Consider the following 57,671-nt stretch of genomic DNA (forward strand, 5'->3'; position numbering starts at 1 on the left):
TCACAAACGACCAGCCTTGGCACGATCCAGCTTGACACCAATACACGGTTGCTGAAATGGGAACAGGCCGCGGTCGGCACGCATCGCTATGACGAAAACCTGGCCGAAGTGTCGCTGATCACCCGCGACGCGTTTGAACCGATGCTGCCGCTGTCGGTGGTGGTGCATATCGATTACCGCAAAGCGCCGCTGGTGGTGCAGCGCTTTGGCGATATCAAAAAGCTGGTGGAACAGACGCTCGACCCGATGGTGTCGGCCTATTTCAAGAACGTCGCGCAAAAACGCACGCTGATCGAGCTGCTGCAGGAACGTGCCGACATTCAGGAAATGGCGGGCGAACAGATGCGCACGCGGTTCAGCGCCTATAACCTGGAACTGCAGGAAGTGCTGATCGGCACGCCCCGCCCATCGAGCAGCGACGATCAGCAGATCGAAAAGGTGCTGGACCAGCTGCGCGCGCGGCAGGTGGCCGAAGAACGCGTCGCCACCTATGAAAAGCAGCGCGTGGCGGCCGAGGGCGAAAAAACCCTGCGCGAAGCCGAAGCGCGCGCCAACCAGCAAACCGCGATCACCCAGTCGGAACTGTCGATTACGGTCAAGGAAAACGAGGGCAAGGCACAGTTGAAACTCGCCACGCAGCAGGCCGACCAGACGCGCATGCTGGCCCGCGCCGAAGCCGACAAGATCAAGCTGATGGGCGAGGGCGAAGCGGCGCGGATGGTGGCGATTGCCGGCGCCGATGCCGAACGCATCACCCGCACCGGCCTGGCCACCGCCGACACCATCGCCAAACAGGTGGAGGCCAGCGGCGGCGCCCGCTATCAGCTGACCCGGCAGGTGATCGAACGGCTGGCGCAGGCGCTGGAAACGTCAAAAGTCGATGTCGTGCCGCGGATCCAGATCAGCGGCAATGGCAGCGATGGCGCCAATCCAATGGCCGGGCTGATCGCCATGCTGCTGTCGGAAAAGGGCGAAGCGCTGCTGGGGCGCGACGACGGCGACGGCAGGGCCTGACGGGAGCGAACGTGTGATCGGCGGGCCACCGCCGATCACACCCCCTGTGCAATCGGGGGCCAGTCTGGCAAGAGCATGACCATGACCGGATTGACCCATCTTGATGACCGTGGCCAGGCGCGCATGGTCGATGTCGGCGGCAAGCCCGCCACCCACCGCGTGGCCGTGGCCGGCGGTCGTATCCGCATGAACCCGGCGGCGCGCGCCGCGATTGCAGAGGGCACCGTGGCCAAGGGCGATGTGCTGGCCACCGCGCGCATCGCCGGGATCATGGCGGCCAAGCGCACGGGTGATCTGATCCCGCTGTGCCACCCGCTCGGGCTGGAATCGGTAACGGTGGAATTTGAACTGCTGGACGATGGCGTGGCCGCCACTGCCAGCGCATCGCTGACCGGGCGCACCGGGGTGGAGATGGAGGCGATGACCGCCGTTTCGATCGCGCTGCTGACGATTTACGACATGGCCAAGGCGATCGACAAGGGCATGGTGATCGAAGCGGTGCGGCTGATCGAAAAACGCGGCGGCAAATCGGGCACCTGGCGCGCGGACGGCGCGGCGTGACACCCCGCACCGCGCCGTTGCCGCTGGCCGAGGCGCAGGCGCGCCTGCTGGCACTGGCCGAATTTCTGCCGATCGAACAGCGTGCGACCGCCGCCGCATCGGGCTATTATCTGGCCGAGCCTTTGTTGGCACTGCGCGATCAGCCGGCCGCGCCATTGTCGGCAATGGATGGCTTTGCGTTGCGTGCTGCCGATCTGCCCGGGCCGTGGCAACTGGTCGGCCACAGCGCCGCCGGTCATCCCTTTGCCGGCACGGTCGGCCCGGGTGAAGCCGTGCGGATCAGCACTGGCGCGGTTTTACCAGCGGGCGCCGACATGGTGCTGATCAAGGAGGACAGCGGGGTTGATGGCAGCACGTTGACGCTTACCGGCACTGTGCCCGACCCGGCCGAACGCCATATCCGCCCGCGCGCGATGGATTTTGCCTCGGGCGAGGTGCTGGTTCCTGCCGGCACGCGCATCGATGCCGCCACCATCGGGCTTATCCTTGCCGCCGGCCATGATACGATCCCGGTGCGCCGCGCATTGCGGTTGACGGTGATCGATGGCGGCGACGAGCTTGCCGTTCCCGGTACCACCCCTGCACTGCACCAGATCCCCGCCAGCAATGGCCCGATGCTGGCGGCGCTGGCCGCGCGCCCGCCAGTGCTGGCCACACGGATCGGCCCGGTGCCCGACCGGCTGGACGCGTTGGTCGATGCCTTTACAGCGGCCGCCGACGCCGATGTGATCGTGACCAGCGGCGGAGCCTCGGTCGGCGATCATGATCTGGTGCGCCCGGCGCTGACGGCGATCGGCGCAGAGATTGATTTCTGGCGGGTGGCGATCAAGCCTGGCAAACCGCTGCTGGTCGCGCGGCGCGCACGCCCTGGCCTTGCGCACCAGATCATCCTGGGCCTGCCCGGCAATCCGGCGGCATCGTGGGTGACCGGCTATCTGTTCATGCTGCCGCTGTTGCGCGCGATGCTGGGTGCGGGACAGCCCTGCCCGCGCCCGATCCTGGTGCCGCTGGCCGGGGTGATGCCGCCCGGCGGCGGCCGCATGGAATTTTTGCGCAGCCAGTGGGACGGCACGTCGGTCACGCTGGATGCGCTGCAGGATTCGGGCGCGCTGTCACCACTCGCGCGCGCCAATGCGCTGGTCGTGCGCGAGGCTGGCGCCGCGGCCACCCCAGCCGGCACCCTGGTTCCGGTTTACCTGACTGACCTGCCGTAAACTGGGGCGGTCACAGCTGAATGCCCAGACGCGGCGCCAACCATGTCATGCCTGCATAGAGCACAATGGTCAGCACACAGCCCGCAACCAATGCCGCCACAAATCCCACGCCATGGCGCAGCAGTGCGGGGATCAGCAGGAACATCGGCAGCGACGGTAACACGTACCAGAACGTCGCCTGCACATGCGCCGCCATATTCTGCGCGTCAGGGCGATCATGCCACAACCACAGCATGCCCAGCACCGACACCAGCGGCAGCGATGCGACCAGGGCGCCAAACCCCGGATAGCGCCTGGCCAGCGTAGACGCCGCTGCAATCAGCAGTCCGGAAATGATCGCTTTGAGCGCAAGGTACAGCATGATCGGGTCGCATTAGGCGCTGGTGGCCGTGCTGGCCAGACGTCAACTTGCGCATCATGCGGGGAAATAGCGCAAATTGCTTGACGTGTTCCGTTTGGTTGCCTAATCGTTCCGCATTCGTTCACGGATTGATGAACCAATTCCACGCGAGGGGTTTCGGGTATGCTGACACGCAAACAGCACGAGCTTTTGACCTTTATCCAGACCAGACTGGAATCATCGGGCATATCGCCGTCGTTCGAAGAAATGAAAGAGGCGCTGGACCTGAAATCCAAATCGGGCGTGCACCGCCTGATTTCTGCGCTGGAGGAACGCGGTTTCATCCGCCGCCTGGCCAACCGCGCCCGCGCGCTGGAGGTGATCCGCGAACCCGATACCGCCAGCCCGCGCACCGCACCGCGTGGGCCAGCGCCGGTTAAACCGGTTGCCCCGGCCCCGGCGACTTTGCGCGAACCCGCCAACGACGTCATCGAAATCCCGCTGCATGGTCGCATTGCCGCCGGTGCCCCGATCGAAGCGATGGAGGGCGCAACGATGCTGCCCGTGCCCGCCGCGCTGCTCGGCCCCGGCGAACATTACGCGCTGGAGGTGTCAGGGGATTCGATGATTGATGCCGGCATCCTGGATGGCGACATGGCGCTGATCCGCCGCACCGATGTGGCGCGTGACGGCGAAATCGTGGTGGCGCTGGTGCGCGGCGAAGAAGCCACGCTGAAATACCTGCGCCGGGAAAAGGGCATGGTGCGCCTCGACCCCGCCAATGCCGCCTATGACCCGCAGTTCTACACGCCGGGCGAAGTGCAGGTGCAGGGCAAGCTGGCCGGGCTGTTGCGCCGCTATCATTGATGGCGCATCCCAAGGCCCGCGACTGACAAACGCAGCGCCGAGCGGGCTATGATGGCGGTTGGGACTTTCAGCAACAGTAGCCGGTTGCGCCGGCATTGCTGATTAGTCATTGAAGTATTAGATAAATAAATATAGCCGCTCGTGCTGATCTTGTCGAAGCACACGCGCTGCCGTTTGAACTGCAAGTGTGTCAAGTCACCTGGATCAATCGTATCACGTGTGCTTCAACAAGCTCAACATGAACGGAATTTTTTATAATATATAAATACGGCTGCTAATCACAGCGCGTGTCGGAATCAGGTTGTCCCCTTGCGATAACTCCGATCACCACGGCAACCACGGATGGTGGCCCGTGGTCTGCGCGACGGTGTGCACCTCACCACTGGCCAGGTTGATCGTCATACCGCCGTTGCGTGCCAGCACCGCGGCATCGATCAGCAGGCGGCGGGGGTGGCACAGCGGTGACAGTACGCGGTTGGCGATCACAATATCGCTGTGCGCGCAGGCCTGTTCCACCGCCGGCTGGTTCAACCGCCGCGTGCTCCGCCCGATCAGCAGCGTGGTCGATCGGCCGCCGCGCACGAGCGCCAGGGCACAAAAATCATGCGTGCAGCGCGCGCCCGGCCAATCTTCGAGCGGCTGTGTCTTGCCCGCCATCCCGGCCGCTTCCAGCAGGGTTTCGCGCGCATAGCGCCCCGGCCCGGGGGTCAGCACGACCAGATCGGGGCCAAGACCGGTAATACCCAGGTGGCGGCCGTCGCCGGTGACCAGGATATCAGGGGTGGGTACAGTTGCCATGGCCGCCAGCGCAGCGGCCAATGGCAACAGACCCCACAGCCGGACCCACCCGCTCCACAGCCCCAGCCACAACAATCCGGCTACCGCCAACCCATACATCCAGCCCGGAAATGCCGGCATCACCGTGACCGCGCCCGGCGCATTGGCGGTCACATGCGCGATCCACAGCACCGCCCCCAGCGCCTTGCCGGTCAGCCACCATGCCGGCGCCCCGGCGCCCACACTGTCGAGCAACAGCGCGCACGCCAGCGACGGCATTGCCACCAGCGTGACCAGCGGAATGGCAAACAGATTGGCGACCGCCCCAAACAACCCGTTGCGGTGAAAGTGGAACAGCGCGACCGGCAACAACGCCAGTTCGATCACCAGTCCGGTCAGCAACAGCATCGCGGCGTGCCGTCCAACGCGCATCGCCCACGCCTCATCACGCCAGCTTTCAAAGCGTTTGGCCCAGGCGGTGTTGTGCACGGCAATCACCGCCATCACCGATCCAAAACTCATCTGAAACGCCGGTTCCAGCACCGCTTCGGGCCAGAACAGCATCACCGCCAGCGCCGCCACCGCCAGCAACCGCATCGACAAGGCATCGCGCCCCAGCGCCAGCGCGCCCAGCACCAGCAGCGCAACCGCCGCCGCGCGCACCGTCGGCACGTGCGCGCCGGTGATCAAACAATATCCCACGCCAACCGCCGCGCCGGCCAGCGCCGCCACCAGCGGCAGGCGCACCCGCAGCGCCACCCATGGAAACAGCGCCAGCCCGCGCAACACCAGTACATAGACCAGGCCGATCACCGCGCTCATATGCAGGCCACCGATGGCCAGCAGGTGTGCAAAGCCGGCATCGCGCATCGCATCGGCATCGCCCTGGCCCATCGCGCCGCGGTCCCCGGTGGCCAGCGTCACCGCGATCGCGCCTGCCGATCCGCCCAGATGCGCGGCGACATGGTCGCGCAGGCCCGCCTGCACCCGCCGCAACGATGGCGCCGGCGCGGTACTGCCCGCCACCGTGATTGGCCCGCTGATCGACCCGGTCGCGCCAACCCCTTCGAACCAGGCGGCAAAGGCAAAATCATGGCTGCCCGGCAGCATGGGCGGGGGCGGCGGGGTCAGCCGGGCCTTGGCAGCCAGGGTGGCACCGATCACGATACCCGGCCGGTCCAGCGGTTCGGGCAGCATGACCCGGATCAGCATTGGCCAGGCCCGGCCGGCGATATGCGCCGCCAGCAGCAATTGCACGCCCCCGCCGTGGTCCTGCCGATCGACCACCCGGCCGGCAATCAGCACGGTCTGCGCTGCCGAAATCGGCGGTGTGCCGACCAGCGCCGACTTCATCCAGATGGTCGCACAGCCAGCCGCCACCATGGTCGCCATGGCCATGATCGCCAGCCGCAGATAATCCGCCACGCCATCGCGCGCGATCAGCGGCGCCGTGATCACGGCCGCAGCGCACAAGGCAATCAGTGCCGCCCATTGCCACGGCCCCGGCAACACCACCCAGGCCACGATTCCCGCGCCAAACCCCACCGCCAGCCAGGGCCCGCGTTCAAACGGGCGGGCCATCAGGAATTGATCGATGGTGCGCTGCACACTGGACAATCGTACCAAACTGTCCCAATGCGCGGCATGCTGCAACGGCGGCAGATCGTCGCGAGTCACGCGCGTGTCGGACACCGGCGCGGCGGGGCACACAGTGGACTGGGCGTTGGTTTGGGCGTTGGTTTGGGTGGGCGCCTGTTCTGCCATGGCCACGAATGAGAAAGGATAGCGCGCCGGATGGCAAGCGCGAGTGTGACCAATTCTGCCACATCGGACCGCAGTTGCGCGGTCGTCACCCGTTTTGCCCCTTCGCCAACCGGATACCTGCATATCGGTGGCGCGCGTACGGCGCTGTTCAACTGGCTGTTTGCCCGCCATCACGGCGGCACTTATCTGCTGCGGATCGAGGATACCGACCGCGCGCGATCGACCGAACCGGCGATCGATGCGATTTTTGATGGCCTGTCATGGCTGGGGCTGGATGGCGATGAACCGCCGGTGTTCCAGTTTGCGCGCAGCGAACGCCATGCCGCGGTGGCGCACCAGCTGCTCGACGGTGGCTATGCCTATCGCTGCTATCTGACGCAGGACGAACTGGCCGCGCGCCGCGCCGCTGCCCAGGCCGAACGCCGGCCGTTCCGCATCGACAGTGAATGGCGCGATGCCGACCCGGCAACCTGGCCCGGCGATCTGCCCTATGTGATCCGGGTAAAGGCGCCGCGCGATGGCGAAACCGTGATCGACGATCTGGTGCAGGGGCAAATTACTGTCAGCAACCGCGAGATTGATGATTTCGTCATCCTGCGCGGCGACGGCACCCCGACGTATATGCTGGCGGTGGTGGTGGATGACCACGATATGGGCATCACCCACGTCATCCGTGGCGATGATCATATCAACAACGCGTTCCGCCAGCTCGTTGTCATACGTGCCATGCATACGATTGAGCAGGCCGCGGGCACCGGCGCCTGGCCTGATCCGGCCTATGCGCATATCCCGCTGATCCACGGCGCCGACGGCGCAAAACTGTCGAAACGCCATGGCGCGCTGGGCGTCGATGCCTATCGCGATGATCTGGGCCTGTTGCCCGAAGCGGTGATCAATTATCTGCTGCGGCTGGGCTGGGGCCATGGCGATGCCGAAATCATTGCGCGCGAACAGGCAGTGGAATGGTTCGATATCGCCGATGTGAACAAGGGCGCGGCGCGGTTCGACCTGAAAAAGCTGCTCAATCTCAACGGGCATTACATGCGGCTGGCCGATGATGCGCGGTTGACCGGGCTGATCACGCAACGGCTGAGCCTGACCGATGCGGCGCAGATCAGCCTGCTGGCAACCGCCATGTCGGTGCTGAAGGTGCGCGCAGCCGACCTGAACGAGCTGGCCGATGGTGCGCGGTTCCTGTTTGCGCAGCGGCCGATCACCCCCGATGACAAGGCGGCGGCGCTGTTGACGGCGGATGCGCGAACCATTCTGACAAACGCGCTGGATTGTCTTGAACAAGCGCCCGACTGGACCGCCGAGGCGCTGGAAACCGCGGTCAAGGCGCTGGCGGCTGACCTTGGCCTGGGCCTGGGCAAGCTGGCGCAGCCACTGCGCGCCGCGCTGACCGGCCAGACCACCTCACCCGGGATTTATGATGTGCTGGTGCTGCTGGGCCGTGACGAGGCGATCAGCCGCATCCGTGATCAGCTGATACCCGCCTCAACCGCATAACCCGCGACTGCCCCGATAGACCCATTTTTTTGCACGCAACCGGGCTTCACACCCCCGCGCATGCCCACAGGAGGATTGCAACGTGAGCAACACCCACGCGACCCTGAACATCGGGACCGACGCCAATGGCGCCGCCGTGGATTCGTCAGTGGATTTGCCGGTGACCAGTGGCACCATCGGTCCCGATGTGATCGATATCCGCAAGCTCTATGCGCAGACCGGGAAGTTCACCTATGACCCCGGCTTTACCAGCACGGCCAGCTGCGACAGCGCGATCACCTATATCGACGGCGATGAGGGCGTCCTGCTGCACCGGGGTTATCCCATCGGGCAGCTGGCGGAACAGTCATCGTTCATGGAAGTCAGCTATCTGCTGCTCAATGGCGAACTGCCGAGCGCGGCAGAACTGGACGATTTCAGCCGCACCATCACCCGCCACACCATGGTGCACGAACAGCTGAGCACGTTTTACCGCGGTTTCCGCCGCGATGCGCACCCGATGGCGGTGATGTGCGGCGTGGTCGGCGCGCTGTCGGCATTTTATCACGATTCGACCGACATTGCCGATCCCGTCCTGCGCAAGATCAGCTCGCACCGGCTGATCGCAAAGATTCCGACAATCGCGGCGATGGCCTACAAATATTCGGTGGGTCAGCCGTTCGTCTATCCCAGCAACAAGCTGTCCTACACCGGCAATTTCCTGCGCATGACCTTTGCCGTGCCGGCCGAGGAATACGAAGTGGTGCCAGAGGTTGAACGTGCGCTGGACCGCATCTTTATCCTGCATGCCGATCACGAACAGAACGCGTCAACCTCCACGGTCCGCCTGGCCGGATCGTCGGGCGCCAACCCGTTTGCGTGCATGGCGGCGGGCATCGCCTGCCTGTGGGGCCCGGCACATGGCGGCGCGAACGAAGCCGCGCTGAACATGCTGCGCGAAATCGGCACGCCCGATCGCATCCAGCACTATATCGATCGCGCCAAGGACAAGAACGACCCGTTCCGCCTGATGGGTTTTGGCCACCGCGTGTACAAAAACTATGACCCGCGCGCGACGGTGATGCAGAAAACCGTGCGCGAAGTGTTCAAGGCGCTGAATGTGTCCGATCCGCTGTTCGAAACCGCGCTGCGGCTGGAGGAAATCGCGCTGAGCGATCCATACTTCGCGGAAAAGAAGCTGTTCCCCAACGTCGATTTCTATTCGGGCATCATCCTGTCGGCAATCGGTTTCCCGACCACGATGTTCACCGTGCTGTTCGCCCTGGCGCGCACGGTCGGCTGGGTGGCGCAATGGAACGAAATGATTTCCGACCCAGGCCAGAAAATCGGCCGCCCGCGCCAGTTGTACACCGGGCCGGTACAACGCGATTACGTACCTGTCGATCAGCGCTGATTGGCGTTGGACAGTTTGAAAATGGCGGGGGATGCATCGGGCATCTTCCGCCGTTTTTGTTGGTGACGGGTTTTATCAGGCATGGCTGGATTGTTTCACCTGGCCGCTGGTTGTGGGCGCAGTTGAATATTGGTATGCCCTCCAAATGGGCAAACGGTCTGGCGTTCCTCACCGTGATGACGAGCTTGCAAAGCTGAGCCAGGAACAATTGGAAGCCGAACTTGAGCGTTCTCGGGTGAGGCTGCGGATTGCGTCATCAGCCAAATCCGCCAGGCTATGGCTCAAGCGCATTCACTGGCTGGAAGCGTCGCTCGCTCTGCGCGAGTGATTGACTGCAAAATACAAATTTCAGTCATTCCCGCGTAGGCGGGAATCCAGCTGCGACGGTTGGGGTGGACGTAAGCATCTGATAATTCATGCTCTTGTGCCATGCACCCTGGATTCCCGCCTTCGCGGGAATGACAAGGATGGTGGAGGCCAGGCCAGCAACACATCAAGACCGTTGATGTGCTTATCGTGCTTGTCCCCAGATAAATCACCCATTGTCGGGCTAGACTTAACTACGACCGGGCAGCGTCAGTACAAACCGCGCGCCAGTACCCGTTACCGCTACATCCTCGGCCTTGAGGTCCCCGCCCATCGCGCGGGCCAGGCGGCGGGAAATGTACAGGCCCAGACCGCTGCCGCCATCGCCGCTGCGGCCTAGGCGTTCGAATTTGTCGAACACCTGGGCCGCCTGCTCAACCGTCAATCCGGCGCCCTGATCGCTGACCGTGACGTGCGCGACGCTGCCATCAGTGGCGGCGGTGATGGAAACGGTCGAATGTTCCGGGCCATAGCGGATGGCGTTGGTCAGCAGGTTGAGCAGGATTTGCAACACCCGGCGGAATTCGCCGGTCGCCGGCACCGACACCGTATCGTCAGGCGTAACCAGCACGATACCGCGTTCCTGCGCGCGCATGGCCAGAATGCCCGCCGCGCGCCGCGCGCAATCGGCCAGATCGATGCGATCGGGCGCCGGGGCAAAGCCCGGTGCCTCAACCGCGTCAAGATCGGCCAGATCCTCCACCAGACCCAGCAAGTGGCGGCCGGCTTCGGCAATATCGGCGGCATAGGCTGCGTACTCGTCGGCCAGCGGCCCGGCCAGCCGGGTGCGGATGGTTTCGGCATTGGCGACAATGCGGTTGATCGGCTGGCGCAGCGCCGGCGCCAGATCGCGACCGATCACCCGGCTCCAGCCCGGCGCGGGTTCCGCAGCGGATGGCGTTTCTGGCGCTGACGGAGCAACGGGCAGCACGTCGATTGCATCAGGCAGCACCAGCAGATCAAATCCGGCATCACCGTGGGGCAGCAGCCGCGCGCGCCACGTGCGCGCCGATCCGGCAATGCGAAACGCCACATCATCCAGCAGGCGCCAGTGCAGCGGCTGGCGGTGCGCGACCCCGATCAGATCGACCGCGTCGCTCCACGGTTTCGCCTCTGCCTGCCAAAGCGCTGCCAGATCGGCCAGCGCCGAGGCATCAGCATCTCCATCGGCGGCATCGCCACGCAGATCGGTGGCCAGCACGCGCTGATCGGCATCGAGCACCGCATGCACCACCGCCAGCTGGTGCAGCAGCGCCTCGGTCGGTGCGGGCGGTGACGGCGCATCGCCATCGCCGGCCAGCCGCCACTGGCTGACCGCCAGCCGCGTGCCCGTACCATCGGGCGTGACATGCGCCAGAAATGTAATGGCCCGGCCTTCATCGACCGCGCCCACCATGCGCAATTGGGAAACCTGCGATATACGCGTGCGGCGCACCAGTGTCAGCAAGGCCGGCACTGCCAGCAGCCCGGGCATTTCGCCGCCACAGCGCACTTGCAATCCTGCCAGCGGTTCATCCGCCGCGATCAGGCGATCGGCTGCGTCACACTGGCCATGGAGCGGGGGCTGGCTGCTCATTGTGCGCCACCGTCCGGCCCGGCCTGCGTCGGCGCAGCGGTCAGCGCCTGATCGACCAGCGCGGGATCGGCATCGGGCCGGATCGCCAACAAATGCTCCGCTGCGTGATCGCGGCTCAGCCCACCCGCGCGCAACAGCAGCGCCAGCCGGATCGGATCATCCTCTGCCGTGGCCAGCACCACCGCGTCGCGTTGTGCCCCCGATGCCAGCGCCAGCGCGCTCAGGAACAAGGGCACCCCGGCCTGATCCAGGTTCAGACCGGCGCCGCTGTCGGCGCCCAGCCCGGCCAGCACGCGCCGCAACAGCGCCAGCCGTCCGCGGTCGGGGTGGGTACCACCGGACACGCGCGCGGGAAGCGCATCGCCATGGCCATGGTCGGCGCGCGCGCCATCGGCAATCGCCACCGCCATATGCTGCAAATCGCCCGGCAATTCATCAAACGGCAGCCGCATGCGGCGCAATGCCTCTCCCACCCGGGTCTGCGCGGCCAGCAGCGCGGTGGCCAGCGCGGCCGCATCATCGCCAAACGCCCGGCCATCCAGCCGCCGCCGTAACAAGGGCGGCAGCACCGGATCAAGCCCCCGGCGCGCCGCCATCACCGCGCCCAGCCGCCATTCAATCGCCAGCGCGTGGCAATGCGTCAGGATGGTGGGACTGGCCGCCAGCATGTCACGCACCGGCGCGATCAACGCGGCGTCTGCATCTGCCAGTTGCGCCGCCAGATCGGTCACCAGCGCGCGCGTACGCACCAGTGTTTCGTCATCCAGCAACTGACAGGGTCCCAGTGTCACCAGCTGCGCCAAAGTCGCGCCGGCCATGACCAGACGACAATCAGCGGCGGCCAACTGCGCCCGCGCCTCATCCGGGCGTGTCGCGGTGGACGAACCGGAAGGGGGCGCCTGGATCATGCCATCAGGCTTTAATCGCGGTTGGTTAAATCGGGGTTAGCCGGGTCGCCCCGCGCCGGGACGGTCACCATTGCCCACACCACCAGCGCCAGCACCGCCGCCCGCAAAAAGAAATCGAACGGCAGCAGCGCACTGTTCAACGCCAACCCGATGCTCAGCACCAGCCGGTCGCGCAACCACCAGGCCCAGCGGCCGGCGGTCAGCACGCGCGGCAGGAAATGCAGCAGCAGAATCAATACGATCGGCGGGAACCACGCGATGCCGAACGGCACCCCGGGCAAATGCGGAATTTCGCTGCGCCATGCCGCCAGCATGACAAACGCGACATCGATCATCCATTCAAACCATACGCCGGTGGGGGGCGCTTTGCCGGTTTCCAACAGCGATTGCCGTTCAATCCGCACCATCAGCGCCGCCACCCGGGCCAGCACCCAGCCCAGCCCCAACAGCACAAACCCCGGCGTGCGCCAGCCAAACCAGCCTGACCCCACCGCCAGCAACAGCGCCACCACCCCGCCCAGCGCCACCACCCACGGCCGGGTGCCGGCATGCAGCAGCGCAGGGCCAACGGTGTGCACCGTGCGCGCCGCAATCCATTCGCCCGGGCTGCGCATATGGGCGGTGGCGGTATGCTGGCGCAGCCAGACGGGCTCGATCCGGTGCGCCTCATCCTCGCTGCGCACCAGGCCCCAGCCGCCATCGCGGATCAGCGTTTCGGGCAACAGGCGCAGCGGCACCCGCCCCTGCACCGCCAGCCGCAGCAGCGCGGCATGGGGGTTCCATTCGGGCGGCAGTTCACCCAGCCCGGCGACCAGCCGCCCGGGCAGCCGCATCGCCCCGGCATAGGCATGGTTGATATCGATCCGTTCAAACCCGGCCGCCAACCCGGCCTCCACCGGCAGCGCCAGCACACCGGGCGCTTCGCCCAATTGCGCCAGCGCGGTGGCCGGCTGCGCCAGCAGGCCATCGGCCAGCACGAACAGATCATCGTCTTCGGTGACCAGCGGCAACAGCGCGTGGGCGGCGGCAATGACATGAAACCGCGCCCCGCGCGCCTCTGCCACGCGTTGCAGCGCGACCAGCTCACCGGTCAGCGCCTCTGCCACCATCACCACGCGGTTACACCCCAGCGCCAGTGCCAGACCCAGCTGGTGCCGGGCCAGCGACCGCCCGCCGATCGTCAGATACCCGCGCAAACCTTGCGGTTCGCCGGCGACAGCGTCGATCAATGACAGCAGTGCGACCCGCAAAGAACCCGATCTCCAGTTGGCGCCGGCATCCGGAGCATATCGCCCGGGCCATGCGCCACATTCCGGCCACCCGGACCGGGCGACTATCGTAGGCCGCACCCGCCCGCATGCCAAGCGACGCTTGGGCCGAGATCGGGAATTAGTGCCAAATAGCTCGTTAAAATATTGCCTATAAAGGACAAATTAAGCGTCTGGATCGATTTCACGCAGCAGCGCGCGAATGTTTCGCAAAATCGCGCGATCACCCGGCACGCCCGCAATCGCCTCATCAGCCAGCGTAATCAATTCTGCGCCGTGGAATGTCGCCGCCAGACCCTTGATCCGCTCGGCGGCGACCCGCCAGTTGGCATCGCAGCGCGCGCGTTCCATCAGGTCCAGCGCCGCCAGCGCGCTGTCAAGAAACGCCCGCCGCAATTCGCGCAACAGGGCCGGATCATCACCCAGCGCGCTGACCAGATGCGCATCGATTGCTTCGCCAAGATATGCCATGATCAGTGGCGTGGCATGCGATCGGTTAAGGCGGGGTTACGCAACACCCGAAAAGCGTGATAAGGATGCGGTATGAACGGGGGAATACGCAATATCGCACGCGATGGCGCGCGGGCCGGGGACGAACCCGCGGGCGATGATCCGCGGCCGTTGTCGCTGTCTGATCAGGCGCCGGGTGAACCAACGCTGATCGCGCCTGGCCGCGCGCTCGACCTGGGCGCCGATGCCGGTCTTGCCCCCGATCCGGACGACTATGCCGCCGACGATGCGGTAGAAATGCCGCCGCCGCTGTTGCGCTGGATCGTGCCGGCCATCGCCGCGGTGCTGATCATCGGCTGGTCGGTGCTGTTTGCCGTTGCCCGCCTGGCGCCTTTGCGCGGCCTGCCCTCTGCCGACGCTGCGGTGGCGCTGGTGTCGGTATGGGCGCTGCCTGTGATGCTGGTGCTGATCGGGGTGCTGATCGCGCGCACCACCTTGCGCGATGCCAGCCGCCATGCCGCGGTGATCCAGGCGCTGGCGCATGAAAGCCGCCTGCTGGAGACGCGGCTGCGCGCGATGAACACCGAATTGTCGCTGGCGCGCGATTTCATTTCCGCACAGGGCCGCGATCTTGAGGCGTTGGGCCGGATTGCGGTCGATCGCCTGTCGGGTTCGGCCGAACGGTTGAAAGACCTGATCACCGGCCAGGGCAAGGATATGGACCAGATCGGTACCGTCGCGGCCAAGGCGCTGGAAAACATTGCCACTTTGCGCACGCACCTGCCGGTGATCAGCAATTCGGCCAAAGACGTCGCCAATGCCATCGCCAATGCCGGGCGCACCGCCGATGCCCAGTTGGAAGAGCTGATCACCGGGTTCAACCGGCTGAACGAATTCGGCACCGCCAGCGGGCGCAAGGTGGACGAGGTGCGCCGCCAGGTTGACGCCGCACTCGATGCCTTTGCCACCGCGACCGAACGCATCGGACTGGCGGGCGAAGTGCGTCTGCGCGCGGTGATTGACGAGCTCGATGGCCAGCGCGCGCGCATCGATCAGGATGAAATCATCGCGCTGGCCGCGATCCGCGCGCGCGCCGACGCGCTGGCCGCCGAACTGGCCGGCCAGCGCAGCGTGCTGGCACAGGCAGAGGACGACAGCCTGGCCGCGCTGGCCACACGCATCGCCGCGCTGGATGGCGATGTGCGCCAGGTCGCAGGCGCACTGGCCCGCGCAATCGAAGAAGTCGGGCGCGATCACGACAGCCTGATCAGCGCGTCACGCGACCGCTTGCACCGGTTTGAGGAAAGCGCGGGCGCGCTCAGCCGCGCGCTGCTGGATGAAGGCGGGCATGTTGATGAGGCGATGGCCGCACGGCGCCAGGCGCTGGAATCCGCGCTGGCCGCAGCCGCCGACGGGTTTGCCGCGCGGCTGGCCACACTCGACGCTGCGATCGGGCAGCGCCGCGCGGCGATGGCCGCCGCCGCCGCCGATACCGCCGATGCGATCGATACCCGGCTGGCGCGGATCGACACCACCATCGATGCGCAACACCGCCGCCAGATCGACAATATCGAAAAGCTGGCGGCGACCTGCGATGTGCTGACCGAACGCGTGGCGGCCTTTGGCACCACCATCAGCGGCACCGCCAATGAAGGGTCGCGCACAGCGGGGATTGTCGATGCCGCGATGACAACGATGACCGCGCGGCTGAATGCGTGCCGCGGTGCGCTGGCCGGAACCGACGAAACGATTGCCGGCCTGACCGATTCGGCCGTGCGCCTGCTGGAACTGATCGAAGCGGCCAGCGAACATACCCGCACCCAGTTGCCCGATGCCCTGCACACCGCCACCGCCGGGATCGACACCGCGCAGACGCAAGTGACCGCCTTGCGCGACACTCTGCGTGAGGCAGGGGATGCCGGGACCGCGCTGGCGGGCACGATCGGCGCCAGCGACACCAAAGTGGGCGCAATGCTGGGTGAAATCACCGCGCTCAACACCGCGGTGCTGGCCCGCGCGGCCGAACAGGAGCAGCGCCTGGCCGCGTTGCGCGACCAGTTGCGCGGCGCACAGGGTGAAAGCGATACGCTGGCCGGATCGATCGAGCGCCGGCTGGCCGGGGCGATTGCCGAGCTGGAGGCCGCCGCGCGACAGGCCGGCGCCGATCTGGGCGAAACAACCGCCGCCGAAATCAGCGCGATGGCCGCGCGGTTTGGCGAAGAAACCAGCGCCGCACTGGCGCGCGTGGTGCAGGGACGCGGCGCGCAGATGATCGCCCGGCTGGAAGAGGCGATGGACAGCGCATCAGCCTCTGCCCGCGAAACCGCGCTGCAGATGCGCGACCAGCTGACCAAGATTGATGAACTGGCGGGCAATCTGGAAAGCCGGGTGGCGCGCGCGCGCGAACGCGTGGAGGAACAGGTCGACAACGATTTCGCCCGGCGCACCGCGCTGATTACCGAAAGCCTGAATTCCACCGCGATCGACATCAGCCGCATCCTGTCGGCAGAGGTGTCGGAAAGCGCCTGGGCATCGTATCTGCGTGGCGAACGCGGCATCTTTACCCGCCGCGCGGTATCGTTGCTCGACACCGCCGATGCGCGCGTGGTGCAACAGCATTACGAGGCGGACGAGGAATTCCGCGTCCAGGTCAACCGCTACATCCACGATTTCGAAGGCATGCTGCGCCAATTGCTGTCCACCCGCGACGGCAACGCGCTGGGCGTGACGCTTCTGTCATCGGACATGGGCAAGCTGTATGTGGCGCTGGCGCAGGGAATTGAGCGGCTGCGGACCTGATTTTGGCTGACTTTGGGTTTGGGGCAGGTTGGAGTTGGGTGCAGCCGTCAATCGCGACGAACGGCTGCCATGATCGCGCCACCCACCAGCCCCAGCACAAATCCGAGCGGGCCGGTGATGAAGATGCCGAGCAATGGCCCCTGGTTGGCATCGGGCATGAATACGATCGGCCCGAAAAAGCCCCCGGCAAACCCGATCAGCCCCAGCAAACACCCCCCGCGCAGCGCGGATCGAATGATACCCATGATTTGCCCCCTGCGCGGATATCCGGCAGGATGGATGATAGCGGGTTCAGGTAAAACAATCGTATCCCCGTGCGATCTGCCGGTCGTTCAGTGAAAATCACGTGATTTCGGGATGATCCGCGCGTTTCTGGGATGGCCACGCGTCGGCGCCGGAACCGGCCGCGCTACCTCATCCGCCCGCGCCAGCACCGGATCAAAATGCTGGTCCGACAGGCGTGCCAGCTGGTCGCTGGCGTCGGTCATATGCGCGGCGATCACGTGGATCACTTCGTCATCGTATTCGACCCGGCCGCGCACCTCCATCAGCCGCGCACCCATCACCACCTTGCGCTGTTTTTCCTTCAGATCGGGCCAGACCACCAGGTTGATCACCCCGGTTTCATCTTCCAGCGTGATAAAGCACACGCCCTTGGCGGTGCCCGGCTGCTGGCGCACCAGCACCACGCCCGCGACATGTACCATTGCGCGGGTTTTGCGGTTGCGCAGATCGCAGGCGCGCAAAAATCCGCGTTCGGCCAGCCGTGGCCGCAGGAACGCCATCGGATGCGCCTTCAGCGACAGGCGCAGCGTCTGATAATCGGCCACCACTTCTTCGCCATCGGGCATCACCGGCAGACGCGCGCGCACTGCCTCCACCCCTTCATCGCGCGCGCGCATCGCGGCGAACAGCGGCAGATCGGGCGCGGCGATAAGGCTGCGCGCCTGCCACAGCGCCTCTCTCCGCGACAGGCGCAGCGATCCGAACGCATCCGCCGTCGCCAACCGCTCGATCACCGCCGGTGACAGCCCGGCGCGGCTGCGCAGATCGGCCAGATCGGCATAGGTGCCCCCATGCTGGCGCGCGGCAATCAGCGCGACGGCGTGAATTTCCGCCAGCCCGTCAATCTGCCGCAGCCCCAGCCGCAGCGCGACGCCGGTCCCCTGCGGTTCCAGCGTGCAATCCCAATCGCTGTGGTTCACATCGGGCGGCAGCACCACCACGCCATGGTCGCGCGCATCGCGCACGATCTGCGCCGGGGCGTAAAACCCCATCGGCTGCGAATTGAGCAGGCCACAGGCAAACGCCGCCGGGTAATGGCATTTCAGCCACGACGAGACATAGACCAGATGGGCAAAGCTGGCGGCGTGGCTTTCGGGAAAGCCGTATTCGCCAAACCCCTTGATCTGGTTGAAACAGCGCGCGGCAAAATCGGGATCATAGCCGCGCGCGATCATCCGCCCGACCATCATGTCTTCCAGTTCGTGGACCATGCCCCGGCTGCGAAAGGTGGCCATCGCCTTGCGCAGCCGGTTGGCCTCCGCGCCCGAGAACCTGGCCGCGTCCAGCGCGATTTTCATCGCCTGTTCCTGGAAAATCGGCACGCCATAGGTCCGCGCCAGGATCGACGTCAGTTCATCGGGCGGGCCGTGGCGCGGGTCGGGCGCGGGGATCACCACCGCCTCATCCCCGCGCCGGCGCTTGAGATAGGGGTGGACCATGTCGCCCTGGATCGGCCCCGGGCGCACGATCGCCACCTCTACCACCAGGTCATAGAATTCGCGCGGGCGCAGGCGCGGCAGCATGTTCATCTGCGCCCGGCTTTCGACCTGAAACACGCCGAGCGAATCCCCCCGACACAGCATGTCATACACCGCCGGGTCTTCGCGCGGGACGGTCGCCAGCGTCAGCGCGCGGCCATGATGATCCTCCAGCAGATCCAGGCATTTGCGGATACAGGTCAGCATGCCCAGCGCCAGCACATCGACCTTCATGATGCCCAGCGCGTCGATATCGTCCTTGTCCCATTCGATGAAGCTGCGATCGGGCATCGCGCCATTGCCCACCGGCACGGTTTCGATCAGATCGTCGCGCGTCAGGATAAACCCGCCAACATGCTGTGACAGGTGGCGCGGCATGCCGATCATTTGTTCCGCCAGCCGGATCACCCGGCGCAAATGCGGGTCTGACAAGTCCAGCCCGGCCTGCGAAACGTTGCGCTCCGCCATTTCGCCGCCCCAACTGCCCCACACCGTGCGCGCCAGCGCGCCGGTCACATCCTCGGTCAGGCCCATCGCCTTGCCCACTTCGCGGATCGCCATGCGCGGGCGATAGTGGATGACCGTGGCGCACAGCCCGGCGCGGTGGCGGCCATAGCGGCGATAGATGTACTGGATCACCTCTTCGCGGCGTTCGTGTTCAAAATCGACATCGATATCGGGCGGTTCCTTGCGCTCTTCGGAAATGAACCGGTCGAACAGCAGCGCGTGTTTGGCAGGGTCCACCGCGGTAATGCCCAGGCAAAAACACACCGCCGAATTGGCCGCAGACCCGCGCCCCTGGCACAGGATCGGCGGATTTTGCGCGCGCGCGAAATCGACAATGTCCTTGATCGTCAGAAAATACGGCGCCAGCACCAGTTTGCCGATCAGCGCCAGTTCACGGTGCAGCGTATCGGCCACCGCCACCGGCACCCCGGCGGGATAGCGCCACGCCGCGCCGGCCCAGGTCTGTTCCGCCAGCCAGCCTTGCGGATCGCGGCCATCGGGGCAGATTTCCTCAGGATATTCATAGCACAGTTCGGTCAACGCAAAGGTACAAGCATCGGCCAGTGCGCGCGCCGCCGCAATCGCCTGGGGCCAGCGTTCAAACAGCCGCACCATGTCTGCCGGCGATTTCAGATGGCGTTCGGCATGCGGTTCCAGCCAGTGCCCGGCCTCTGCCACGGTGGTGCGGTGGCGGATGGCGGTCATCACATCGTGCAACGGCCGTCGCGCCGGTTCGTGATAGAGCACATCGTTGGTGGCCAGCAGTTGCAATCCGTGCGCGCGCGCCAGATCATCCAGCGCGTTGATCCGCGCCACATCATCACCCCGGTGGCAATAACACGCGGCGATATGCCGCATGGTGGGCAACCTGTGGACAAGCTGGGGGATAAGCCCGGCAAAATCAGTGGAAAGCCTGGTCATGGCCTGTGGAACAGCGTCGCTCGCCATATCCCCCAGCGTGACCACGTTGCTGGGCACCGCAATCGTCAATGGCTGGCCCAGGTCGCGCGGCGGGATCACCACCAGCGCCAGCCCCCGGGCATGGTCGGCCAGCATCGCCAGCGTGATGTCGCATTGCCCCTTGGCCTGCCATTCGCCATCGGGCGTGGCCATGCGCCCCAGCGAAATCAGCCGGCACAACCGCCCATAGCCCGCCCGGTCCAGCGGATAGGCCAGAAACGCCAGCCCGCAGGTGGTTTCGATGCGGCAGCCGATGATCGGCCGCAGGCCCGCCGTCAGCGCCTCACCATGCAGGCGCACCACACCGGCGAGCGAATTGGCATCGGCAATCCCGATCGCATCATAGCCCAGCGCGCGCGCCGTGCCGACCAGATCAACCGCGTCCGACGCCCCGCGCAGGAACGAAAAGCAGCTCATCACGCCCAGTTCGACAAACGGCGCGCGCTCCGGCTGTCCGGGCGATCCGTCGGGCGCGACATGGCGGCGTTGGGGGGTCAGCGGCGGTTCGGGCATGGCCGGTCATGCCCCGGTCAGCGCGCGCGCGACCATGGCCAGATCATCGGCAAACCGCGCCTCTTCGGCCACGCCCGCCTCTGGCCCCAGCCGCAACAGGTAACTGGGATGGGTGGTGATCAGCAATTGCGCGCCGTCTTCCAGCGGCAACCATCGGCTGCGTTCCTGCTGCACGCTGACGGTGCGGCCCAGGATGCCGCGCGCCGCGCTGGCCCCCAGTGCCAGCACCAACCGGGGGCGCACCAGCAGGCGTTCGGCATCCAGCCACCAGCGGCAGGTGTCGATTTCACGCGCCGTGGGGTTCTGGTGCAGCCGCTGTTTGCCGCGTGGCAGGTGTTTGAAATGACGCACCGCGTTGGTCAGCCGTGCCGCGCCCAGATCCAGCCCGGCCCTTTGCGCATGCTGGCGCAGCACCTGCCCGGCGGGGCCCACGAAGGGCTGCCCCGCCTGTTCTTCGTGATCACCAGGCTGTTCGCCGACGATCATCAGCGGGGCGGTGGCCACCCCCTCCCCCGCCACCGCGCGGGTGCCGTTGCAGCCGATCGCACAGCGGCGGCAGGCATCCACCGCGACATCGAGCGCATCCAGCGATGCGGGCGGGCGGCCCATGTCTTCGGCCCCCAGCGCGATCATCGCCGCCTCTCGCGCCTGGGCAGAGGCGATCAGATCGGGGATCAGTTCCGCCTCGGGCAGGTTTTTCCAATAGCGGCGGGGCATTTCCTTGACCATGGCGTCGATTTTCAGCCGCGCCGGGTTGAAAATCGCGGCGTAATACGTGCGCCACAGCGCCTCGGCCGGATCGCCACCCAGAATATTGGCACGCGCATCGGCGCGGGTGGCCGGCGGGCCTTCGCGCAGTGCTTCGCCATCCCAGTGCAATGCGCCCTGCGGGGTCAGGATCGACCAGCGCATGGTGCCGAACCGGCGCACGAAAAACCCGCCGTTGGCGCGCAGAATGTGGTGATCCGGCTCAAACCACGCGACATAGTGCGGCGTGCCGTCATCCCCCGCCACTTCGCGAAACCGCACAAAGGCGCGCATCTTGTGAATGTCACGGCGCACTGTGCGGGCCAGCGCGTCCACCTTGCGCACATCGCTGTCAGCGCGATCGTCCATCAACCGGGGCACCGCCTGCAACCGCCACAGCAGCCGGTACAACAGATCAAACCGCGCCGGATCGGCATGCAGCGCGGCGCGGTTCGCCAGTTCGACAAAGGCGCGCGATGCCCGCACCGGCGCAGCATCGGCGCCAGCATCGGCAGGCTGCGCAGGCGGGGTGGCGGCGGCGAACAGATCGCCCGCCTGGTTCCCAGGCAGCGACCAGCGCACCTGATCGGGCATGACCCCGGCCTGGATCAGCGCCCGTGCAGTATCGCGCCAGCCATCGAAATCATCGTGCGCCGCCACTGGCACGCGCCACAGAGTTTGCATCGTCATGCCCCGAACAGTTCCAGCTGTTCGCCCCCCGCCGGCGCGACCAGCGCGCGCAGATCGGCGCGATCGGCCAGCATGACCGGGCGCCAGTCGTCGGCGATCACGAACGGGCGCAGTTTGGTCAACGATACCGTCAGCCGCGCCAGATCGGCCAGGGTCAGCCGCCGCAGGCGCCGCGCCGACAGGATGCCATTGACCGCACGCACGCCCAGCCCCGGCACGCGCAACAGCATTTCGCGCGGCGCACGGTTGATATCGACCGGAAACGAATCGCGGAATTTCAACGCGAAGGCCAGCTTGGGATCGATATCCAGCGGCAGCATGCCCGCTGCGTCGGCCGCGCTGCGCACCTCATCGGCAGCATAGCCATAAAACCGCATCAGCCAGTCCGACTGGTACAGCCGGTGTTCGCGCATCAGCGGCGGGCGTTTCAGCGGCAGCACCGCGCTGGCATCGGGGATCGGGCTGAACGCCGAATAATAGACCCGGCGCAACCCGAACCGGCCATACAGCCCCGACGACCGCGTGATGATATCGGCATCGCTGGCGGCATCGGCGCCAACGATCATCTGCGTCGACTGACCGGCGGGGGCATAGCGCGGCGCGTGGCGGAAGCGCCGGCGGGCATCGCGCGCTTCGACAATTTCGCCCGCCATCAGGTCCATCGCGCCTTCGATGCGCGGCACCGATTTGTCGGGCGCCAGCCGCGTCAGTCCGGCCGTGGTCGGCAGTTCGACATTGATTGACACCCGGTCGGCAAACAGCCCGGCGCGGCGGACCATGTCGGGATCGGCCTCCGGGATCGTCTTCAGGTGGATATAGCCCCGAAAATCATGCTCTTCGCGCAGAATTCTGGCAGATTCTATCAGCATTTCCATCGTGTGGTTGGAACTTTTGATGATCCCCGACGACAGGAACAACCCTTCGATATAATTGCGGCGATAGAACGCCAGCGTCAGATCGGCGACCTCTTGCGGGGAAAACCGCGTGCGGCGGACGTTCGAACTTTTGCGGTTGATGCAATAATGGCAGTCGAAAATGCAGTGGTTGGTCAGCAGAATTTTCAGCAGCGAAATGCACCGCCCATCCGGCGCATAGGCATGGCAGATACCCATGCCCTCGGTCGATCCGATCCCCTTGCCGCTTTTGCCGCCGCCCTTGCTGTCGCGCCTGGTGGTGCCCGACGATGCGCACGACGCATCGTATTTCGCCGCATCGGCCAGAATCGCGAGTTTTTCGAGCGTGCTCAGCTGTGTCATTTGTTCCTTATATGTTCCAAAACCAGCGATGGCCAGTGGCAGCAGGGGCACGCCGGCCGCAACCGGTGAAGATTGCCACTGCGGTAGTTCGAATATAGGTTTTGGCGGGATCATCGGCATGGGAGCCACGCGTTGCGAAACCACCTTTTGCTTGCCAGTCTGCTGCTGGCAACCACCGGTCCTGCGGTGCGCGCGCAATCGCTGGTCGTTATCAATCAGGGCACTGCCACGGCCAGCGTGATCGATGCGCGGACCTTTGCGGTTATCGGCCAGATCGATGAGCACCAGCCTGGCCATCTGCACGCGCACGAGGTGGCGGTGTCCCCCGATGGCAGGACGGCCTATTTGCCGGTCTATGGCGACACCGGGTTGGGCATACCCGGTGCCGACGGACACGAATTGCTGTTCGTTGATCTGCCCACCCGCCGCGTGACCGGTTCGGTGGACTTTGGCCATGGCGTGCGGCCACATCTGCCGCAGGTCGATCCCGCAACCGGGCTGGTCTACGTCACCACCGAACTCGACAACAGCGTCACCCTGATCAACCCGAAAACCCGTGCCATCATCGGCAGCATCCCGACCGGGGCCGCCAATTCGCACATGCTGGTGCTGTCGCATGACGGCCGGTTTGGCTACACCGCCAATGTCAAACCCGGTTCAGTGTCGGTGCTGGACCTGAAACAGCGCAAGCTGTTGGCGGTGATTCCGGTGACCGACACGGTGCAGCGCATCGCCATTTCGGCCGATGACCGGTTGATCTTCACCTCTGACAACATGGTACCCCGATTGGCGGTGATGGACACCGCGACGCGCGGGGTGCGTGAATGGATCGCGCTGCCCGGGCTGGGCCATGGTGCAGCCGCCACCCCCGATGGCCGCTGGTTGCTGGTGGCGATGCCGGCGCTGAACCAGGTGGCGGTCATCGACCTGACCAAACGCCAGCTGACCCGCACAATCGCGGTCGGCAAGGCACCGCAGGCCGTGCTGATCCCGCCCGGCCAAAAGGTCGCCTATGTTTCGTGCGGTGGCGCGGGCATGGTCGCGGCGGTGGACCTGGGCAGTTGGAAGGTCATCCGCACCGTGGCGACGGCCTATGGCGCCGATGGCATGGCGTGGGCGGCGCGCTGAAGCGCCCCGATCAGCGCAGATGCTCCAGCCAGATGGTGCGGCGGATGGTCAGTTCGACCTGGCAGGAGCCATAGACAATTGTCATGATCGTTCCGCCTTCAAAGCCATCGGCATCGGTGTGGCAAAACGGATCGCGCGCCGCCAACCATTCGCGCTGGGCGGCCAGAAGACCGGCATGATCAGGCCCCTTGATCCGGGCAAAGGTGGCTTTCCAGACGTGGTTGAGCGCCGCATCCTGCCGCTTAAATTCGGCAGCGAAACAGGCGTCATATTCGGAAGTGATCTTTGCCCGTTTCTGACAAGCCGCAAAGGCTGGGGTGGTTCGGGCCCATACCACAGGATCAGCCTGCTCCTCCTCGGCATTGACAAAAAGATTATAGGCAAACCGCCCGGCGTCGCGGGCCGTCGCGCCGCCAGGCGAAACCAGGCTGGCAACAACCGTAAACCACCGAAAAACTCCGCCGCGCGCCATACCAACACCTCCTGTTCGTCGAACCCTGCATCGCCCGCAGTCTTCGGCATTGGACGGCATTGCGCAACAGCGGATCACCCGGACCGGAACATGGCCGCCTTCGTATCCTCCCCGATTCGGGGAGGGGGACCGCCCGAAGGGTGGTGGTGGGGTGTTGCGGCCGGGTGGGACGTGGCGTTTACAGGGATTGGAGCAGGCTCGGTATTGATCGTGAGGTTGTGGCGTGTGGTGAGGCCCCTCCACCACCCTTCGGGCGGTCCCCCTCCCCGGTTCGGGGAGGATTGGTTAGCCGCACAACCCGTGCAAAAACCATTCGGGCGCACCGCCGCGGCCGTCGCCGGCAATGCCGCGTCGATAAATCCAGAAACGGCGGCCTGTGCTGTCTTCAATTCGATAGTAATCGCGCAGCCGCGCGCCGGCTTTTTCCCGCCACCATTCGGGCGCGATGCGTTCGGGGCCTTCGGCGCGGGCGATTTCGTGCACATGCCCGCGCCAGCGAAACAGGCGGGGCAGGCCATCGGGCGCCTGATAGATCACCGCGATCGGTTCGGCGCGGTCGAGCAGTTTCAGCGGGCGGGTGTGGAATGCCAGTTCCTCCTGCACCGCCAGGCCCGGATCGGGCGCCACCCAGCGTTGCGCGCGTTCGGGCATGTGGCTGGCGCGCGGCACTGGCATGGCCACCGCCCCGCCCCCCAGCCGCACCACCAGCCGATCGATACAGGCCGACAGGCTGGTGCCGTGCGCCTGCGCCGCATGCTCCAGATCGACCTGCGTCAGCGCCATCGGTTCGGCCCAGGGCGCTGACAGCCGCACCAGTTCGATGCCGAAACCGGCATCGCAATCGTCCAGTTTGTGCGCGAACAGCCGGGTGATATGCGCCGGGTCGCGCGTTGCCGCCGCCAGTTCCAGCGGGCGGCGCAACACATCGCCATCGACCTTCCACAGGGCGAGTTCCAGCCGCCGCGCGCCCTGCCCCATCGCCTCCAGCCGGCGGGCCAGCGCCGTGGCCAGATCGGCCACCACCCGATCGAGCAAATCGCGATGGCGCACCGGTTCGGTCAGCCGCCGCTGCACCAGCGGCACCGGCGTGGCGGTGACCGGCAGGATCGGTTCGGGCGCGCGGCCGCACAACTGATCCAGCCGCACCAGCGGATTGGCCGCCGGCGCGCGCCGGTCGCGAAACCGCCGCGCCAGCGCCGGTCGCCCGATCGCGGCCAGATCACCAATGGTTTTCAGCCCCAGCCGTTCCAGCAGCACCACCACCGCATGGTCCAGCCGCAGCCCCGCCACCGGCAGATCGCGCAGCGCAATCATGGGATCGCTGTCGGCCGCCAGCGACGCCCGATCGGGCGCGCCATAATGCGAAAGCGCCCAGGCCGCGCCGGCAGTCGGCGCGATCGCCGCGCGCACCGACACATGCCGCGCGGCAAAACAGCCGCGCACATCGGCCAGCAGCGCCGCTTCGCCGCCAAACAGGTGCGCCACCCCGGTCACATCGACAATCAGCCCGTCGGGCGGATCAAGCGCGCTCCACGGCCCCCAGCGTTGCGCCCACAGCGCCAGCGATTCCAGAAAGGCGCGGTCGCCCGCCGGATCGGCCGGATGCACCACCAGCATCGGCGCCAGCGCGCGCGCATCGGCCAGCAACATGCTTTCGCGCGCACCCGCATGCCATGCCGCGGGCGATACCGCGGTGATGCGGGGCCCGTGCGCGGTTTCGCCGGCCAGCACGACCGGCATATCGCGCGGTTCACCCGCGCGCGTGTCAGAATCCTCCCGGCACAGCCACCAGCGGTCGATCGGCAGCGCCGGGCACCACACCGCCATGATCCGGCGTGACATTGGCATCACAAGGGGCGGCGCTGGTGGCGTCAAAGGCGGTGAGCCGTTGCCCTGCTCCATCATGGCCAAGGTTCCATTGTCCGGGTTGAAAAACGTGTGCGCGGAACAGATCGGCCCGCCAGCGCGGATCACCGGGGGCATCGCCATTCCAGCGCGGTGGCGGACTGGGCGCGGCGGCCACATCCCAGCGCATCCGTGCCGACCCCAGATCGTGCCGCGCCGCCAGCCGCACCAGCCACAGCGGCACGCCATGGCGCTGCGCCACCAGGCTGAGCCGGCGTGAGGCGGTGAAATCGAGCGCCGCCGGATTGCCCGCCACTTCGCCGATAACAAACGCCAGATCGCGGCAGCGCAGCGCCTCTTCCAGCGCGAACAGCGCATCCTGGGCATTGGCAGTGGCGACATGGATCAGCCGGTGGCGCAAACCGATCGGCAACCCGGGGCGATAGGGGCGGCCCGATTGGCGTAGTGCCGCCTTGTCCTGCACCCACAGCCAGGGGCGGTGATCGGCTGGATCGGTGGCCGCATCGGCGGCCAATGCCAGCGCCAGTGCGGCGCCGCTGGCTTCATCGGCCGGGGCAAACAGTTCGGTATGGAGACAGGCGGGCGCGCCGTCACTGTCGCGCAGGCCCGGGCGCCAGCGGGTGGGGCGCGCACGCGCCCAATCCTCCCCGAAGCGGGGAGCGGGACCGTCCGCAGGACGGTGGAGGGGTGTTGCCGCACGCGCATTGTGCCCAGGGCGCATCCCCTCCACCACCCTTACGGGTGGTCCCCCTCCCCGCTTCGGGGAGGATAGGGGGGCGTTTGGGGCAGCGAATCGGTCCATATGTTCTTATTATGTTCTCATTTGCCGATTGCGCAACCGCCAACAGCAACGGGCCGGGGGACAATTGCCCCCCGGCCCGCAAAACTTTTCCGCCCAAAAAGCCGTCAATCGATCGGCGGGACCGAGCTGGGCGGGATGTCGGCGTCAAGTTCGTGCACTTCGGAAAGACCGCGCCCGACATGGCTCTTGCGATAGCCATACGCGAAATAAACCACCAGACCGACGCCGCCCCAGATCGGCAGCACCAGGATCGAACTGAGCGGCAGATTAAGATACAGAAACAGACAGCCCGCTGCTGCAATCGGCCCGGTGACCCACACCAGCGGCGTGCGGAACGGACGATGGCGGCCCGGATCACGCCAGCGCAGGATCATGACCGCCAGCGCGACCATGAAAAACGCAAACAGCGTACCCGAATTCGAAATGTCAGCCAGCTGCCCCACCGGCAGCAGCGCAGCGGCAAACGCCACGAAAACCCCGGTAAAGATGGTGACGATATACGGCGTCTTCCACTTCGGATGCACGGTCGCCAGCTTTTCAGGCAGCAGCCCGTCACGCGCCATCACGAAAAAGATGCGCGTCTGGCCAAAGATCATCATCAGGATAACCGACGGCAGCGCCAGATTGGCAGCAAGGCCGATCAGGTCGCCCGCCCGGCTGTAATTGATCGAGCGCAGCACATAGGCCAGCGCTTCCTTGGAACATACCAGCGGTTGTGCGCCCTTCGCCGTCAGCGCTGCACACTGCGCGGCAAAATCCGCAGAATCGGGCGATACGCCCACCGCGGTCGGTTGTGCGCCGATTGCACCCACCGCGCCGGCCGCGACCAGCAGGTAAAAAATCGTGCAGATCGCCAGGCTGCCGATCAGGCCGATGGGGACGTTGCGCTGCGGATTCTTGGTTTCCTCCGCCGCGGTGGAAACCGCGTCAAACCCGACATAGGCAAAAAAGATCGACGACGCCGCGCCGACAATCCCCATGCCCGATGATCCCGCCAGGCCAAACCAGCCATTGGGCGCGAACGGTGCGAAATGGTCGGCGTGCATCACCGGCAGCGTCAGCACCACGAACATCGTCAACGCGGCAACCTTGATTGTCACCAGCACCGCATTGACGGTCGCGCTTTCGGTCGTGCCCTTCACCAGCAACGCCGTGATCAGCCCCGCAATCACGATCGCCGGCACGTTGATCACCCCGGTGGAAAAATCGGCATGGGGCAAACCATTGACAAACGTCCATGCCGGCCCGGCGCTTAACGATGGTGGCAGGACCAGCCCGAACCAGCTTTTCAACAGGCCCATGAAGTAGCCAGACCACCCGACGCACACCGCCGACGCCGCCACCGCATATTCCAGGATCAGCGCCCAGCCGACCATCCACGCCAGCAATTCACCAACCACCGCATAGGAATAGGTATAGGCAGAGCCGGATACCGGCACCATCGACGCCAGTTCGGAATAGCACAATGCCGCCACCGCACAGACAAAGCCGGCAATGACAAAGCTCCACATCATGCCGGGGCCGGCCTTTTGCGCGGCCGCCGCCGTCAGCACGAAAATCCCGGTGCCGATGACCGCGCCAACGCCAAGCAGCGTCAGCTGGACCGGCCCGAGCGAACGATGCAGTGCTTTTTTCTCGGCCGTGGCAAGAATGGCGTCGAGTGATTTGACGCGACCAAACATTGAATTCTCCCGCCTTGGTCCGCCGCTTGCCCATGCCCGCCGTCCATCACGCTCCACCGGGGATTCGCGATCAAGGCTGACCGGGTTGCGAGCGCTAACCAGGTTATGGTGCGACGCTAGCCGCATACCCCGCGCCCGGCAAAGACCTTTTTGCTGGCCCATGTGCCCCTTGCCCTCTGCGCCCGGTGGGCTAAGCCTGACCAGACCGGCCACGCAACGGAAAAACCACGACCCCATGTCCACGACATTCCAGCTCGATACCTCGACCAGCCGCGCCCATCCCACCCCCGCGCCGATGAAGCGGCTGACCGTGCCGCAGATCCGCGCGCGCAAGGTGGATGGCGTGACCGCCGAACCGATCGTGATGCTGACCGCCTATACCGCGCGCCAGGCGCAATTGCTGGATGCGCATTGCGATCTGCTGCTGGTGGGGGATTCGCTGGGCCAGGTGATCTATGGCCTGCCATCCAGCGTGCCGGTCACGCTGGACATGATGGTTGCGCATGGCGCCGCAGTGGTGCGCGGCAGCTATCACGCGGCAGTGGTGGTCGACATGCCGTTCGGCAGTTACGAAGCCTCACCCGAGGCCGCCTTTGCCAGCGCCGCACGCGTGCTGAAGGAAACCGGCTGCGCCGCGATCAAGCTGGAAGGGGGGGAGGCGATGGCCGCAACGGTCGCGTTTCTGGTGCAACGCGGCATTCCGGTGATGGGCCATGTCGGCCTGACCCCGCAGGCGGTCAATGTGCTGGGCGGGTACAATGCGCGCGGGCGCAGCACGGCAGAGGCGGACAAGATCATGGCCGATGCCCGCGCGCTCGACAATGCCGGCGCGTTTGCCGTGGTGATCGAAGGCGTGGTCGAACCGATCGCGGTGGCGATCACCCAGGCGATCGGCTGCCCCACCATCGGCATCGGCGCGTCGGCGCAGTGCGACGGGCAGGTGCTGGTGACCGATGATATGCTGGGGCTGTTTGAACGGGTGCCCCGGTTTGTCAAAGTCTATGAAAACCTGGCCGAAGTGATCGGCAACGCGGCGGCGCACTATGCCGCCGATGTGCGCGCGCGGACCTTTCCGGGGCCGGAACAGACGTACCAGCCGCGCGCCGACAAGACCGCCTGACCCTTCTCCATCATCAGGAAACCCCCGTGCTGCGCCAATTTTCCGGATCATTGCTGTTCACTCTGGCCGCGCTGATCGCCGCACTGGTCTATGGCTGGCTAAGTACCGGATCGGTCGCTGCCACCGCCGGGATGGTGTGGATCGTGCTGGTGCTGGCGGTGCTGGAAATATCGCTATCGTTCGACAATGCGGTGGTCAATGCCGCGGTGCTGACCGACATGGACCCGCTGTGGCAACGCCGGTTTCTGACCTGGGGCATGCTGATCGCGGTGTTTGGCATGCGTATCGTGTTTCCGCTGGCGATCGTCGCGCTGGCCGCGGGGCTGGGCCCGGTCGACGCGCTGGTGCTGTCGCTGACCGACCCTGTGCGGTATGAGGCGATCGTCAGCAGCGCGCATATCGCCATATCGGGCTTTGGCGGCGCGTTCCTGCTGCTGGTCGGGCTGAATTATTTTCTGGATGATGCCAAGGACGTCCACTGGATCGGCTGGATCGAACGATCGCTGGCGGCGCTGGGAATCGTCCATGCGGTGGGCATCGCGCTGGTGCTGACGCTGCTGCTGATCATCGCGCGACTGCTGCCCGCGCACGAGGCGCTGGTGTTTGTGGAATGCGGGGTAGGCGGGATCATCGCGCATGTCGCGGTCGAGGCCATCGGCACCGTGCTGGAAGCGCGTGAGGAAACCCGGCGCGCGGCCGGCGCGCTGGTGCGATCGGGCCTCGGCGGTTTTCTGTATCTGAACGTGCTCGACGCTTCGTTCAGCTTTGACGGGGTGATCGGGGCGTTTGCACTGTCCAATTCGATGGTGGTGATCGCGCTGGGGCTGTCGATCGGGGCGATGTTTGTGCGATCGATCACGCTGCTGCTGGTCAAATATGGCACCCTGGCCGAATACCGCTTTCTGGAACACGGCGCGTTCTGGGCGATTGTCGCGCTGGGGCTGATCATGCTGGCATCAACCCGCATCGATATTCCTGAAACCGTGACCGGGCTGATCGGCGCTGTGCTGATCGGCGTCGCGCTGTGGTCATCGCGCCGGGCCCGGCAACCCGGCACAGCGTAATCAATCCGCGTTACGCCCGGCCAATCGCGGCGCCGGTGCCGGGGTGCCGGAAAAGCGCGGCGCGGGCGCGGGCATGACCATGCCGCCGTCCTCCACAAACGTGCCGCGCGCGCGGTTGTGCGGATGGCCGGGCGCCTCGGCCAGGCTCAGTACCGGGGCAAAGCAGGCGTCGCTGCCTTCGAGCAGCGCGCACCATTCGTCACGCGTGCGGGTCAGAAACAGCGCCGCCACCCGCTCTTTCAACGGCGCCCACTGCGCCGGGTCCATCTGGCGCGCAAACTGGGCATCGTCCTGCAATCCGGTGCGTTCCAGCAACAGCGCATAGAACTGCGGTTCGATCGACCCGATGGAAATCCATTTGCCATCGGCGGTTTCATAGGTGTCGTAAAAATGCGCGCCCCCGTCCAGCAGGTTGACCCCGCGCTGGTCGCGCCATTGCTTGTTGCCGAAAAACGTCCAGGTCATCGCCGACAGGATCGCTGCGCCATCGACCATCGCGCAATCGACCACCTGGCCTTTGCCGGTGCGTTGTGCAGAGAACACCGCCGCCATCAGGCCAAATGCCATCAGCATGCCGCCGCCACCAAAATCGCCCACCGCATTGACCGGAAACACCGGCTTGCCCCCGGCCTGGCCATATGTGTGCAGCGCGCCCGACAGCGCGATATAGTTGATGTCGTGCCCGGCCACCGGCGCCATCGGCCCATCCTGCCCCCAGCCGGTCATCCGCCCGAACACCAGCGCCGGATTGTCGGCCAGCAGCACATCGGGCCCCAGCCCCAGCCGTTCCATCACCCCGGGGCGGAAACCTTCGATCACCACATCGGCACTGCGCACCAGATCGCGGATCTGCGCGATTGCCGCCGGGTCCTTCATATCCAGCGCCAGCCGTTCGCGGTTGCGGTTAAGGATATCGCGGTTGCCGGCATCACCGACGCGGGGCTCTGCACCAGGCTTCGTCCGCGCCGGGCGTTCGATGCGGATCACCCGCGCGCCATGGTCGGCCAGCATCATGCCGGCAAACGGCCCTGGCCCGATCCCGGCAAATTCGACGACGGTCAGACCTTCCAGCGCACCGGCCATACCCTATTCTCCCCCAATTGCCCGCGCGCCAGTTTTAAGCGATCGGTTGAACCAGCGGGTTAGCCGGTCTTTGCCGCGCTTGTCGAGGGACTTCGCGCGATCTGTGGCAGCGCGAGTTCACGCGCCAGCATCGCCTTTTGCAACGCATTCAGATCGCGCGCACGCGCCGGGTTGCCTGCCCAGCCGGCCGCAAGCAGCGTCATCGCCGTCGCGCTTTCGGGGTTTTGCGCCAGATAGCGCGATGTCATCGCATCGGCATCGGGGGTGCGTCCTGATGCGCGCAGGGCGGCATCCATGCGCACCAGCACCGCTTCGTTAAACCGGATCGCAGCGGCATTGGTGTAATCGATCAGCGCCGCGCGCGCATCGCCGCGCATCGTGCGCACATCACCGGCCAGCATCTGCGCCTCGGCATTGCCGGTGTTTTCATCGCGCAGCCGGTCGGCCACCGGCTGTGCCGCATCGGCCTGGTGCGCGGCCAGCAGCGCGCGGATATAGGGCACCGCGTTGCGCGCGGCTCGCGGATTATCGGCATAATGCGTGGCCAGCACCGCCAGCGTGCCCTGCCCGGGCAGCGCTGCCGCGCCGCGTGTGGCGGTGATCGCCCGCAACTGCGCGGTCAGCGCCGTGACCCGCGCACGGGCGGCAGTGCCACGGGGGCCGCGGTCACGCGCGGCAACATGCTGCCACCCGGTGCGGGCCAGCGCGATCACGTCGGGATCAGCACGGCCGCTGGCGATGTCGCCTTCGCACACCTCGGTCACGCGGCGCCAGTCGCCCTTTGCCGCCAGCGCGCGCACCAACAGCTGGCGCGCCATGCGGTTATCCGGCTGCATCCGTCCCAACCGGTCCAGCGCTTCGACCGCCAGGTCAAAATTGCCCGTACGAAATTCCAGCACGCCCGACAGCAGCATGGCCGCGGGCATATCGCGAAACGCCGATCCCGTGCGCTGCAGGATTGACCGGGCCAGCGCGGTCTGCCCGGCGCGCGCTGCCAGCACCGCCTGCATCAACAGCGGGCGCGGGTTGCGGGGGTCCACCTCGGCCAGTTTGCGCGCCACGATCAGCATGGGTCGCGCCTCACCCATGTCGCCCAGCGTCGCGCCATAGGCTTCGAGCAGCGCGGGTTCATCCGGATGCAGTTTCAGCGCGGCTTCAAACCATGGCAGCGAAGCCGCCAGCCCGTATTGTTCGCGGATCAGCAACCCGCGCAAGGCCAGCGCACCGGGATTGCGCGGGTCGAGCGCGACGGCATGATCGGCCGCCACCACCGCCAGTGCCTGTTCGCCGCCAGTAAACCGCATCGATGCGATCGACACCCACAGATCGGCATCCCCCGGCGCAAAACGCAAAGCCTGATCAAAAGCCGCGGCTGCTGCAGGCAGATTGCCCTCCGCCAGCGCGATCTGGCCCCGAATGCGCCAGCCCAGCCCGGCACCGTCGGCGGTCATCGGCCCGGCATCCAGCACTTTGCGCGCGGCATCGCGATCGCCCTCGGCCAGCAGCGACTTGGCCAGCCAGGGCCGCAGGGCCGCATCGGCATGGGTGGCGGCCAGTGCCGCACGCACCACGGTTTCGGCGCTGACCGGGTCGCGCCGCGCGATCGCTGCATCGGCAGCGTGGCGCGCGGCGTCGATCGCGGTTTCGCCACCCTGCGCGGTGACCGCCACCGACAGCGCCACCGCCCCGACCAGCCAGCGCGCGATGGTGCTAGTGCTGCAGATCATACTGTTTGAGCAGATCGTACAGCGTTGGCCGGCTGATCCCCAGCAGCCGCGCAGTGCTGGTGATATTGCCCTCACTGCGCGCCAGCGCGTGGCGGATCATCCGCCGGTCGGTCACTTCGCGCGCGGTTTTCAGGTTCAGCATCTGGTCTTCGCTGGTGCCAGGGTCAGCCAGATCAAGATCGGCGGCGGTGATCAGTTTGCCATCGGCCATGATCACCGCGCGTTTCAGCCGGTTTTCCAGTTCGCGCACATTGCCCGGCCAGCCCCAGGCATCGATCGCGGCCAGCGCATCGGGGGTAAAACCCTTGACCGACGGGTTCATCTGCGCGGCAAACCGCGCCAGGAACGCGCGCGCCAGCAGCACGGCATCCCCCGCCCGATCCGCCAGCCCCGGAATGCGCACGACAATTTCCGCCAGCCGGTAATACAGATCTTCGCGGAACCGCGCGTCGGCAATCATCGCTTCCAGGTTCTGATGGGTGGCGCACACGATCCGCGTATCCACCTCGATCGATCGGCGCCCGCCGATGCGTTCGATCGTGCGTTCCTGCAGGAACCGCAACAGCTTTACCTGCAATTGCAGCGGGATATCGCCGACTTCGTCCAGAAACAGCGTGCCGCCGCTGGCCTGTTCAATCTTGCCTTCGGTCATTTTGACCGCGCCGGTGAACGCACCCTTTTCGTGCCCGAACAGTTCGCTTTCCAGCAGGTTTTCGGGGATCGCCGCGCAGTTGATGGCCACGAACGCGCCCTTGGCCCGGGCCGACGCTTCGTGCAGCCCGCGCGCCAGCAATTCCTTGCCCGTGCCGCTGGCGCCCAGCAGCATGACCGACACATTGGTGTTGGCCACGCGTTCGATCGTGCGCGCCACTTTGACCATTTCGGGCGCCGCGGTGATCAGCCGTCCCAGCACGCGGTTATCGGCGGGCGCGCGGGTCGCCAGCAGGCGGTTTTCCAGCTCCAGCTTGTGCACATGCAGCGCGCGCCGCACGATCAGGCCGATCGCATCGATATCCAACGGTTTGGCATAGAAATCATAGGCACCGTGCTGGATGGCGCGCAGCGCGGATTCGCGCGCGCCATGGCCCGATGCCACGATCACCTTGGTATCAGGCTTGATCGCCATGATCGCGTCGAGCAGCGCAAAGCCTTCGCTCACCCCGTCGGGATCGGGCGGCAGCCCCAGATCGAGCGTGACCACCGGCGGTTCTTCTGCGCGCAACAATGTCAGCGCGGTTTGCCGGTCGCCGGCAATCAGCACCTCAAAATCTTCATAGGCCCATTTCAGCTGCGCCTGCAGGCCGGGATCATCCTCGACAATCAGCAGCTTTGGGTGGATCGACGTCATGACACAGGTACTTTCGTCGCGGGATGGGAAACGGATGGTGCCGGCGCAACCGCCGGATCGGGCATATCCGACGCGTCCGGCGCCAGCGGCAGGTGGATGGTAAAGCGGCTGCCCAGCCCTTCGCGGCTGTCCACCTGCAACCGGCCGCGCATGGCATGAACCAGCTCGCGCGCTTCGAACGCGCCGATGCCGAAACCGCCGGGCTTGGTCGATACAAACGGCGTGAACAGGCGGTTGCGCACGAATTCAGGGCTCATCCCGCTGCCACTGTCGATCACTTCGATCACCCCTTGCCCGTCGACGACCCGGCTGCGTAGCATCACCCCCAGCTGCGCCTCGGTCGCATCCAGCGCGTTCTGCACCAGATGGCTGATCACCTGGTCCAGCGTGTCGCGCGCGGCGATCACCCGGCACGGCTGCGCATCGGCGGCAAACACCTGCGGATGCCCCAGCGCGACGTTGCAGCGGGTGGCGATTGCGGTGATCACCTCGGCCGCATCGATCGGTTCACCGGGCGGCACGCTGCCCGCGCCATAACGCGACAGCCGCGCGATCAGCGTGTTGAGCTTGTCGGCGGAATTGCGCAGCGTCACCAGCATGTCGCGGCGGAATTCGGGATTGTCGGCATGGCGTTCGGCATTGCGCGCCAGCAGCGCCAGCTGGCTGGCCAGGTTCTTGATATCGTGCATCACAAACGCGATGCGGCGGTTGAATTCGTCGAACCGGCTTGCCTCCAGCAGGGCGGCATGGCTGGACTGTTCGGCCAGAAAGCTGGCCAGCTGTTGCCCGACCACGCGCAACAGATCAAAATCTTCCCAATCCAGTTCGCGCACCAGCGCCGGGCGGCCCAGCACCACCAGCCCGACCAGCCGTTCAAAATGCAGCAGCGGCACCAGCACCCATACCGCGTCTTCGTCTACCATCCACGCCGGCATCAGCGTGGCTTCGCCGGTATGGTCGGTGCCGCGCCGCACCTGATCCAGATCGACGATAAAGCCGCTGCGTTCCAGAAACGCGACCGCCGCCGCCGCCATCGCGTTGGCCGGAATATCCAGCGTCGGCCATTGCCAGCGCGATGCCAGCACCAGCCCGCCGCCTTCGCCCGGAACCAGCAGCACGCCGCGCGCGCTGTCGGTAATGTCTGCCACCGCCTGCACCACGCGGGCGTGGAGCGGCTGAGCCTGTGAATCCGCCGGGGCATTGAGATTGGCACGACCGATCGTGCGTGCAAACCGCAGCCATTCGGCCCGATAGTCATAGCGGTGCTGAAAGAAATGTTTGGCCAGCACGACATTCAACCAGCGCCGCAACCGCGCCGACGGCACCAGCGCGATGATCACCACCGTGGTGCCAAAGGCAAAGCCCAATTGCACCAGTTCGCTGGTGTTGCCACCGGCCCAGGCGACCGATTGAGCGGCGCCGACCATGACGATCAGATAGACACCGATGATCAGCAGCATCAGCGATTGAAACGCAACCGCGCGCGATGGCGACAACCGCAACGAACCGCCGCTGCGCGCCGCCACGCCGACCATCACCAGCGCCAGACCCTGTGCCGCCGCACGCAGCACCACCAGTTCGTCGGGCATCGCATGGCCAAGATAGGCGATGGTATAATAGTTGAGGTCGTATCCCCAGATCAGCGCCAGCGCCAGGCAGTTCCAGCGCACCGCCGACCGCTGCCCCGCTACCGCGCCGACATACAGGTTGTGCACCAGCACCAGCGCGCCGGTGGTCGTCAGCAGGTGGAACAGGTCCGACACTTTGCCGATGGTGGTGACCGCCGCCGCAAACGCCGCATAGCGCACCGTCAGCATCACCAGGCCAATCTGAAACAGTTCCACCAGCGCCAGCGCCGCCAGCACCGGGCGCACCGGGGCCACGGTTTCATCACGATGGTCGCGTGCAAACAGGTTGAGCACGACCATCAGCCAGGCCAGATTGCGCGCCACTTCACCCAGCGTCGCCAGCATGCTGGTGCTGCCATTGGCCGAACCGATCAGGCACCACAGCCCGGTGACCGCCACCGCCGCAATTTCCGCCCGGCTGGTGCCGCGCCGCCGGCGATGCCGGTCGATCAGCCACACCGCCAGCAGCATCGCCGCAAACGCCGCCGCCAGATAGAACCAGCGCCCGGTGGCGGTCCAGCTGAGCAGCGGGTGGGTAAGGATCGGGTGCCCAGAGATTGCCTGACCAGAGATCGCCTGACCAGTGATCGCCTGATTTGCCATGGCGCCCGTCCCGATCAGCGCGCGCCCTCGTTCCACAGGACCACCCGCAGCGTTTGCAGCAGGATCAGCAGGTCCAGGAACGGGGTATAATTCTTGGCGTAATAAAGGTCGTATTCCAGCTTGTGCCGCGAATCTTCGATCGACGCGCCATAGGGATAGTTGATCTGCGCCCAGCCGGTGATGCCGGGTTTGACCATGTGCCGTTCGGCGTAATAAACCAGCTGTTCTTCCAGCTCGTCGACGAATTCGGGGCGTTCCGGACGCGGACCGACAAAGCTCATTTCGCCCTTCAGCACGGTCCACGCCTGCGGCAGTTCATCGATCCGGCATTTGCGGATAATGCGGCCGATGCGGGTCACGCGCGGGTCTGCCTTGGCCGCCCATTGCGCCCCGCCGGCCTCTGCATCCACCCGCATCGACCGCAATTTGATCAGCGAGAACGGTTGCCCGTACAGCCCGACCCGCACCTGGCGGAAAAACGCCGGGCCCCGGCTGTCGATCTTTACCAGGATCGCAAACAGCGCAACCAGCGGCGCGGTCAGCACCAGCAGGATCAGGCTGGCAACGATATCGAACAGGCGCTTGAACGCGCTCGACACCATCCGCCCCGATGAAAACCCGTCGGAAAAGATCAGCCAGCTGGGATTGACCGTGTCGAGATCGACCCGCCCCGTTTCGCGTTCCAGAAAGGTCGAAAATTCATTGACATGGACCCCGGTGGTCTTGATCCGCAACAGGTCTTTCAGCGGCAGTGCGTTGCGCCGTTCCTCCAGCGCCAGCACGACCTCGCTCACCCCCAGGTTTTCAACATGCCGGGTCAGGTTGGCGATGGCATCGCGGTGGATGGCCTCGGCAATCACCGGCGGGGCCGAACTCATGCCGACATAGCCGACGATGACAAAGCCGGCCTCTGGCTTTTCACCCAGCTTGCGCAGGCGATCGGCGCGCGCGCCGGCACCCAGCACCAGCACGCGCCGGCGGAACGCGGCAGTGCCCAGCAATCCGCCCAGCAGCACGCGCACCAGGATGAGCAGCGCCATGGCGATGAACATCGCGTAAAACAGGTTTGACCGCCACAGCGTGCGCCCGGGCAGCAGGAAATACACCACTGACAGCGCGATGATGCCCAGGCTGATCGCGACCAGCAGCCGCGCCGCGGCATAGCGCATCGATCGCAACGAATCCGGGCCATAGACCCCGACCGCAATCATCGCGGTCTGTACCAGCACGGCAAAGATCAGCAGCGGCGCCCAGCGCTGGTCGATCTGCCCGACATCGATGCCCAGTTGCCAGGCGCGGACCATCCATCCGAGCTCACCCGACACGATCAACAGGGCAAAATCAAACAGCGCCAGCAGCATGACCGCGTTGGGAATATAATGCTTGAACAAGCGGATCATCGCGGCAGACGCCCTTTGTTGGCCGGCACCCGCACAGAGTCGCACGGGCACCGCCCTGGTGGTGCCCGACAGCCTTAGCCCAGCAAGCGTAAAGCGTCGGTAAATTTAACAATCCGCGATGCGAAAGCGCGCGCGCCGCGAACTGAAATACCGCAGTTTTCCCGGAATGGCGGTGATTGATCGTCGGGTGCGCTTACATTACGCGCGGTTGGCCGATGGCGCCTGCAGGTTGGCCGCCCCTACTGGCCAACCCGCGCGTTTGGTGCAATTGTTGCGCCATGCGGGAAAAGGAACTGCGCGTCGCACTGGTCTGTTACGGCGGGATCAGTCTGGCGGTCACGATGCATGGCGTAACCAAGGAAATCTGGCACGCCACCCGTGCCAGCCGGGCGTGGCATGCCGGGGATGCGCTGCCCGACGGCGTCGCCGGGGTCTATGCCCGGCTGTTCGACACGATCGGACGGACCAGCGATCTGGCGCTGCGGTTCATTCCCGACATCCTGTCGGGCACCAGCGCGGGCGGCATCAATGCGGTGTTCCTGGCGCAAGCCTTGCTCAGCGGGCAAAGCCTCGACGCGTTGACCGGGCTGTGGCTGGATGGTGCGGATAGCGACGTGCTGATCGCGCCAGAGGCCCGGCCGTGGAGCCGGATGGCCAAAATCTGGGCCTGGCCGATTGTCTGGCTGGCGCTGCGGCTGCCCGGCACCGGGCTGGACGATGCCGCGCTGGCGCCCCAGACCCGCGCCGAAGTGCGTGCCAAAGTGTCCCGCCTGATCCGCGCGCGCTGGTTTCAACCGCCGTTCAGCGGCATCGGCTTTTCGCGCCTGCTGGCCGATGCCCTTGCCGCGATGGCGCGGTCGGTGGAACAGGGCGACCACGCGCCGCTGTTGCCGATCGGCCATCCGCTCGATCTGGCGATCACCGCTACCGATCTGGGCGGGCACCGCGCGGTACTGGCCTTGCACAGCCCACCGCTGGTGCATGAAAGCGAACACCGCCTGACAATCGGCTTTCATGCTCAGGCCGCGGCCGATCACCCGCCGCTGGCGCCGATGGCCGAACTGGTGATGGCGGCACGCGCCACGGCCAGCTTTCCCGGCGCGTTTCCGCCACTGCAGGTCGGTGAAATCGATGCGCTGCTGGTTGAACGGGGATGGCAATGGCCGGGCCGCGATGCCTTTTTGAAACGGATCATGCCCGTGCACTGGCGCGCCGGCACACACCACACGGTCGCGCTGATCGACGGCGCGGTGCTCAACAACCGTCCGTTTGCGCAAGCGATGGCCGCGCTGCGCAACCGCCCGGCGCGGCGCGAGGTTGACCGCCGGTTCGTCTATATCGAACCGCACCCGGCCGGCGACGGGGGGCAGCACAGCCCGGCACAAGGGTTCAAGGCCCCGGGCTTTTTTGCAACGATCTTTGCCGCACTGCTGGCGATCCCGCGCGAACAGCCGATCCGCGACAACCTGACGGTGATTAACCGGCAATCGCAAACGCGCGAGCGCCTGCGCGCACTGGTAGAGGCGCAGCGCCCCGATATTGAGGCAAAGGTCGCGCAACTGTTTGGCCACACGCTGTTCTTTGAATCCCCCAGTCCCGCGCGGCTGACCGCCTGGCGCGCCAAAGCACAAGCGGCCGCCGCAGAAACCGCCAGCTTTGCCTATCACGGCTATGCCCAGGTCAAACGCGACACGATCGTCGCCGATCTGGCGGCAACGATTGCCGAGGCGGTGCCCGATGTCGGACCCGCCGACCGGATTGTCCCGGTGCTGACGCGCCATCTGGATGCGCACGACCTGAACCGGCTGGTCACTGCACGCGGCGATGCCACGGCAGCGGCGATCGGGTTTTTTCGCACGCACGACATCGCCTATCGCATCCGCCGGCTGAAATTGCTGGCCCGGCGGCTGACCGAGGACCGCGCGCAGCCCGGCACCACCCGCGCCGTCACCCGTTCAGGTCGGGAAGCGGCGCGCACGATCGTCTATCAGGCGCAGGCCCTGTACCAGGCCCGCGAAACCGCGCGCGGTCTGGGGCCAGCCTTTGCCGCGGCGGCCGCGCTGGTGCACAGCGATCCCGGCGCGGTGCTGGCCACGATCGCCGCCGCGCGCGATCTGGCAGCGATCGATGTCACGGTCGATGCGATGATGGTCGATGCGCTGGGCAAGCTGGACCGGCCGTTGCGGCGGGCGTTCCTGAACGCCTATCTGGGCTTTGCCTGGTACGATATCGCCACGCTGCCGCTGATGCGCGGGGATGGGGAGGATATCGGCGCGCCGGGCGAATTCGACGCGATCAAGGTCGATCGCATTTCCCCCGAAGACGCACGCTCGATCCGCTCTGGCGGAACGCTGGCCTGCCTGAAAGGCACGGCATTTTTCAGCTTTGGCGCGTTTTTCAGCCGCGCCTTTCGCGAAAACGACTATCTGTGGGGCCGCCTGCATGGCGCCGAACGGATGATCGACATCATCGCCTCATCCGTCGAGCCGCCCCTGCCTGATGCGACGCTGCGCACGCTGAAACGCGACGCATTCCTGGCCATCCTGGACGAAGAAGCACCGAACCTGCGCGCCGATCCCGGCCTGGTACCCGGCATCAGGCATGAGGTGGAGGCGGCGTTTGCCAACGATGGCACCACCAAACTGAGTCATTCCCGCGAAGGCGGAAATGGCCTCACTTGACGCTGTGACTACTCCGTCAAATCATTCCACGCGTCGCGGATGCGGTCGAAAAAGCCCTTGGTCTGCGGACATTCGTCGCCGGTTTCCGAACCCTGAAATTCGCGCAGCAGTTCGCGCTGGCGTGCGCTGAGCTTGGTGGGGGTTTCGACCAGGATTTCGATCACCAGATCGCCGGCGCCGCGCCCCTGCAGCACGGGCATGCCCGCGCCGCGCTTGCGCAACTGTTTGCCCGACTGGATGCCGGCAGGGATTTCAATCACATGCTTGGCGCCATCGACCCCGGGCAGATCGATCGATCCGCCCAGCGCCGCGGTGGTAAAGCTGATCGGCGCGTGGGTCAGCAGCGTGGTGCCATCGCGTTCAAACACCTTGTGCGGTTTGACATGCAGGAAAATATACAGATCGCCGGCCGGTGCGCCGCGCGGGCCGCCCTCACCCTTGCCCGCCAGCCGGATGCGCGTGCCGTTGTCGACCCCGGGCGGAATTTCCACCTCCAGCCGTTGCGGCGTATCGACCCGGCCTTCGCCGCGGCAATTGCGGCACGGGCTTTCGATCACCTCACCGCGCCCGTGGCAGGTCGGGCAGGCGCGCTCAACCATGAAAAAGCCCTGTTGTGCGCGCACTTTGCCATGGCCGGCGCACATGTTGCAGCGCCGTGTGGCGGTGCCCGGCGTCGCGCCCGAACCATTGCAGGGTTCGCATTTCTGCGACACTTCAACCGAAATTTCGGTGGCCTTGCCATGAAACGCGTCTTCGAGCGTGATTTCCATGTCATAGCGCAGATCGGCGCCGCGCCGTGCTTGTTGCCGTTCACCACCGCGCCGGGCATTGCCGAAAATGGTGTCGAAAATATCGCCCAGATCGCCAAATTCGCCGCCGCCAAAGCCGCCGCCGCCGCCCGCACCGGGGCCGCCCTGCTGAAACGCGGCATGGCCAAACCGGTCATAGGCTGCGCGCTTTTGCGGGTCCGACAGACAGGCATAGGCTTCATTGATCTGCTTGAATCGCGCCTCTGCCTCGTCATCCCCCGGGTTCTTGTCGGGATGAAATCGCATCGCCAGCCGGCGGAACGACGACTTGATAACCTTGTCGTCGGCCGTGCGTTCGATTTCGAGCAGTTCGTAGTAATCAATCTCGGCCGACATCAGGCAACTTCCAGTTAAGGACTTGAAGGGTTGATAATCGTCCGCCGCCCAGCGCGTTTTACAGCGCGGGACGGCGGGATGGTTTCATCGGCGCAAGGTAGGACCAGGGGCCTTACCTTGCCAGTCAGCACGTATCAGTGCTTGTCGTCAACTTCCGAGAATTCGGCATCGACCACGTCATCCGCACCGGCCGGCTGCGCCGCCCCGGGTGATGCCGCTGCGGCCTGTTCCTTTTCATAGATCGCCTGGCCCAGCTTCATCGCCTTTTCGGTCAGCGCCTGCGATTTGGTATTGATCGCATCGGTGTCACCGCTTTCCAGCGCCGCCTTGGCCTCGGCCACGGCGGCCTGGATTTCCGCCTTCAGCGCAGGATCGACCTTGTCGCCGTGTTCTTCCAGCTGTCGTTCGGTGGCGTGCACGAGGCTGTCGGCGTTGTTGCGCGCCTCGGCCGCTTCACGCCGCTTCTTGTCCTCGGCCGCAAACTTTTCGGCATCGCGCACCATCTGGTCGATATCCGCATCGGACAGTCCGCCAGAGGCCTGGATGCGGATCTGCTGTTCCTTGCCGGTGCCCTTGTCCTTGGCCGACACGTTGACGATGCCGTTGGCGTCGATGTCGAACGCGACCTCGATCTGCGGCACCCCGCGCCGTGCCGGCGGCAGGCCGACCAGGTCGAACTGGCCCAGCATCTTGTTGTCGCCGGCCATTTCGCGCTCACCCTGGAACACGCGGATGGTCACTGCCTGCTGATTATCCTCGGCAGTGGAGAACACTTGCGCCTTTTTGGTGGGGATGGTGGTGTTGCGGTCGATCATCCGCGTCATCACGCCGCCCAGCGTTTCAATGCCCAGCGACAGCGGGGTGACGTCGAGCAGCAGGACATCCTTGACATCGCCCTGCAACACGCCGGCCTGAATGGCCGCGCCCATTGCCACCACTTCGTCAGGGTTGACGCCGGTGTGCGGGTCCTTGCCAAAGAATTCCTTCACCACGTCGCGCACGCGCGGCATGCGGGTCATCCCGCCCACCAGCACGATTTCGTCGATGTCCTTGGCAGTCAGCCCGGCATCGGCCAGCGCCTTGCGGCAGGGTTCCAGCGTGCGGTCGATCAGCTTTGCCACCAGCCGTTCCAGATCCGAACGGGTGATGGTTTCCACCAGATGCAGCGGGGTGGTGGTGCCACCTTCCATGCGGGCGGTGATGAACGGCAGGTTGACTTCGGTGGTCTGCGCCGACGACAGCTCGATCTTGGCCTTTTCAGCGGCCTCTTTCAGACGCTGCAACGCCAGCTTGTCGGTCTTGAGATCAAGCCCTTCGCGCGATTTGAACTTATCGGCCAGGTATTCGACCAGCACGATGTCAAAATCTTCGCCGCCCAGGAACGTATCGCCGTTGGTCGATTTCACTTCGAACACGCCGTCGCCGATTTCCAGCACCGAAATGTCGAAGGTGCCGCCGCCCAGGTCATAGACCGCGATGGTCTTGCCGTCCTGCTTGTCCAGCCCATAGGCCAGCGCCGCCGCAGTCGGCTCGTTGATGATGCGCAGCACTTCCAGACCCGCGATCTGCCCGGCATCCTTGGTCGCCTGGCGCTGCGCGTCGTTGAAATAGGCCGGCACGGTGATCACCGCCTGCGTGACGGTTTCGCCCAGATAGCTTTCGGCGGTTTCCTTCATTTTCTGCAGGATGAACGCCGAAACCTGGCTGGGGCTGTAATCCTGGCCACCGGCATTGACCCACGCATCGCCATTCTTGCCGCGCACGATGCCATAGGGCACGAGGCCGGCGTCCTTTTGCGTGACCGAATCGTCAAAACGACGGCCGATCAGGCGCTTGACTGCAAAAATGGTGTTGTCGGGGTTGGTCACTGCCTGGCGCTTGGCCGGCTGGCCGATCAGGCGTTCACCGTCCTTGGTAAACGCGACGATCGACGGGGTGGTGCGCGCACCTTCCGAATTTTCGATGACTTTGGGCGTGCCGCCATCCATCACTGCAATGCAGCTGTTGGTCGTACCGAGGTCAATACCGATAACTTTAGCCATGATTTCCCATTTCCTTGCAATCGCGACACCGCGAATTTTAGCCAGTCCCCTGCCGGGCGAATGACCGTCTCGCGGTTCAGACTGGGCGGATATAGGTGTGCTTTGGCTTGGCACAAGGGTCGCGCCGGTCTAGATCGAACCGCAGTCGAAAATCGTTCAAAAAAGGGTCGCCCATGCGCCGCACGTGCCTGATGTTTCCGTTTGTTGCCCTGACCCTGGCCGCTGCGCTGGCGGGGTGTTCGGCCAAGCCGGACAGCAGTGCGACCGAGGCAGCGACCGATACAGCCGCGTCGGAAATTGCCGGGCCAGGCGCTGCGCCCGGGCTGACGCTGGCCGGCGCCACGGTACAGCTGCCGGCGGTGCCCGGCCGCCCGGCGGTGGCCTATTTCACGCTGACCGCCGGTGCCGAGGCAACTGGCAAGCTGGTCGCAGTCCATGTCGACCACTTTGCCCGCGCCGAAATGCACGAAAGCAGGATGGAAGGCACAGCAATGACCATGGCCACCGTCGACAGCGTGCCGCTGACCCCGGGCAAGGCGATCGTGTTTGCCCCCGGCGGCTATCACGTGATGCTGTTCGATGCCGATCCTGCAATCAAGGCGGGCGGAACCACCGAAGTGACGTTGACGCTCGACAACGGCGACAAGATCAGCGGCATGGCCAAAGTGACCGCCGCCGGCGGTGACGATATGGGCGCGATGAAGATGTGATGGCGGGTGGTGGCGGCCGCCCACATTTTCACTTGCAAGCTCTTAAAACCAAACCACCCCCGCTCATGCTGAGCTTGTCGAAGCACCCGCGCAAACGCCCGACCAATCTGCCCGACCAGGCACCAAGGGTCAAATGTCCCCCGTGTGCTTCGACAAGCTCAGCATGAGCGGATTTTGGGTTTTGGGTGAGTTTCGGATTTTTGGTTTTGTGGTGCGCTGCTTGAAAAGTCGAAAACGCGGGCTGGCGCAACCCCAACGATCACACCAGCCCCGCATCCATCAATCCGGCTTTTTCGCCACCGCGACCATCGCTGCGCGCAGCAGGCGGTCCTTGATCATGTATCCGGCCTGCAATTCCTGCAGCACGGTGCCCGGTTCGGCTTCGTCCGACGGCATTTCGATCATCGCCTGGTGCTGATGCGGGTCCAGTGGCAGGCCCTTGGCGGCGATGCGGGTGATGCCGTGGCTGGCGAACACTTTTTCAATCTCGCGCCCGGTGGCTTCCAGCCCGGCGACCAGGTTCTTGAACTTGTCATCGGCGCGCAATTCAGCCGGAATCGCTTCCAGCGCGCGGGCAATGTTGTCGGCGACTGACAGCACGTCGCGGGCAAAGGCGGTGGCGGCATACGTGCGCGCGTCGGCGATATCCTTTTCCAGCCGGCGGCGCACATTGTGCGTTTCGGCCTTGGCATACAGGATGTCCTGGCGCGCGGTTTCCAGTTCCTCGCTCACCCGCGCAAGGTCGGCTTCAAGCGTCTTGTCGGGGCTATCGATCATGTCTGCGGGTACGCCTTCCAGTTCTGCGGCAACGTCCGGGTCGGTTTCAGAGTTAGGCACGCCTGGCTTCGTCTCGGTCATTTTCTTGAAAATCCGTCTTGTCCGATAAGTTTGCTCAACGATTGAGCGGTGAAATCTACCATGGGGACGACCCGCGCATAATTCAACCGCGTAGGCCCGATCACCCCCACCACGCCGACCACCCGGCCATCGGCATCGCGCCATGGCGTGGCGATCACCGCCGACCCCGACAGCGACAGCAGACGATTTTCGCTGCCGATGAAAATGCGGGTTGCCTGCGCCTCTCGCGCGGCATCCAGCACCTGGGCAATCGCCTCTGCGCCTTCGATTTCGTCCAACAATTGCCGCACGCGTTCGATGTCGTGCACCGCCGCCTCGTCCAGCAGATTGGCCTGCCCGCGCACCACCAGCACCGGGCGCTGCGCCGCGTCACGGCTCCATACCGCCAGGCCCCGATTGACCAGATCGGCGCTGGCACTGTCGAGCGCGCTGCGCCCGCCGGCGATTTCGGCTTCGATGCCCGAAGCCGCCTCGGCCAGCGTGCGCCCCGACATGCGCGCGGTCAGGAAATTGCCGGCCGCCTCCAGCGAACCGGGCAAAATCGGTTCGGTCAGTTCGATCACGCGGTTTTCAATGCCGCCGTCTTCGGCCACCAGCACCACCAGCGCGCGCTGCGCCGACAGCGCGACGAACGACACTTGCGCCAGGCGCGGCTCACGCCGGGGCACCATCACCACCCCTGCCCCGGCCGACAGTTCGGACAATGCCAGGCTGGCCGCGGTCAGCGCCGCCTCGATCGTGCCCCCCGATGCCAGCCCGCGTTCAATTTGCGCGCGTTCGGCGGCAGAAGGCTCTGCCACCTGCATGATGCCATCGACAAACAGCCGCAGACCGACATCGGTCGGCATCCGCCCGGCGCTGGTGTGCGGCGCGGCCAGCAGCCCGGCATCCTGCAATTCCTGCAGCACCGAACGGATCGACGCGGGCGACAGATTGATCCCGCCATGCCCGGCCAGCGTCTTTGACCCGACCGGCAGCCCGTTGGCGATATAGCCTTCGACCACCAGCCGGAATATATCGCGCGCGCGGGTGTTCAGTTCGGAAAGCGGGGGGCCTGTCATCACCCGGCCCATTGTAACCGGCTGTGCCCGCGGGACAAGCCCGGCGGTGATGGTCATGCCCCGGGAACAGTCTTGCGCAAGCGGGGCCAATGCGCCAGAGGCCCGGGCAATCACAATGCAACGTTCTGTTCCCGCAAACCAAGGACACGCCCCCGTCATGACTGCCATGCGCGCCTCTGGCCGGACCGCCCATGAAATGCGGGCCATCACCATCGAAACCGGGTTTACCAAACATGCCGAAGGATCGGTGCTGATCAGCTTTGGCGATACCCGCGTGCTGGTGACCGCCTCGGTCGAAGAACGCGTGCCGCCGTTCCTGCGCGGCAAGGGCGAAGGCTGGGTCACCGCCGAATATTCGATGCTGCCGCGCGCCACCCACACCCGTGGCAGCCGCGAAGCCGCCAAGGGCAAACAATCGGGCCGTACGCAGGAAATTCAGCGGCTGATCGGGCGCAGTCTGCGTGCCGTAACCGACATGAAAAAGCTGGGCGAACGCCAGATCACCATCGATTGCGACGTGATCCAGGCCGATGGCGGCACGCGCACCGCATCGATTTCGGGCGCGTGGGTCGCGCTGCGGCTGGCAGTGGACAAGCTGATGGCGTCAGGCCAGATCAAGGAAGACCCGCTGACGCGCAAGGTTGCAGCGATTTCGTGCGGGATCGTGGCCGGCAATCCTGTGCTCGACCTGGACTATATCGAAGACAGCAGCGCCGATGCCGATGCCAATTTCGTGCTGATCGAGGGCGGCCATATCGCCGAAGTGCAGGCCACTGCCGAGGGCGCGACCTATGATGAAGAAGCGCTGTTGCGCCTGCTGCGCCTCGCGCGCATCGGCTGCGACCAGATTTTTGCCGCACAGGCGCTCGCGGTCGCCAAATGATCGCCCGGCGGCTTGGCGCTGGTAAACTGGAACCCGGCAAACTGGTCATTGCCACGCACAACGCGGGCAAATTGCGCGAAATTCGCGCCTTGCTCGCGCCGTTCGGGCTGGAATGCCTGTCGGCGGGTGATCTGGGCCTGCCCGAACCGGCCGAAACCGGCACGACCTTTGTCGAAAACGCGCTGATCAAGGCGCATGCCGCCGCCAGCGCCGCCGATCTGCCCGCGCTCGCCGACGATTCGGGCCTGTCGGTTGCCGCGCTCGGCGGCGCACCGGGGGTCTATACCGCCGATTGGGCAGAGGCCGACACATTCGAGGGCGGCCCCGGGCGCGACTGGTACCTGGCCATGGGCAAAGTCGAAGGCAAACTGGCCGAATGTGGCCCCGATGCCCCGCGCGACGCCTGGTTTTCCTGCGTGCTGGCGATCGCCTGGCCCGATGGCGCACAGGCGGTTTACGAAGGCCGCGTTGATGGCACGCTGACCTGGCCCCCGCGCGGCACGCTGGGTTTCGGCTATGACCCGGTGTTCGTGCTGAATGGCGACACGCGTACCTTTGCCGAAATCGACCCGGCCGACAAACACGCCAAAAGCCACCGCGCCGAGGCCTTCGCCAAACTGGTCGCCGACCAGTTTCCGCGCTAGAAGGGCGCCCTCCTCCTTACAGTCCTCCCCCTCAGGGGGAGGGTTGGGTGGGGGTGTCCAACGCCAGAATGTTGCGCGACACCTCCCGCGTCGGACACCCCTCCCCAACCCCTCCCCTGAGTGGAGGGGCTTAATTTAGGCGACCGGACCAATGACCCCGCTGGCGTTGTACATCCACTGGCCGTTCTGCCTCGCAAAGTGCCCCTATTGCGATTTCAACAGCCATGTGCGCAGCGGCATCGATATCGATCTGTGGACCAGATCGCTGCTGGCCGATCTGGCGCATGAAGCGGCACTGACCCCCGGCCGGCGGCTGAGCTCAATCTTTTTCGGCGGTGGCACGCCTTCGTTGATGCCGCCCGCGCTGGTCGAACGCCTGCTGGCGGCCGCCGCGCAAGACTGGGCGTTTGAACCGGATATCGAAATCACGCTGGAGGCCAATCCCTCGTCGGTAGAGGCAGCGCGGTTTGCCGCGCTGGCGAGTGCGGGCATCAACCGCGTGTCGCTCGGGTTGCAGGCGCTGGATGACCAGACCTTGCGCTTTCTGGGCCGGTTGCACGACGCTGCCGAGGGCCTGGCCGCGCTCGATGTGGCGCAGCGCCATTTCAACCGGGTGACGTTTGACCTGATCTATGCGCGGCCCGGCCAGACGCCGGACCAATGGGCGGCAGAACTGGCGCGCGCGCTGGCGTTCGGCACCGGGCATCTGTCACTGTACCAGCTGACGATCGAACCCGGCACGCGGTTCGCGACGCTGGTACGCGAAGGCAGCCTGGTGCCGCTCGACGACGATGCCGCGGCCGATCTGTTTGCGCTGACCCGCGACATGACCGCCCAGGCCGGCCTGCCCGCCTATGAAATCAGCAACCATGCCCGCACCGGCGAACAAAGCCGCCACAACCTGACCTATTGGCGCTATGGCGATTATGCCGGGATCGGTCCCGGCGCGCATGGCCGCCGGCTGGGCCGTGCCACGGTGCGCCACCGCAAGCCCGAAAACTGGCTGAACGCGGTCGCTCGCGACGGCCACGGCATTGCCGAGGAACGCGTGCTGACCCCGGGCGAACAGGCGAGCGAGGCACTGCTGATGGGTCTGCGGCTGAACGAAGGGATCGATCCCGATGCGCTCGCTGTGCGCTTTGCCCTGCCCCGTGACACGCTGATCGATGCTGCCAAGGCCCGGTTTTACGCCGACCTTGGCCTGATCGAACAAACCCCGACCCGCCTCATCGTCACACCACAGGGCATGCCGCTGCTCGATGCGCTGCTGGGTGAACTCGTACCGGCGGCGCTGGTATCGGCGTGACCATTCCCGACATCCTGGCCGCGTGGCACGACCACCTGGCGCACGGCCGCCGCCGGTCGCCGCATACCGTGCGCGCCTATGTCGCCACCGCACAGCGCCTGTTGCTGGCGCTGGATGAACCCACCGCAATCAATTGGCACAGCCTGGCCGAGCTCGATGTGGTTGCCCTGCGCAACCAGCTGGCCGGGCGCCGGGCGGCCGGCATAGGCCAGGTTTCGGCCGCGCGCGAACTGTCCGCGTTAAAGGCATTCCTGACCTTTGCCCGCGCACAGGCCGGCCTGCCCGCCAGCACGCCTCGCCTGCGCGGGCCCCGTGTGAAAAAAGGCCTGCCCCGCCCGGTCACACCCGACGAGGCCATGCACCTGACCGAAACAGTCGCCGACGATGCCGCCGCACCGTGGATTGCCGCGCGCGACACCGCCGTGCTGCTGCTGCTCTATGGCGCCGGCCTGCGCATTGGTGAGGCGCTGGCGCTGACCCCCGCCATCCTGCCACTGGGCGACAGCATGGTCATCACCGGCAAAGGCGGGCGCCAGCGCCTGATCGCGCTGCTGCCGGTCGTGCGCGATGCCATCGCCCGCTATGCCGACCTGTCCCCCTGGCCGCTCCCGCGAGACCAACCGCTGTTTCGCGGCGCCAAGGGTGGGCCTCTGGCTGCCGGCCTGATCCGCCGCGCCATGGCCCGCGCGCGCATTGCGCTGGGCCTGCCCCCCACCGCCACACCCCACGCGCTGCGCCACAGCTTTGCCACCCACCTGCTAAGCGCTGGCGCCGATCTGCGCAGCTTGCAGGAACTGCTCGGCCACGCCAGCCTGTCATCGACGCAGATTTATACGCAAGTCGATGCCGCGCGATTGCTGGAGGTTTATCGCGGGGCGCATCCGCGGGCTTAGGGTTCAGGATGCCTCCGGCGGGCAAGGGCTATTGCCCTTGCATCCCGGGATTATTCTGCGCTGTGCGTAACTTTGGGGTTGCGTCCCGCCGCGCAGCGGCAGGATTGTCTTCCGATATCAAGCCTCGGCACCAGGCAAAACATTCGCGCAGTTGCAGACGGTAACGGGATGCAAGGACAATAGCCCTTGCCCGCCGGAGGCAGCCCTTTCCCCCCCCCTACTTCCCCACCCGTGCGCGCGGCAAACTCAGCGTCACCAGCAGTCCGCCCATATCCTCGCTTTCGCCCAGCGTGATCGACCCGCCGTATAATTCGGCCACATCGCGCACGATCGCCAGGCCCAACCCGGTGCCCGGTTTGCTGGTATCCAGCCGGGCGCCGCGCGAAAACAGGCGGTGGCGCGCTGCGGGGGGAATGCCGGTGCCGTCGTCCTCGATCCAGATGTCGCAATGTTTTGGGTCGGATGTCGGCGCCTCGATGGTGATGAACACTGATCCGCCGCCGTATTTGGCGGCGTTTTCGATCAGGTTGCCCAGGATTTCATCCAGATCCTGGCGTTCGATCGCCACTTGCGCATCGCGGTTGCCATCCAGGTCACAGCGTACATCGGGGTACAGGCGTTCGACCGCGCGCAGCACCGCCTCAACGCTTTCGCACACCGGGGTGCGCGACTGGCCGATCGCGCGGCGGCCGACGGCGCGGGCGCGCGCCAGGTGGTGGTCCACCTGGCGGCGCATCACCGCGGCTTCGCGTCGCACAGTTTCGGCCAGATCATCGGCCTGCGCGGTGGCGGCATTGGTGACGACGGTCAGCGGGGTTTTCAACGCGTGCGCCAGATTGCCCGCATGCGTGCGCGCCTCTTCGGCCTGGCGTTCGGAATGCGCGAGCAGCGCGTTCAGTTCCTGCACCAGCGGCTGCACTTCCAGCGGCAGCGGTTCGGTCAGGCGCGATCCACCCTCTTCGCGCAGGCGCACGATCGCCAGCCGCACGCGGCGCAACGGGCCCAGGCCATAATAGGTTTGCGCCACCGCCATCGCGATCAGCCCCAGCCCCAGCACGACGAACGACCACACCAGGATCGACCGGGTGCGGTTGATCTGCGCGTCGCGCATCGCCCGGCTTTCGGCCACGGCGAATTGCCAATGGGTGGTGGTGCCGGGCAGGATCACCGAACGTTCGATCACGCGCAGCGGTTCGCCGTCAAACTGGTCGCTGTCATAAATATGCGGCTGATCGTCGAAATGATCGTCCTTCAGCTTCAGCGTGCGGTCCCACAACGACCGCGACGGCGTATCTTCGTGGCCTTTGCCCGAAACCTGCCAATACAGACCGCTGTTGGGTTCCAGAAACCGCTGATCGCCCAGCGACCGGCTGAAATAGACCTCCCCTTCCGGCCCGGTTTCGGCCGAGGTGATCATCGCGGTCAGCATATAGCCCAGCTGGTCGTCGAAATTGCGGGCGACCAGGCTGGTCAGCGTCCGATCCAGCGCGATGCCACCACCCAGCAGCAGCAGCAGGATCCAGGCGAACGCAATGACCAGCATGCGCCGCCGCAACGACCCGGTATGCTGCGGGTTGAGCGCGCGCAGGGCCGCTTCGGCGCCCGTCATGGCAGGTGCCGCATCGTCCGGTCCCGTGCTGGCGGGGTTACCCGCGCGCGGACTGGGCGGGGTCGTCGAGGCTGTAACCGAGGCCACGGATCGTCGTGATCACATCAGGACCAAGTTTCTTGCGGATGCGTGTGACAAACACCTCGATCGTATTGGAATCACGGTCGAAATCCTGGTCATAAATGTGTTCGATCAGCTCGGTCCGGCTGACCACCTTGCCCTTGTGGTGCAGCAGATAGGACAGCAGCTTGTATTCCTGCGCGGTCAGCTTGACCGGTTCGCCGGCCAGCGTGACCCGCCCCGACCGCGTGTCCAGCCGCACATCGCCGGCAATAAGCTCGGCGCTGCTGTTGCCCGATGCGCGGCGGATCAGCGCGCGCAGGCGGGCGATCAGTTCCTCGGTCTGGAACGGTTTGGCCAGATAATCATCGGCCCCGGCGTCAAGCCCGGCGACCTTGTCGGACCAGCTGTCGCGCGCGGTCAGCACCAGCACGGGAAACTTGCGCCCTTCTTTGCGCCACATGCCCAGCACAGTCAGGCCATCGATTTCGGGCAGGCCCAGATCGAGCACCACCGCATCGTATTCTTCGGTCGAACCCATGAAATGGCCGTCTTCGCCATCGACCGACAGGTCAACCGCATAGCCCGTGGCCTCCAGCGTCGATTTCAGCTGCCGACCCAGCGTGGGTTCATCCTCGACGATCAGGATACGCATGAAACGATATGCCCCTTTTTACCCGACCGTCCGCACTGTTGCGAACAGCGGGACGCCGGCCCCCAATACAGTTCGGGGTCGGCCCGGTATGTGCCCCCTTGATGCTGAACGGTCAAGGAACAGCGCAGTTGCCGTTTGTTCAGGTTTCTCCGCGCGCGGATTACCGCGTGCGGCTGAGCACCGCGCCGGTGCGCGCATCGACATCGACGAACATCACATGCCCGTCACGGATGAATTTCAGCCGGTATGCCATCGCCTCTGAATCATATTCAGGCCCCAGATATTGCATGCCGGGCATGGTGGGCAGGACCTGGCGTTCAATATCGCGCAGGGCATGCACCGCGCCGGCGCGCAATTCGCGGCGCACATCGTTCTGTTCATCGTGCGGCGGCCGCGCAAAGGCTGATGTGGCCGGCGCGACGGCGACCAGAACCAGCAGCAGGAATCGATGGAGGTTTTGCATATCGTGTGCAGCCCTAGCGCAGAGGCATTGAACACATGGTGAATAACAGCATCAGGCGCAACCGTTGACCACCTTTGTGAGACTGCGTACCCGATTTTCGTCACATCACCGGCGCGATGCGCATTATTTTTTGTCGCATCGCTGGCGCGATGCTCGTTCTTTTTTTGTCGCATCGCTGGCGCGATGCACGTTCTTTTTTTGTCGCATCGCTGGCGCGATGCGCGTTCTTTTTTGTCGCATCGCTGGCGCGATGCACGTTTTTTTTTTGTCGCATCGCTGGCGCGATGCTCTATGCGCCCCCCATGGCAATCGCACCGATACTCAGCTGGGAAGGCCTTGGCCTGCTCCAGGGCAGCTCAAGTCAATCCGGGGGCTGGCTGTTTCAGGACATCAATTTTTCCATTGGCCCGCGCGACCGGCTGGCGCTGATCGGGCGCAACGGCGCGGGCAAGACCACCTTGATGAAACTGATCGGCGGGTCAATCGATGCCGATCGCGGCAAACGGTCGGTTCAGCCCGGCACGCGTGTCGTCATGCTGGAACAGGACCCGTTTTTCACCGGCCATGACACGCTGCTCGATTTTGCCCTGCATGGGCCGGATGCACCGCAACGCCACGAAGTAGAAGCGATCGCCGACCAGTTGGGCATCGATCTGTCGCGCGCCGCCCACAGCGCATCGGGCGGCGAACGTCGCCGCGCCGCGCTGGCGCGCGCGCTGGCCAGTGAGCCCGATCTGCTGTTGCTGGATGAACCGACCAACCATCTCGATCTGGCCGCGATCGAATGGCTGGAAACCTGGCTGCAGCGCTATACCGGCGCATTCGTCACGATCAGCCATGACCGCACCTTTCTGGAACGGCTGACCAAGGCGACGTTCTGGCTCGACCGCGGCTCCCTGCGCCGCAAGGACATCGGTTTTGGCGGTTATGAGGCGTGGATGGAAACCATCTATGCCGAAGAGGCGCGCGCCGCCGACAAGCTGGATGCCAAGCTTAAGATAGAGGCGCACTGGCTGGAACGCGGGGTGACCGCGCGGCGCAAACGCAACCAGGGCCGGCTGGCCAAACTGGGCGAAATGCGGGCCCAACGCGCGGCCATGATGACCCCGCAGGGCGCAGCAAAGCTGGCGCTGGGCACCGATGACGCCAAAAGCAAGGCGGTGATCGTGGCCGACAAAGTGGCCAAGAATTTTGGCGACCGCGCGATTATAAAGGATTTTTCGCTGCGCATCACGCGCGGTGACCGCATCGGCGTGGTTGGCGCCAACGGCACGGGCAAAACCACGCTGCTGAAACTGCTGACGGGTGAACTTGCCCCCGACAGCGGCACGATAACGCTGGCCAAAACGCTGGAATGCGTGCTGATCGATCAGCAACGCAGCCTGATGGCACCCGAAAAACGCATCCGCGAAGTGCTGGCCGAGGGCGGCGACTGGATCGATGTGCGCGGGTCACGCAAGCATATCCAGGGCTATCTGAAGGATTTTCTGTTCGATCCCGGGCTGGTAGAGGCGCGCGTCGGCACATTGTCTGGCGGCGAACGGTCACGGTTGATGCTGGCGCGCGAATTTGCCCGCAATTCCAACCTGCTGGTGCTGGACGAACCAACCAACGATCTTGATCTGGAAACGCTGGATCTGTTGCAGGACGTGATCGGTGATTACGACGGCACCGTGCTGATCGTCAGCCACGATCGCGATTTTCTGGATCGCACGGTAACCATCACCATTGGTCTGGATGGATCGGGCCGGGTTGATGTGGTGGCCGGCGGCTATGCCGACTGGGACCGCATGCGCAAGGAACGCCAGCAAGGCCGTCCGCAGAGCCGGCCCGCAGCCAAAACGCCGGTCGCAGCCAGCCAGGCCACGGCGGCGGCAGCGGCCCCGCCGCCACCGCGCAAGACAAAGCTGTCGTACAAGGACCAGCGCGACTTTGAAATGCTGCCAAAGACCATCGAAACGCTGGATGCGAAAATCGCCCGGGCAGAGGCCGATCTGGCCGATCCCGCGCTCTATGCCCGCGATCCTGCCCGTTTTGCGCAAATGACGGCCGCGCTGGACCGGCTGCGCGCCGAAAAGGATGCGGCTGAACTGCGCTGGCTGGACCTTGCCGAGCAGGTCGAAGGGTAACCCGATAGTAACGCAATCTGCGCACGAACAAGTAAACTGGTACAAATACACCAAAAACGCGCGCTTGCCCTTCGATCCATATTGGTGGATTATCATTAACGCATGGGACCCACGCGATCCTGGAGCCACAAGATGATCAACCGCATCCGTGATCTTCGTCGGGAAAAGGGCCTTACCCTCGCCGAAGTGGCGGCGCGTTGCCAGCCACCCACCACCGCGCAGACCATCGGTCGGCTGGAAACCGGCATGCGATCGCTGTCGCTGCTGTGGATGAACCGGATCGGCGCCGCGCTCGGTGTTGATCCGCAAATGCTGGTCAAGGCCGAAAATGCGCAAGTGCCCACGCTGATCGCGCGGATCGGCGCCAACGGGATTGAGGCAGTGACTCGCCCGATCGAAGCGGTAATCCCGATCGTTCCTGGCGGCGAAGCGACGCTGGTGGTGGTCGCGGTCGAATCCAGCGCGGGCGAATACCGCACCGGAGACCAGATCTGGCTGCGGCAGGTTGGCGCCGATGATTTTCCCCGCGCGCTTAACCGCGATGTGCTGGCGCCGCGCCCCGGCGGGCGCTTTGCCTTTGGCCGGATGATCGATCGCGATGGCGAACGCATTGCCATCCTGCCCCCGGGCATCGGCCAGCGCCAGGTGGTGATCGACCGTCCCGGCTGGCTGGCCATCGCCGAAATGCTGGTGCGCAAACTCTGATGCGACTTCTTTCATTGGCGACTTTATACCCGGCGCCGCCGCGTCCGGGGTTTGGCCGGTTTGTGCAGGCGCAGCTGGAAACGCTGGCGCGCCGCGGTGACTGGGATGTGACGGTGATCAACCCGATCGGCCTGCCACCCCTGCTGCCGCTGCGCCGTTATGCCGCATTGCGGGGCATCCCGGCGGTGGAAACGCCCGAAGACACTGGTGGGGCGGTGACCGTTTATCATCCCAGGTTTGCGCTGATCCCCGGGCTGTCGGGGCGGTTCAACCCGGCGTTGATCGCGCGGGCGGTGCTGTCGCTGGCGCGCCGGCTCCACGCGCAGACACCGTTTGATCTGGTCGATGCGCAGTTCTTTTATCCCGATGGCCCGGCGGCAGCCCGCATCGCGCGCGCGCTGGGCCTGCCGCTGGCGATCAAGGCGCGCGGCGCGGATATCCATTACTGGGGCAGCCTGCCGCCTGCGCTGGCGCAGATCCGCGCCGCGGCAGCACAAGCGCGCGTGCTGTTGTCGGTATCGGCCGCACTGGCGCAAGATATGGCCACGCTTGGCCTGCCGGCAGAACGCATCCGGGTGCATTATACCGGGTTGGACCACGCACGGTTCCACCCCCGCCCGCGTGATCAGGCGCGCGCCGCGCTGGCCGCGCGACACCCGGCG

47 protein-coding genes (1 of these 47 running past the window's edge) are annotated in these 57,671 nt (G+C 65.5%); 20 read left to right on the forward strand and 27 right to left on the reverse strand.

Annotation, left to right across the window (positions count from 1 at the left end; all coding sequences use genetic code 11):
* From ABWP89_RS11060 to ABWP89_RS11070, 3 genes are all read left to right on the forward strand, one after another.
* The coding region (locus ABWP89_RS11060; RefSeq protein ID WP_353229269.1) for an SPFH domain-containing protein at window positions 1-1,014 on the forward strand (1,014 nt) is incomplete at its 5' end.
* An 81-nt stretch (window positions 1,015-1,095) separates the two neighbouring features.
* Window positions 1,096-1,575, forward strand: coding sequence for a cyclic pyranopterin monophosphate synthase MoaC (gene moaC, locus ABWP89_RS11065; protein ID WP_353229270.1), 480 nt, complete (start codon window positions 1,096-1,098; stop codon window positions 1,573-1,575).
* On the forward strand, window positions 1,572-2,789 hold the full coding sequence (locus ABWP89_RS11070; protein ID WP_353229271.1) for a molybdopterin molybdotransferase MoeA: 1,218 nt from the start codon (window positions 1,572-1,574) through the stop codon (window positions 2,787-2,789). The genes moaC and ABWP89_RS11070 overlap by 4 nt, the downstream gene beginning before the upstream one ends.
* A gap of 10 nt (window positions 2,790-2,799) precedes the next feature.
* Here the strand turns inward: ABWP89_RS11070 and ABWP89_RS11075 are convergent, their stop codons facing one another.
* The gene (locus ABWP89_RS11075; RefSeq protein WP_353229273.1) at window positions 2,800-3,150 is read right to left on the reverse strand and encodes a DUF3147 family protein; all 351 of its coding nucleotides are present in this window, start codon (window positions 3,148-3,150) and stop codon (window positions 2,800-2,802) included.
* A 162-nt stretch (window positions 3,151-3,312) separates the two neighbouring features.
* Here ABWP89_RS11075 and lexA point away from each other — a divergent pair, with 162 nt between their 5' ends.
* Entirely contained in the window at window positions 3,313-3,996 is a 684-nt protein-coding gene (lexA, locus tag ABWP89_RS11080) for a transcriptional repressor LexA (RefSeq protein WP_353229274.1), read from the forward strand.
* Between the two features lie 324 nt (window positions 3,997-4,320).
* On the opposite strand, the gene ABWP89_RS11085 is transcribed toward lexA, so the two are convergent.
* On the reverse strand, window positions 4,321-6,465 hold the full coding sequence (locus ABWP89_RS11085; RefSeq protein WP_353229275.1) for a ComEC/Rec2 family competence protein: 2,145 nt from the start codon (window positions 6,463-6,465) through the stop codon (window positions 4,321-4,323).
* A gap of 102 nt (window positions 6,466-6,567) precedes the next feature.
* Here ABWP89_RS11085 and gltX point away from each other — a divergent pair, with 102 nt between their 5' ends.
* The 3 genes from gltX to ABWP89_RS11100 all read left to right on the forward strand — a co-directional run bounded on the left by gltX (window position 6,568) and on the right by ABWP89_RS11100 (window position 9,767).
* Window positions 6,568-8,046: a glutamate--tRNA ligase gene (gene gltX, locus ABWP89_RS11090; protein WP_353229277.1), complete on the forward strand. Its 1,479-nt coding sequence runs from the start codon at window positions 6,568-6,570 to the stop codon at window positions 8,044-8,046.
* 109 nt (window positions 8,047-8,155) lie between these two features.
* The gene (gene gltA / locus ABWP89_RS11095) at window positions 8,156-9,439 is read left to right on the forward strand and encodes a citrate synthase (protein ID WP_353229345.1); all 1,284 of its coding nucleotides are present in this window, start codon (window positions 8,156-8,158) and stop codon (window positions 9,437-9,439) included.
* 31 nt (window positions 9,440-9,470) lie between these two features.
* Window positions 9,471-9,767, forward strand: coding sequence for a hypothetical protein (locus ABWP89_RS11100; protein WP_353229278.1), 297 nt, complete (start codon window positions 9,471-9,473; stop codon window positions 9,765-9,767).
* A 228-nt stretch (window positions 9,768-9,995) separates the two neighbouring features.
* Here the strand turns inward: ABWP89_RS11100 and ABWP89_RS11105 are convergent, their stop codons facing one another.
* The 4 genes from ABWP89_RS11105 to ABWP89_RS11120 all read right to left on the reverse strand — a co-directional run bounded on the left by ABWP89_RS11105 (window position 9,996) and on the right by ABWP89_RS11120 (window position 14,028).
* A complete protein-coding gene (locus tag ABWP89_RS11105; RefSeq protein ID WP_353229279.1) occupies window positions 9,996-11,381 on the reverse strand; it encodes a sensor histidine kinase in 1,386 nt (461 codons plus the stop codon).
* The gene (locus ABWP89_RS11110; protein ID WP_353229281.1) at window positions 11,378-12,289 is read right to left on the reverse strand and encodes a hypothetical protein; all 912 of its coding nucleotides are present in this window, start codon (window positions 12,287-12,289) and stop codon (window positions 11,378-11,380) included. The genes ABWP89_RS11105 and ABWP89_RS11110 overlap by 4 nt, the downstream gene beginning before the upstream one ends.
* A gap of 11 nt (window positions 12,290-12,300) precedes the next feature.
* On the reverse strand, window positions 12,301-13,539 hold the full coding sequence (locus ABWP89_RS11115; protein ID WP_353229282.1) for a hypothetical protein: 1,239 nt from the start codon (window positions 13,537-13,539) through the stop codon (window positions 12,301-12,303).
* A gap of 183 nt (window positions 13,540-13,722) precedes the next feature.
* Entirely contained in the window at window positions 13,723-14,028 is a 306-nt protein-coding gene (locus ABWP89_RS11120) for an Hpt domain-containing protein (protein WP_353229283.1), read from the reverse strand.
* 72 nt (window positions 14,029-14,100) lie between these two features.
* Here ABWP89_RS11120 and ABWP89_RS11125 point away from each other — a divergent pair, with 72 nt between their 5' ends.
* Entirely contained in the window at window positions 14,101-16,806 is a 2,706-nt protein-coding gene (locus tag ABWP89_RS11125) for a coiled-coil domain-containing protein (RefSeq protein ID WP_353229284.1), read from the forward strand.
* A gap of 47 nt (window positions 16,807-16,853) precedes the next feature.
* Here ABWP89_RS11125 and ABWP89_RS11130 read toward each other — a convergent pair whose 3' ends face one another.
* From ABWP89_RS11130 to ABWP89_RS11145, 4 genes are all read right to left on the reverse strand, one after another.
* Complete coding sequence (locus tag ABWP89_RS11130) at window positions 16,854-17,051, reverse strand: hypothetical protein (RefSeq protein ID WP_353229285.1); 198 nt, start codon at window positions 17,049-17,051, stop codon at window positions 16,854-16,856.
* A gap of 87 nt (window positions 17,052-17,138) precedes the next feature.
* Window positions 17,139-20,549, reverse strand: a complete 3,411-nt coding sequence (locus ABWP89_RS11135) for an error-prone DNA polymerase (protein ID WP_353229286.1) — start codon at window positions 20,547-20,549, stop codon at window positions 17,139-17,141.
* A 6-nt stretch (window positions 20,550-20,555) separates the two neighbouring features.
* Window positions 20,556-21,986 (reverse strand): UdgX family uracil-DNA binding protein, encoded by a 1,431-nt coding sequence (locus ABWP89_RS11140; protein WP_353229287.1) that lies wholly within the window; start codon window positions 21,984-21,986, stop codon window positions 20,556-20,558.
* Window positions 21,983-23,242, reverse strand: coding sequence for a putative DNA modification/repair radical SAM protein (locus ABWP89_RS11145; protein ID WP_353229289.1), 1,260 nt, complete (start codon window positions 23,240-23,242; stop codon window positions 21,983-21,985). Before ABWP89_RS11145 ends, ABWP89_RS11140 begins: the two co-directional genes overlap by 4 nt.
* Window positions 23,243-23,374: 132 nt before the next feature.
* Here ABWP89_RS11145 and ABWP89_RS11150 point away from each other — a divergent pair, with 132 nt between their 5' ends.
* Window positions 23,375-24,370: a cytochrome D1 domain-containing protein gene (locus tag ABWP89_RS11150; protein ID WP_353229290.1), complete on the forward strand. Its 996-nt coding sequence runs from the start codon at window positions 23,375-23,377 to the stop codon at window positions 24,368-24,370.
* A 10-nt stretch (window positions 24,371-24,380) separates the two neighbouring features.
* On the opposite strand, the gene ABWP89_RS11155 is transcribed toward ABWP89_RS11150, so the two are convergent.
* From ABWP89_RS11155 to ABWP89_RS11170, 4 genes are all read right to left on the reverse strand, one after another.
* Window positions 24,381-24,842: a lysozyme inhibitor LprI family protein gene (locus tag ABWP89_RS11155; RefSeq protein WP_353229292.1), complete on the reverse strand. Its 462-nt coding sequence runs from the start codon at window positions 24,840-24,842 to the stop codon at window positions 24,381-24,383.
* A gap of 285 nt (window positions 24,843-25,127) precedes the next feature.
* Complete coding sequence (locus tag ABWP89_RS11160) at window positions 25,128-26,684, reverse strand: DUF6504 family protein (RefSeq protein WP_353229293.1); 1,557 nt, start codon at window positions 26,682-26,684, stop codon at window positions 25,128-25,130.
* A complete protein-coding gene (locus ABWP89_RS11165; protein WP_353229294.1) occupies window positions 26,608-27,429 on the reverse strand; it encodes a hypothetical protein in 822 nt (273 codons plus the stop codon). Before ABWP89_RS11165 ends, ABWP89_RS11160 begins: the two co-directional genes overlap by 77 nt.
* 185 nt (window positions 27,430-27,614) lie before the next feature.
* A complete protein-coding gene (locus tag ABWP89_RS11170) occupies window positions 27,615-29,192 on the reverse strand; it encodes an amino acid permease (protein WP_353229295.1) in 1,578 nt (525 codons plus the stop codon).
* Between the two features lie 235 nt (window positions 29,193-29,427).
* On the opposite strand from ABWP89_RS11170, the gene panB reads away from it, so the two are divergent.
* Together panB and ABWP89_RS11180 are read left to right on the forward strand one after the other, a co-directional pair.
* The gene (gene panB, locus ABWP89_RS11175) at window positions 29,428-30,312 is read left to right on the forward strand and encodes a 3-methyl-2-oxobutanoate hydroxymethyltransferase (RefSeq protein WP_353229296.1); all 885 of its coding nucleotides are present in this window, start codon (window positions 29,428-29,430) and stop codon (window positions 30,310-30,312) included.
* A 26-nt stretch (window positions 30,313-30,338) separates the two neighbouring features.
* Window positions 30,339-31,376 (forward strand): DUF475 domain-containing protein, encoded by a 1,038-nt coding sequence (locus tag ABWP89_RS11180; RefSeq protein ID WP_353229297.1) that lies wholly within the window; start codon window positions 30,339-30,341, stop codon window positions 31,374-31,376.
* Here the strand turns inward: ABWP89_RS11180 and ABWP89_RS11185 are convergent, their stop codons facing one another.
* From ABWP89_RS11185 to ABWP89_RS11205, 5 genes are read right to left on the reverse strand one after another with little or no spacing between them, the layout of a single operon-like run.
* On the reverse strand, window positions 31,377-32,459 hold the full coding sequence (locus ABWP89_RS11185) for a CaiB/BaiF CoA transferase family protein (protein ID WP_353229299.1): 1,083 nt from the start codon (window positions 32,457-32,459) through the stop codon (window positions 31,377-31,379).
* A 59-nt stretch (window positions 32,460-32,518) separates the two neighbouring features.
* The gene (locus ABWP89_RS11190) at window positions 32,519-34,186 is read right to left on the reverse strand and encodes a tetratricopeptide repeat protein (protein WP_353229300.1); all 1,668 of its coding nucleotides are present in this window, start codon (window positions 34,184-34,186) and stop codon (window positions 32,519-32,521) included.
* On the reverse strand, window positions 34,170-35,534 hold the full coding sequence (prsR, locus tag ABWP89_RS11195; RefSeq protein WP_353229301.1) for a PEP-CTERM-box response regulator transcription factor: 1,365 nt from the start codon (window positions 35,532-35,534) through the stop codon (window positions 34,170-34,172). Before prsR ends, ABWP89_RS11190 begins: the two co-directional genes overlap by 17 nt.
* Window positions 35,531-37,765: an XrtA/PEP-CTERM system histidine kinase PrsK gene (prsK, locus tag ABWP89_RS11200; RefSeq protein WP_353229303.1), complete on the reverse strand. Its 2,235-nt coding sequence runs from the start codon at window positions 37,763-37,765 to the stop codon at window positions 35,531-35,533. Before prsK ends, prsR begins: the two co-directional genes overlap by 4 nt.
* Window positions 37,766-37,779: 14 nt before the next feature.
* The gene (locus ABWP89_RS11205) at window positions 37,780-39,165 is read right to left on the reverse strand and encodes a TIGR03013 family XrtA/PEP-CTERM system glycosyltransferase (protein ID WP_353229304.1); all 1,386 of its coding nucleotides are present in this window, start codon (window positions 39,163-39,165) and stop codon (window positions 37,780-37,782) included.
* Between the two features lie 278 nt (window positions 39,166-39,443).
* Between ABWP89_RS11205 and ABWP89_RS11210 the strand changes: the two genes are divergently transcribed.
* Window positions 39,444-41,846 (forward strand): patatin-like protein, encoded by a 2,403-nt coding sequence (locus ABWP89_RS11210; RefSeq protein WP_353229305.1) that lies wholly within the window; start codon window positions 39,444-39,446, stop codon window positions 41,844-41,846.
* Between the two features lie 8 nt (window positions 41,847-41,854).
* Here the strand turns inward: ABWP89_RS11210 and dnaJ are convergent, their stop codons facing one another.
* Both dnaJ and dnaK read right to left on the reverse strand, forming a co-directional pair.
* Window positions 41,855-42,991: a molecular chaperone DnaJ gene (dnaJ, locus tag ABWP89_RS11215; RefSeq protein WP_353229307.1), complete on the reverse strand. Its 1,137-nt coding sequence runs from the start codon at window positions 42,989-42,991 to the stop codon at window positions 41,855-41,857.
* A gap of 134 nt (window positions 42,992-43,125) precedes the next feature.
* Entirely contained in the window at window positions 43,126-45,033 is a 1,908-nt protein-coding gene (dnaK, locus tag ABWP89_RS11220; RefSeq protein ID WP_353229308.1) for a molecular chaperone DnaK, read from the reverse strand.
* A gap of 173 nt (window positions 45,034-45,206) precedes the next feature.
* Between dnaK and ABWP89_RS11225 the strand changes: the two genes are divergently transcribed.
* Window positions 45,207-45,743 (forward strand): copper chaperone PCu(A)C, encoded by a 537-nt coding sequence (locus tag ABWP89_RS11225; RefSeq protein ID WP_353229309.1) that lies wholly within the window; start codon window positions 45,207-45,209, stop codon window positions 45,741-45,743.
* A gap of 279 nt (window positions 45,744-46,022) precedes the next feature.
* On the opposite strand, the gene ABWP89_RS11230 is transcribed toward ABWP89_RS11225, so the two are convergent.
* A complete protein-coding gene (locus ABWP89_RS11230; protein WP_353229310.1) occupies window positions 46,023-46,601 on the reverse strand; it encodes a nucleotide exchange factor GrpE in 579 nt (192 codons plus the stop codon).
* Window positions 46,598-47,662 (reverse strand): heat-inducible transcriptional repressor HrcA, encoded by a 1,065-nt coding sequence (hrcA, locus tag ABWP89_RS11235; protein ID WP_353229311.1) that lies wholly within the window; start codon window positions 47,660-47,662, stop codon window positions 46,598-46,600. The genes ABWP89_RS11230 and hrcA overlap by 4 nt, the downstream gene beginning before the upstream one ends.
* 166 nt (window positions 47,663-47,828) lie before the next feature.
* On the opposite strand from hrcA, the gene rph reads away from it, so the two are divergent.
* From rph to ABWP89_RS11255, 4 genes are all read left to right on the forward strand, one after another.
* A complete protein-coding gene (gene rph / locus ABWP89_RS11240; protein WP_353229346.1) occupies window positions 47,829-48,545 on the forward strand; it encodes a ribonuclease PH in 717 nt (238 codons plus the stop codon).
* Window positions 48,542-49,189, forward strand: a complete 648-nt coding sequence (rdgB, locus tag ABWP89_RS11245) for an RdgB/HAM1 family non-canonical purine NTP pyrophosphatase (protein WP_353229313.1) — start codon at window positions 48,542-48,544, stop codon at window positions 49,187-49,189. The genes rph and rdgB overlap by 4 nt, the downstream gene beginning before the upstream one ends.
* A 151-nt stretch (window positions 49,190-49,340) precedes the next feature.
* The gene (gene hemW / locus ABWP89_RS11250; protein ID WP_353229314.1) at window positions 49,341-50,495 is read left to right on the forward strand and encodes a radical SAM family heme chaperone HemW; all 1,155 of its coding nucleotides are present in this window, start codon (window positions 49,341-49,343) and stop codon (window positions 50,493-50,495) included.
* Window positions 50,492-51,388 carry a tyrosine recombinase XerC gene (locus ABWP89_RS11255; protein ID WP_353229316.1) on the forward strand — a complete coding sequence of 299 codons (897 nt, stop codon included), beginning with the start codon at window positions 50,492-50,494 and terminating at the stop codon, window positions 51,386-51,388. The genes hemW and ABWP89_RS11255 overlap by 4 nt, the downstream gene beginning before the upstream one ends.
* Window positions 51,389-51,605: 217 nt before the next feature.
* Here the strand turns inward: ABWP89_RS11255 and ABWP89_RS11260 are convergent, their stop codons facing one another.
* The 4 genes from ABWP89_RS11260 to ABWP89_RS11275 all read right to left on the reverse strand — a co-directional run bounded on the left by ABWP89_RS11260 (window position 51,606) and on the right by ABWP89_RS11275 (window position 54,431).
* Entirely contained in the window at window positions 51,606-52,997 is a 1,392-nt protein-coding gene (locus tag ABWP89_RS11260; RefSeq protein WP_353229317.1) for a sensor histidine kinase, read from the reverse strand.
* A 37-nt stretch (window positions 52,998-53,034) separates the two neighbouring features.
* Window positions 53,035-53,712 (reverse strand): response regulator transcription factor, encoded by a 678-nt coding sequence (locus tag ABWP89_RS11265; protein WP_353229318.1) that lies wholly within the window; start codon window positions 53,710-53,712, stop codon window positions 53,035-53,037.
* A gap of 160 nt (window positions 53,713-53,872) precedes the next feature.
* Window positions 53,873-54,175 (reverse strand): PepSY domain-containing protein, encoded by a 303-nt coding sequence (locus ABWP89_RS11270; RefSeq protein WP_353229319.1) that lies wholly within the window; start codon window positions 54,173-54,175, stop codon window positions 53,873-53,875.
* Window positions 54,176-54,275: 100 nt separating this feature from the next.
* Window positions 54,276-54,431 (reverse strand): hypothetical protein, encoded by a 156-nt coding sequence (locus ABWP89_RS11275; RefSeq protein WP_353229320.1) that lies wholly within the window; start codon window positions 54,429-54,431, stop codon window positions 54,276-54,278.
* A gap of 46 nt (window positions 54,432-54,477) precedes the next feature.
* Here ABWP89_RS11275 and ABWP89_RS11280 point away from each other — a divergent pair, with 46 nt between their 5' ends.
* From ABWP89_RS11280 to ABWP89_RS11290, 3 genes are all read left to right on the forward strand, one after another.
* Entirely contained in the window at window positions 54,478-56,304 is a 1,827-nt protein-coding gene (locus ABWP89_RS11280; RefSeq protein WP_353229321.1) for an ABC-F family ATP-binding cassette domain-containing protein, read from the forward strand.
* A gap of 132 nt (window positions 56,305-56,436) precedes the next feature.
* Entirely contained in the window at window positions 56,437-57,009 is a 573-nt protein-coding gene (locus ABWP89_RS11285; RefSeq protein WP_353229322.1) for a helix-turn-helix domain-containing protein, read from the forward strand.
* Window positions 57,009-57,671: the 5' portion of a glycosyltransferase gene (locus ABWP89_RS11290; protein ID WP_502915277.1), read on the forward strand. 540 nt of this gene lie beyond the right edge of the window; only the first 663 of its 1,203 coding nucleotides appear in the window; its start codon is at window positions 57,009-57,011; the stop codon falls past the right edge of the window. The genes ABWP89_RS11285 and ABWP89_RS11290 overlap by 1 nt, the downstream gene beginning before the upstream one ends.

It is taken from the genome of Novosphingobium sp., assembly GCF_040398825.1.
Lineage (GTDB): Bacteria > Pseudomonadota > Alphaproteobacteria > Sphingomonadales > Sphingomonadaceae > Novosphingobium.

Excerpts from the sequence above, each read along its gene's own strand:
- ABWP89_RS11125 (WP_353229284.1), top strand. The coding sequence starts at position 14,101 with ATGAACGGGGGAATACGCAATATCGCACGCGATGGCGCGCGGGCCGGG.
- hrcA (WP_353229311.1), bottom strand. The coding sequence starts at position 47,662 with ATGACAGGCCCCCCGCTTTCCGAACTGAACACCCGCGCGCGCGATATA.
- ABWP89_RS11140 (WP_353229287.1), bottom strand. The coding sequence starts at position 21,986 with ATGACGATGCAAACTCTGTGGCGCGTGCCAGTGGCGGCGCACGATGAT.
- ABWP89_RS11185 (WP_353229299.1), bottom strand. The coding sequence starts at position 32,459 with ATGGCCGGTGCGCTGGAAGGTCTGACCGTCGTCGAATTTGCCGGGATC.
- ABWP89_RS11210 (WP_353229305.1), top strand. The coding sequence starts at position 39,444 with ATGCGGGAAAAGGAACTGCGCGTCGCACTGGTCTGTTACGGCGGGATC.
- moaC (WP_353229270.1), top strand. The coding sequence starts at position 1,096 with ATGACCGGATTGACCCATCTTGATGACCGTGGCCAGGCGCGCATGGTC.
- ABWP89_RS11170 (WP_353229295.1), bottom strand. The coding sequence starts at position 29,192 with ATGTTTGGTCGCGTCAAATCACTCGACGCCATTCTTGCCACGGCCGAG.
- ABWP89_RS11130 (WP_353229285.1), bottom strand. The coding sequence starts at position 17,051 with ATGGGTATCATTCGATCCGCGCTGCGCGGGGGGTGTTTGCTGGGGCTG.
- ABWP89_RS11120 (WP_353229283.1), bottom strand. The coding sequence starts at position 14,028 with ATGGCATATCTTGGCGAAGCAATCGATGCGCATCTGGTCAGCGCGCTG.
- rph (WP_353229346.1), top strand. The coding sequence starts at position 47,829 with ATGCGCGCCTCTGGCCGGACCGCCCATGAAATGCGGGCCATCACCATC.
- ABWP89_RS11110 (WP_353229281.1), bottom strand. The coding sequence starts at position 12,289 with ATGATCCAGGCGCCCCCTTCCGGTTCGTCCACCGCGACACGCCCGGAT.
- ABWP89_RS11280 (WP_353229321.1), top strand. The coding sequence starts at position 54,478 with ATGGCAATCGCACCGATACTCAGCTGGGAAGGCCTTGGCCTGCTCCAG.
- dnaK (WP_353229308.1), bottom strand. The coding sequence starts at position 45,033 with ATGGCTAAAGTTATCGGTATTGACCTCGGTACGACCAACAGCTGCATT.
- prsR (WP_353229301.1), bottom strand. The coding sequence starts at position 35,534 with ATGACGTCGATCCACCCAAAGCTGCTGATTGTCGAGGATGATCCCGGC.
- lexA (WP_353229274.1), top strand. The coding sequence starts at position 3,313 with ATGCTGACACGCAAACAGCACGAGCTTTTGACCTTTATCCAGACCAGA.
- ABWP89_RS11105 (WP_353229279.1), bottom strand. The coding sequence starts at position 11,381 with ATGAGCAGCCAGCCCCCGCTCCATGGCCAGTGTGACGCAGCCGATCGC.
- dnaJ (WP_353229307.1), bottom strand. The coding sequence starts at position 42,991 with ATGTCGGCCGAGATTGATTACTACGAACTGCTCGAAATCGAACGCACG.
- ABWP89_RS11135 (WP_353229286.1), bottom strand. The coding sequence starts at position 20,549 with ATGCCCGAACCGCCGCTGACCCCCCAACGCCGCCATGTCGCGCCCGAC.
- ABWP89_RS11205 (WP_353229304.1), bottom strand. The coding sequence starts at position 39,165 with ATGATCCGCTTGTTCAAGCATTATATTCCCAACGCGGTCATGCTGCTG.
- rdgB (WP_353229313.1), top strand. The coding sequence starts at position 48,542 with ATGATCGCCCGGCGGCTTGGCGCTGGTAAACTGGAACCCGGCAAACTG.
- hemW (WP_353229314.1), top strand. The coding sequence starts at position 49,341 with ATGACCCCGCTGGCGTTGTACATCCACTGGCCGTTCTGCCTCGCAAAG.
- ABWP89_RS11155 (WP_353229292.1), bottom strand. The coding sequence starts at position 24,842 with ATGGCGCGCGGCGGAGTTTTTCGGTGGTTTACGGTTGTTGCCAGCCTG.
- ABWP89_RS11260 (WP_353229317.1), bottom strand. The coding sequence starts at position 52,997 with ATGACGGGCGCCGAAGCGGCCCTGCGCGCGCTCAACCCGCAGCATACC.
- prsK (WP_353229303.1), bottom strand. The coding sequence starts at position 37,765 with ATGGCAAATCAGGCGATCACTGGTCAGGCGATCTCTGGTCAGGCAATC.
- ABWP89_RS11285 (WP_353229322.1), top strand. The coding sequence starts at position 56,437 with ATGATCAACCGCATCCGTGATCTTCGTCGGGAAAAGGGCCTTACCCTC.
- ABWP89_RS11165 (WP_353229294.1), bottom strand. The coding sequence starts at position 27,429 with ATGCGCCCTGGGCACAATGCGCGTGCGGCAACACCCCTCCACCGTCCT.
- ABWP89_RS11270 (WP_353229319.1), bottom strand. The coding sequence starts at position 54,175 with ATGCAAAACCTCCATCGATTCCTGCTGCTGGTTCTGGTCGCCGTCGCG.
- ABWP89_RS11145 (WP_353229289.1), bottom strand. The coding sequence starts at position 23,242 with ATGACACAGCTGAGCACGCTCGAAAAACTCGCGATTCTGGCCGATGCG.
- gltX (WP_353229277.1), top strand. The coding sequence starts at position 6,568 with ATGGCAAGCGCGAGTGTGACCAATTCTGCCACATCGGACCGCAGTTGC.
- ABWP89_RS11225 (WP_353229309.1), top strand. The coding sequence starts at position 45,207 with ATGCGCCGCACGTGCCTGATGTTTCCGTTTGTTGCCCTGACCCTGGCC.
- ABWP89_RS11190 (WP_353229300.1), bottom strand. The coding sequence starts at position 34,186 with ATGATCTGCAGCACTAGCACCATCGCGCGCTGGCTGGTCGGGGCGGTG.
- ABWP89_RS11075 (WP_353229273.1), bottom strand. The coding sequence starts at position 3,150 with ATGCTGTACCTTGCGCTCAAAGCGATCATTTCCGGACTGCTGATTGCA.
- ABWP89_RS11100 (WP_353229278.1), top strand. The coding sequence starts at position 9,471 with ATGCATCGGGCATCTTCCGCCGTTTTTGTTGGTGACGGGTTTTATCAG.
- ABWP89_RS11265 (WP_353229318.1), bottom strand. The coding sequence starts at position 53,712 with ATGCGTATCCTGATCGTCGAGGATGAACCCACGCTGGGTCGGCAGCTG.
- ABWP89_RS11160 (WP_353229293.1), bottom strand. The coding sequence starts at position 26,684 with ATGTCACGCCGGATCATGGCGGTGTGGTGCCCGGCGCTGCCGATCGAC.
- panB (WP_353229296.1), top strand. The coding sequence starts at position 29,428 with ATGTCCACGACATTCCAGCTCGATACCTCGACCAGCCGCGCCCATCCC.
- ABWP89_RS11230 (WP_353229310.1), bottom strand. The coding sequence starts at position 46,601 with ATGACCGAGACGAAGCCAGGCGTGCCTAACTCTGAAACCGACCCGGAC.